General features: G+C 65.5%; 42 protein-coding genes, 1 tRNA gene and 2 pseudogenes (1 of these 45 running past the window's edge). 29 read left to right on the forward strand and 16 right to left on the reverse strand.

All coding sequences use genetic code 11. The features are described 5' to 3' along the window. Positions 1–197 precede the first annotated feature (197 nt). From ACILR9_RS30400 to ACILR9_RS30410, 3 genes and pseudogenes are all read right to left on the reverse strand, one after another. Positions 198–673 (reverse strand): annotated as a pseudogene (locus tag ACILR9_RS30400) (DUF1348 family protein). Then, positions 670–1,095 carry a hypothetical protein gene (locus tag ACILR9_RS30405; protein ID WP_395713731.1) on the reverse strand — a complete coding sequence of 142 codons (426 nt, stop codon included), beginning with the start codon at positions 1,093–1,095 and terminating at the stop codon, positions 670–672. Before ACILR9_RS30405 ends, ACILR9_RS30400 begins: the two are co-directional and overlap by 4 nt. 37 nt (positions 1,096–1,132) lie before the next feature. After that, positions 1,133–2,341, reverse strand: coding sequence for an MFS transporter (locus tag ACILR9_RS30410; protein ID WP_395713732.1), 1,209 nt, complete (start codon positions 2,339–2,341; stop codon positions 1,133–1,135). A 130-nt stretch (positions 2,342–2,471) separates the two neighbouring features. Between ACILR9_RS30410 and phbB the strand changes: the two genes are divergently transcribed. The 9 genes from phbB (at position 2,472) to ACILR9_RS30455 (ending at position 11,957) form a co-directional block, all read left to right on the forward strand. Then, positions 2,472–3,197, forward strand: a complete 726-nt coding sequence (phbB, locus tag ACILR9_RS30415; protein WP_395713733.1) for an acetoacetyl-CoA reductase — start codon at positions 2,472–2,474, stop codon at positions 3,195–3,197. Between the two features lie 176 nt (positions 3,198–3,373). Continuing rightward, positions 3,374–3,772, forward strand: coding sequence for a carboxymuconolactone decarboxylase family protein (locus ACILR9_RS30420; protein ID WP_395713734.1), 399 nt, complete (start codon positions 3,374–3,376; stop codon positions 3,770–3,772). Position 3,773: 1 nt separating this feature from the next. After that, entirely contained in the window at positions 3,774–4,577 is an 804-nt protein-coding gene (locus ACILR9_RS30425; RefSeq protein WP_395713735.1) for a methyltransferase domain-containing protein, read from the forward strand. Continuing rightward, positions 4,574–6,226 (forward strand): gamma-glutamyltransferase, encoded by a 1,653-nt coding sequence (gene ggt / locus ACILR9_RS30430; protein WP_395713736.1) that lies wholly within the window; start codon positions 4,574–4,576, stop codon positions 6,224–6,226. The genes ACILR9_RS30425 and ggt overlap by 4 nt, the downstream gene beginning before the upstream one ends. A 4-nt stretch (positions 6,227–6,230) precedes the next feature. Further along, on the forward strand, positions 6,231–7,418 hold the full coding sequence (locus ACILR9_RS30435) for a class I SAM-dependent rRNA methyltransferase (RefSeq protein ID WP_395713737.1): 1,188 nt from the start codon (positions 6,231–6,233) through the stop codon (positions 7,416–7,418). A gap of 3 nt (positions 7,419–7,421) precedes the next feature. Then, a complete protein-coding gene (locus ACILR9_RS30440; protein ID WP_395713738.1) occupies positions 7,422–8,453 on the forward strand; it encodes a P1 family peptidase in 1,032 nt (343 codons plus the stop codon). A 31-nt stretch (positions 8,454–8,484) separates the two neighbouring features. Continuing rightward, positions 8,485–9,981 (forward strand): ABC transporter substrate-binding protein, encoded by a 1,497-nt coding sequence (locus ACILR9_RS30445; protein WP_395713739.1) that lies wholly within the window; start codon positions 8,485–8,487, stop codon positions 9,979–9,981. 189 nt (positions 9,982–10,170) lie between these two features. Continuing rightward, positions 10,171–11,118 (forward strand): ABC transporter permease, encoded by a 948-nt coding sequence (locus ACILR9_RS30450; protein ID WP_395713740.1) that lies wholly within the window; start codon positions 10,171–10,173, stop codon positions 11,116–11,118. Continuing rightward, positions 11,115–11,957, forward strand: a complete 843-nt coding sequence (locus ACILR9_RS30455) for an ABC transporter permease (RefSeq protein WP_395713741.1) — start codon at positions 11,115–11,117, stop codon at positions 11,955–11,957. The genes ACILR9_RS30450 and ACILR9_RS30455 overlap by 4 nt, the downstream gene beginning before the upstream one ends. On the opposite strand, the gene ACILR9_RS30460 is transcribed toward ACILR9_RS30455, so the two are convergent. Next, positions 11,958–12,602 (reverse strand): glutathione S-transferase family protein, encoded by a 645-nt coding sequence (locus ACILR9_RS30460; RefSeq protein ID WP_395713742.1) that lies wholly within the window; start codon positions 12,600–12,602, stop codon positions 11,958–11,960. An 85-nt stretch (positions 12,603–12,687) separates the two neighbouring features. On the opposite strand from ACILR9_RS30460, the gene ACILR9_RS30465 reads away from it, so the two are divergent. Next, complete coding sequence (locus ACILR9_RS30465; RefSeq protein WP_395713743.1) at positions 12,688–13,533, forward strand: 6-bladed beta-propeller; 846 nt, start codon at positions 12,688–12,690, stop codon at positions 13,531–13,533. Between the two features lie 10 nt (positions 13,534–13,543). Here the strand turns inward: ACILR9_RS30465 and ACILR9_RS30470 are convergent, their stop codons facing one another. Next, positions 13,544–15,709 carry a cation:proton antiporter gene (locus tag ACILR9_RS30470; RefSeq protein WP_395713744.1) on the reverse strand — a complete coding sequence of 722 codons (2,166 nt, stop codon included), beginning with the start codon at positions 15,707–15,709 and terminating at the stop codon, positions 13,544–13,546. A gap of 167 nt (positions 15,710–15,876) precedes the next feature. On the opposite strand from ACILR9_RS30470, the gene ACILR9_RS30475 reads away from it, so the two are divergent. The 4 genes from ACILR9_RS30475 (at position 15,877) to ACILR9_RS30490 (ending at position 19,787) form a co-directional block, all read left to right on the forward strand. Further along, positions 15,877–16,059: a hypothetical protein gene (locus ACILR9_RS30475; protein ID WP_395713745.1), complete on the forward strand. Its 183-nt coding sequence runs from the start codon at positions 15,877–15,879 to the stop codon at positions 16,057–16,059. After that, the gene (locus ACILR9_RS30480; protein WP_395713746.1) at positions 16,056–17,465 is read left to right on the forward strand and encodes an amidase; all 1,410 of its coding nucleotides are present in this window, start codon (positions 16,056–16,058) and stop codon (positions 17,463–17,465) included. The genes ACILR9_RS30475 and ACILR9_RS30480 overlap by 4 nt, the downstream gene beginning before the upstream one ends. Positions 17,466–17,641: 176 nt before the next feature. Continuing rightward, a complete protein-coding gene (locus tag ACILR9_RS30485) occupies positions 17,642–18,376 on the forward strand; it encodes a glycerophosphodiester phosphodiesterase family protein (protein WP_395713747.1) in 735 nt (244 codons plus the stop codon). A 67-nt stretch (positions 18,377–18,443) separates the two neighbouring features. After that, on the forward strand, positions 18,444–19,787 hold the full coding sequence (locus tag ACILR9_RS30490; protein ID WP_395713748.1) for an LLM class flavin-dependent oxidoreductase: 1,344 nt from the start codon (positions 18,444–18,446) through the stop codon (positions 19,785–19,787). 42 nt (positions 19,788–19,829) lie between these two features. On the opposite strand, the gene ACILR9_RS30495 is transcribed toward ACILR9_RS30490, so the two are convergent. Next, on the reverse strand, positions 19,830–21,149 hold the full coding sequence (locus ACILR9_RS30495; protein ID WP_395713749.1) for a GDSL-type esterase/lipase family protein: 1,320 nt from the start codon (positions 21,147–21,149) through the stop codon (positions 19,830–19,832). A 307-nt stretch (positions 21,150–21,456) separates the two neighbouring features. After that, the gene (locus ACILR9_RS30500; protein ID WP_395713750.1) at positions 21,457–23,055 is read right to left on the reverse strand and encodes an ABC transporter substrate-binding protein; all 1,599 of its coding nucleotides are present in this window, start codon (positions 23,053–23,055) and stop codon (positions 21,457–21,459) included. A 104-nt stretch (positions 23,056–23,159) separates the two neighbouring features. On the opposite strand from ACILR9_RS30500, the gene ACILR9_RS30505 reads away from it, so the two are divergent. Beyond that, positions 23,160–24,608, forward strand: coding sequence for an amidohydrolase family protein (locus ACILR9_RS30505; protein ID WP_395713751.1), 1,449 nt, complete (start codon positions 23,160–23,162; stop codon positions 24,606–24,608). Between the two features lie 14 nt (positions 24,609–24,622). Here the strand turns inward: ACILR9_RS30505 and ACILR9_RS30510 are convergent, their stop codons facing one another. Both ACILR9_RS30510 and ACILR9_RS30515 read right to left on the reverse strand, forming a co-directional pair. Further along, on the reverse strand, positions 24,623–25,504 hold the full coding sequence (locus tag ACILR9_RS30510) for a DMT family transporter (protein ID WP_395713752.1): 882 nt from the start codon (positions 25,502–25,504) through the stop codon (positions 24,623–24,625). Positions 25,505–25,523: 19 nt separating this feature from the next. Further along, on the reverse strand, positions 25,524–25,955 hold the full coding sequence (locus tag ACILR9_RS30515; RefSeq protein WP_395713753.1) for a DUF4864 domain-containing protein: 432 nt from the start codon (positions 25,953–25,955) through the stop codon (positions 25,524–25,526). Positions 25,956–26,251: 296 nt separating this feature from the next. Between ACILR9_RS30515 and ACILR9_RS30520 the strand changes: the two genes are divergently transcribed. Then, a tRNA-Arg gene (locus ACILR9_RS30520) sits at positions 26,252–26,328 on the forward strand. 29 nt (positions 26,329–26,357) lie between these two features. Here the strand turns inward: ACILR9_RS30520 and ACILR9_RS30525 are convergent. Next, positions 26,358–27,671, reverse strand: a complete 1,314-nt coding sequence (locus ACILR9_RS30525; protein WP_395713754.1) for a hypothetical protein — start codon at positions 27,669–27,671, stop codon at positions 26,358–26,360. A gap of 1,130 nt (positions 27,672–28,801) precedes the next feature. Here ACILR9_RS30525 and ACILR9_RS30530 point away from each other — a divergent pair. From ACILR9_RS30530 to ACILR9_RS30550, 5 genes are all read left to right on the forward strand, one after another. Next, positions 28,802–32,860, forward strand: coding sequence for a helix-turn-helix domain-containing protein (locus ACILR9_RS30530; protein WP_395713755.1), 4,059 nt, complete (start codon positions 28,802–28,804; stop codon positions 32,858–32,860). A 72-nt stretch (positions 32,861–32,932) separates the two neighbouring features. Then, entirely contained in the window at positions 32,933–33,706 is a 774-nt protein-coding gene (locus ACILR9_RS30535; RefSeq protein ID WP_395713756.1) for a hypothetical protein, read from the forward strand. A 363-nt stretch (positions 33,707–34,069) separates the two neighbouring features. Next, positions 34,070–36,571 (forward strand): ABC-three component system protein, encoded by a 2,502-nt coding sequence (locus tag ACILR9_RS30540; protein ID WP_395713757.1) that lies wholly within the window; start codon positions 34,070–34,072, stop codon positions 36,569–36,571. Next, positions 36,568–37,269, forward strand: a complete 702-nt coding sequence (locus ACILR9_RS30545) for a hypothetical protein (protein WP_395713758.1) — start codon at positions 36,568–36,570, stop codon at positions 37,267–37,269. The genes ACILR9_RS30540 and ACILR9_RS30545 overlap by 4 nt, the downstream gene beginning before the upstream one ends. Further along, the gene (locus ACILR9_RS30550; protein ID WP_395713759.1) at positions 37,266–40,352 is read left to right on the forward strand and encodes an AAA family ATPase; all 3,087 of its coding nucleotides are present in this window, start codon (positions 37,266–37,268) and stop codon (positions 40,350–40,352) included. The genes ACILR9_RS30545 and ACILR9_RS30550 overlap by 4 nt, the downstream gene beginning before the upstream one ends. Positions 40,353–40,496: 144 nt before the next feature. Here the strand turns inward: ACILR9_RS30550 and ACILR9_RS30555 are convergent, their stop codons facing one another. Next, positions 40,497–41,324 (reverse strand): hypothetical protein, encoded by an 828-nt coding sequence (locus ACILR9_RS30555; RefSeq protein WP_395713760.1) that lies wholly within the window; start codon positions 41,322–41,324, stop codon positions 40,497–40,499. 705 nt (positions 41,325–42,029) lie between these two features. Here ACILR9_RS30555 and hxsC point away from each other — a divergent pair. The 4 genes from hxsC (at position 42,030) to ACILR9_RS30575 (ending at position 45,429) form a co-directional block, all read left to right on the forward strand. Beyond that, on the forward strand, positions 42,030–43,148 hold the full coding sequence (gene hxsC / locus ACILR9_RS30560; RefSeq protein WP_395713761.1) for a His-Xaa-Ser system radical SAM maturase HxsC: 1,119 nt from the start codon (positions 42,030–42,032) through the stop codon (positions 43,146–43,148). A gap of 518 nt (positions 43,149–43,666) precedes the next feature. Then, a complete protein-coding gene (locus ACILR9_RS30565; RefSeq protein WP_395713762.1) occupies positions 43,667–44,395 on the forward strand; it encodes a hypothetical protein in 729 nt (242 codons plus the stop codon). A 307-nt stretch (positions 44,396–44,702) separates the two neighbouring features. Then, the gene (locus ACILR9_RS30570) at positions 44,703–44,948 is read left to right on the forward strand and encodes a hypothetical protein (RefSeq protein WP_395713763.1); all 246 of its coding nucleotides are present in this window, start codon (positions 44,703–44,705) and stop codon (positions 44,946–44,948) included. Between the two features lie 16 nt (positions 44,949–44,964). Further along, entirely contained in the window at positions 44,965–45,429 is a 465-nt protein-coding gene (locus ACILR9_RS30575) for a hypothetical protein (protein WP_395713764.1), read from the forward strand. A 124-nt stretch (positions 45,430–45,553) separates the two neighbouring features. On the opposite strand, the gene ligD is transcribed toward ACILR9_RS30575, so the two are convergent. Next, on the reverse strand, positions 45,554–46,588 hold the full coding sequence (ligD, locus tag ACILR9_RS30580) for a non-homologous end-joining DNA ligase (RefSeq protein ID WP_395713765.1): 1,035 nt from the start codon (positions 46,586–46,588) through the stop codon (positions 45,554–45,556). Positions 46,589–46,699: 111 nt separating this feature from the next. On the opposite strand from ligD, the gene ACILR9_RS30585 reads away from it, so the two are divergent. The 4 genes from ACILR9_RS30585 (at position 46,700) to ACILR9_RS30600 (ending at position 55,653) form a co-directional block, all read left to right on the forward strand. Continuing rightward, the gene (locus tag ACILR9_RS30585) at positions 46,700–48,823 is read left to right on the forward strand and encodes a ParB/RepB/Spo0J family partition protein (protein WP_395713766.1); all 2,124 of its coding nucleotides are present in this window, start codon (positions 46,700–46,702) and stop codon (positions 48,821–48,823) included. Between the two features lie 209 nt (positions 48,824–49,032). Continuing rightward, a complete protein-coding gene (locus tag ACILR9_RS30590) occupies positions 49,033–53,364 on the forward strand; it encodes a strawberry notch-like NTP hydrolase domain-containing protein (protein ID WP_395713767.1) in 4,332 nt (1,443 codons plus the stop codon). Between the two features lie 11 nt (positions 53,365–53,375). Next, a complete protein-coding gene (locus tag ACILR9_RS30595; RefSeq protein ID WP_395713768.1) occupies positions 53,376–54,419 on the forward strand; it encodes a toprim domain-containing protein in 1,044 nt (347 codons plus the stop codon). A 298-nt stretch (positions 54,420–54,717) separates the two neighbouring features. After that, positions 54,718–55,653, forward strand: coding sequence for a DUF2493 domain-containing protein (locus tag ACILR9_RS30600; RefSeq protein WP_395713778.1), 936 nt, complete (start codon positions 54,718–54,720; stop codon positions 55,651–55,653). Positions 55,654–55,721: 68 nt separating this feature from the next. Here the strand turns inward: ACILR9_RS30600 and ACILR9_RS30605 are convergent, their stop codons facing one another. The 4 genes and pseudogenes from ACILR9_RS30605 to ACILR9_RS30620 all read right to left on the reverse strand — a co-directional run. Beyond that, positions 55,722–56,483 carry a transposase gene (locus ACILR9_RS30605; RefSeq protein ID WP_395713769.1) on the reverse strand — a complete coding sequence of 254 codons (762 nt, stop codon included), beginning with the start codon at positions 56,481–56,483 and terminating at the stop codon, positions 55,722–55,724. Positions 56,484–56,544: 61 nt separating this feature from the next. Continuing rightward, positions 56,545–57,006 (reverse strand): annotated as a pseudogene (locus ACILR9_RS30610) (transposase); the annotation flags it as partial. Positions 57,007–57,130: 124 nt separating this feature from the next. Further along, positions 57,131–57,319, reverse strand: coding sequence for a transposase (locus ACILR9_RS30615; RefSeq protein ID WP_395713771.1), 189 nt, complete (start codon positions 57,317–57,319; stop codon positions 57,131–57,133). Between the two features lie 266 nt (positions 57,320–57,585). Next, positions 57,586–57,671, reverse strand: the final stretch of a protein-coding gene (locus ACILR9_RS30620) for a hypothetical protein (protein ID WP_395713772.1). 118 nt of this gene lie beyond the right edge of the window; the window shows 86 of its 204 coding nt (coding positions 119–204); the start codon falls outside the window, past its right edge; it ends in the stop codon at positions 57,586–57,588.

The following is a 57,671-nucleotide window of genomic DNA, read 5'->3' on the forward strand; positions in this document are numbered from 1 at the left end:
GATGACAGAACTACTGTCATCCCGAGCGCAGCGAGGGATCTTTCGTTTGTGAGTTCGCGGTAGGGCAGCGCAGGTAGGCCCAGGCACGCCCGTCTTGTCATCCTGAGCGCAGCGAAGGATCTCATCGCCGGGAGTGTCAAAGTACACTGTAGCAGGCGGCGATGAGGTCCTTCGCTCCGCTCAGGACGACAGAAGGCTCAGAGACCAAGCTCGGTGAGACCGGGATGATCCGCCGGCCTCGGACCTGGGGCAGGCCAATGGAACTTGCGATCTGTCGCCGCGATCGACAGGTCGTTGATCGAGGCGAGGCGCCGGCGCATCAGGCCGCGCTCGTCGAATTCCCAGTTCTCGTTGCCGTAGGACCGGAACCAGTTGGCCGAATCGTCGTGCCATTCGTAGGCGAAGCGCACGGCGATGCGGTTGCCGTCGCAGGCCACAGCTCCTTGATCAGGCGGTAGTCGAGCTCCTTGGCCCACTTGCGCGTGAGGAATGCCCTGATCGCATCGCGGCCGTGCAAGAACTCGGCGCGGTTGCGCCACACGCTGTCGGCGGTATAGGCGAGCGACACGCGCTCGGGATCACGGCTGTTCCAGGCGTCTTCGGCAGCACGCGCCTTGGCCGCCGCCATCTCGGGCGTGAACGGAGGCAGCGGCGGACGCGGCGCGTCGGTCATGGCAGCATCGGCGCCTGCTGGCCCTGGTTGACCAGTCGCCTGCCCTGGTAGGGCGAGACTTCCATGAGGCGGGCGCTGCCTGCCTCCGCGGTGACGACCTCGAAGAAGCGCGTCTGGCCGGGATCGACGGTGATGATGAGCTCGGTGTTGGCCTGCGTGCCGTAGGCCCGCATGTCGTAGAGCCTGGGGCGGAGGTTGAGGCGCATCCAGCTCGAGGCGGGCAAGCCACCGAGCGCCTGTTGGCCCATGGTGATGTTGATCGGCGGCGCATCGGCCGGCGCCGGGCCGCGCACCAGATAGACCGCAGATTCCCCCGGATTGGCTTGCGGAAAGTTCGAGCCGTAAGCCTGCCACCACGTCGATTGCCCCGAAGCGCATCCGGTAAGCATGGCGAGCGCTGCGACAACCAGAAACTTCTTCATCCCCGACCTCCGGGGCGCAAAGTCGGCTGATTCGCGTTCAGGCGCAAGCTGCTTGCGGCAAGGCGCGCAAGCGCGCGAGCGGCGACAGCAGGATGACCAGGGTCGACAGCAGGAACGACACGGCGATCAGCAGGAGGGCGGCCTGCCATCCGGCCTGCGCCGCGATCAGCCCGCCGGCCAGCGCCCCCAGCGGCCGGACGCCGTAGATGACCGTCTGAACCGTCGCGTTGACGCGCCCCAGAAGCGGCGCCGGCGTCACCAGCTGACGCACCGTGGTCTGGCAGATCAGCCACATCATCGGGCCGAACCCGACCAGGAAATGGCCGGCGGCCGCCAGGGCGAAGCCATGACCCGCCGGCGCGACCAGGAAATTGCAGGCAGCAACCACGGAGATCGCCGGACCGAAGATCAGGATGACGAGCGGCGGCAGCCGGCGCGCGGCGAGCGGCGCTGCCACCGCTCCCAGGATCAGGCCGGCGCCATAGGCCGATTGCGCCAGCCCCATGCTGGCCGGATCGAGCCCGAGCGGCCCGAGCGCCAGCGGCGCCCAGATCGCGAGCAGGGCGAAGAAGGCGAAGTTCCAGAAGATCGCGCACAGGCTGATGCCGCGCAGCAGCTGGTGGCGCACGACGAAGCGGGCGCCGGCCTCGATGGCGGCGGCGAACGACGCCCGATCCGAAGCGGATTGCGGCGCCGGCGCCTTGGGCAGGGCGAGGATGCAGGCGAGCGCCAAGCCGGCCCCGAGCGCCGCCAGCCCGTAGCCCCAGGTCGGCGACAGGAGCTGGGCCAGCAGGCCCGATGCGAACGGTGCGGCGAGGCTCACGATGGCGCGGGCCAGCTCCAGTCGCGCATTGGAGCGCGCCAGGTCGGCCGGCGGCACCAGGCTGGGCAGCAGCGAAACCGAGGTGAGAGCGTAGACGACCGTTCCTGCGGCACCGGCGAAGGCGGCCAAGCCGAGCAGGATCGAAAGGTCGGCGGCCGCCGCGATCACGGCAACGATCGAGGCGGCGAGGCCGAGGCTCAGGCCGACGATCAGCAGGGTGCGGCGCGGCGCGCGGTCGATCCAGGCGCCGGCTGGCAGGGAGATCAGCAGCCAAGCTGCACTTTGGCAGGCGACCAGCAGGCCGAGCAGGTCGGGCCCGGCGCCGAGCACGAGGGTTGCGGTCAGCGGAAGGGTGGCGAGCGCCAGCTGGTCGGTGGCATGGGTTCCGGCGGCGGCGCCGAGCAGAGCAGTAAAGGGCTTCATGGCGACGGTTCTATGACCGCCGCTCAGCCGCTCGTTATCCGCCATCGCCGGCGAATTCGTCGCGCTTGCCCGCGACCCCACAGAACCGGATAGAGTAAGCGGCTGCATGGCAAACCGATGGGAGGACATCATGGCCGGACGTGTTGCTGTTGTGACGGGCGGTACCCGAGGCATAGGCGCTGCCGTATCGCGCATGCTGAAGGACAAGGGCTATAAGGTGGCCGCCACCTACGCCGGCAATGACGCGGCCGCCCAGAAGTTCAAGGCGGAGACCGGGATCGGCGTCTACAAGTTCGACGTTTCCGATTTCGCCGCCTGCCAGTCGGTGATTGCCCAGATCGAGAAGGATCTCGGGCCGGTCGATGTCCTGGTCAACAATGCCGGCATCACCCGCGATTCGACGATGCGCCGCCTGACCCGCGACATGTGGGATGCCGTGATCGACACCAATCTCGGCTCCTGCTTCAACATGTCGAAGGCGGTGTGGGAGGGCATGAACACCCGCGGCTTCGGCCGTATCGTCAATATCGGCTCGATCAACGGCCAGGGCGGGCAGTACGGCCAGGTCAACTACGCTGCGGCCAAGTCGGGCATCCACGGCTTCACCAAGGCGCTGGCGCAGGAAGGCGCCGCCAAGGGCATCACAGTCAACGCCATCGCGCCGGGCTATACCGAGACCGACATGGTGGCCGCTGTGCCGGCCAACGTGCTCGAGAAGATCGTCGCCAAGATCCCGGTCGGCCGCCTCGGCAAGGCCGACGAGATCGCCCGCGGCGTGATGTTCCTGATCGCCGACGACGCCGGCTTCATCACCGGCTCGACGCTGTCGATCAACGGCGGCCAGCATATGTACTAGATCATTCTCCTCCCCAGCTTCGCTGGGGAGGTGTCCGCGTCTTCGCGGACGGAGGGGTCATGAGCAACAGGACTGGGACTCATGACCCCTCCGTCGCCGTATGACGGCGACACCTCCCCAGCGAAGCTGGGGAGGAGGATTAAGAAGCTGGGGAGGAGGATTAAGAGGAGCGTTCGATGGCCAAGCTTACCGAGTACAAGGACATGAGCCCGCGCGCCAAGGCGGTCGTCGACGGCATCGCGACGGCGCGCGCGATCGATCCGTCGGCCATCAACAATGTCTGGAAGGCGCTGGCGCGCCATCCCGCGGTGATGGAGCAGTTCGCTGCCGAGATGAAGGCGGCGTTTGCGCCGGGCAAGCTCGATCCGCTGACCAAGGAGCTGATCTATCTGGCGGTCAGCATCACCAACCAGTGCGACTACTGCATCGCCTCGCACGGCACCATGGCGCGCCGCAAGGGCATGAGCGAGGAGATGCACGAGGAGCTCATGGCCGTGGTGCTGGCGGCGCAGAAGGGCAACAAGATCGCCACCGCCTATCGCGTCCCGGTCGATGCGGCGTTCGAGGAGCAATGACGTGAACGATTTCAAATCGCCCGCCTGGGACGCCAATCTCTATCTCAAGTTCGCCGACAGCCGCATGCGGCCGGCGCTCGACCTGATGGGCCGGCTCGATCCGGTCAACGCCGTCCGGCCGGGTCATGCGATCTACGATCTCGGTTGCGGCGCCGGCAACATCACCCGCATCCTCGCCGAGCGCTTTCCGCAGGCGCCGGTGATCGGCATCGATTCGTCGGAGGACATGCTGGCCAAGGCACGCAGCCAGAACGCCGATCCGCGCATCAGCTTCAGCACCGGCGATCTGACGCGCTTCGAGCCCAGCCTGCCGCCCTCGATCCTCTACAGCAACGCGGCGTACCAGTGGGTCGAAGGTCATCTCGACTACTTCCCGGGCCTGGTGAAGCTGCTGCCGTCGGGCGGCCAGCTCGCCATCCAGATGCCGCGCAACCACGAGGCACCGTCGCACGCCCTGATGCACGTGGCGGCCAAGGCTGGCCCGTGGCGCGACAAGATCGAGCAGGTGAAGGGCATCCGTTCGGTGCACGATCCGGCGCGCTACTACGATGCGCTGAAGCCCTTGTGCTCGGACCTGGAGGTCTGGGAGACGATCTACCAGCAGACGCTCACCGGCAAGGATCCGGTGGCGCAGTACACGGCCGGCACCGGCTTGCGTCCCTATATGGCGGTGCTCGACGAAAGCGAACGCGCCGGCTTCTACGAGACCTACTGCAAGCTGCTCGCCGAGGCCTATCCGACGCGGCCCGACGGCATCACGCTGTTTCCGTTCCGTCGGCTGTTCATCGTCGCGCGCCGCGCATGATCCGGCGCCTGCTCAGCGTCGTTGTCCTGCTGCTCGCCGTCTGGCGGGTCCCGGCAGGCCTTGCGGCGCCGCAGGCGATGGTGGCGGCGGCCCATCCGCTCGCCGTCGAGGCGGGCCTCGAGATGCTGCGTCGCGGCGGCACCGCGGTCGACGCGGCGATCGCCGTGCAGATGGTGCTGGGCGTGGTCGAGCCGCACGCCTCGGGGATCGGCGGCGGCGGCTTTCTGCTGCATTACGATGCCGCGAGCGGCACCGTCACCGTCTATGACGGCCGCGAGACTGCGCCGGCCGGCGCCACGCCGACGATGTTCCTCACGGCCGACGGCAGGCCGCTCGATTTCGCCGACGCCGTGGCGTCGGGCATTTCGGTCGGCGTGCCGGGGCTGCTGGCGATGCTCGAGCTCGCGCACAGGGAGCAGGGCAAGCTCGCTTGGCGCGCGCTTTTTCAGCCGGCCATCGAGACCGCGCGCACAGGTTTCCCGGCGCCGCCGCGGCTGGTGCTGTGGCTCGGCCGCATGCCGCGGCTCAGGGACGAGCCGGGCATCCGCGCGGTCTTCTTCAATGCCGACGGCACGCCCAAGCGGCTCGGCGAGCAGGTGACCAATCCCGCACTCGCCGACACCATGCAGTTGATCGCCGACCAGGGTCCGCGCGTTCTCTACGAAGGCGACATCGCCCGCGAGATCGTCGAACGCGTGCAGAGCCATGTCAGGCCGGGGACCCTGGCGCTCAGCGATCTGTCGACCTATCAGCCGGTCAAGCGCGACGTGCTGTGCGGGCCGTACCGCGTCTGGACCGTCTGCAGCATGCCGCCGCCGTCGTCCGGCGGCATTGCCCTCCTGCAGATCCTGAAGCTGATCGAGCCCTTCAGGATCTGGAACGACTCGCCCGACAGCGTGCGTGCCCTGCATCTCGTCGCCGAGGCGAGCCGTCTCGCCTTCGCCGATCGTGCGCGCTACGTCGGCGATCCCGCCTTTGTCGCCGTTCCGGTGGCCGGCCTGCTGTCGGAGGCCTATCTCGACCAGCGCCGCAAGCTGATGTCGCTCGACCGCAGCATGGGCGACATCGAGCCGGGCGTTCCGCCGGGCTATGTCGAGCGCGGCACCAGCCATGTCAGCATCGTCGACCGCTGGGGCAATGCCGTCACCTTCACGACGACGATCGAGGCGCCGTTCGGGGCCCGGATGATGGTGCGCGGCTTCATCCTGAACAACGAGCTCACCGACTTCGCGGCGCGGCCCGAGATCGCCGGCCATGCGGTCGCCAACCGGGTCCAGCCCGGCAAGCGGCCGCGTTCGTCGATGTCGCCGACCTTCGTCTTCGACGGCGATCGCAAGCTGCTGGCCGCGCTCGGCTCGGCCGGCGGCGCACGGATCATCGGCGATACGCTGCAGACGGTGATCGGGCTGCTCGACTGGAACCTGTCGCTGCAGCAGGCGGTCGCCCTGCCGCGCGTCATCAATCTCAACGGGGCCACCGAGATCGAGGCCGAAACACCCATTTCCGGCCATGCCGACGCCTTGCGCGCGCTGGGTCATCGGGTACAAGTCCGCCCGCACGAAGGTGGATTATCCGGCGTGCGTCGGAGGGACGACGGCTGGGAGGGTGCCGCCGATCCCCGGCGCGATGGCGCGGCAAAAGGAGAGTAGGTCGTTGTCACAGAAGAAAAGGCCCAGCGTGCTGCTCCGCGCCGGCGAGGATCGCCGCGTGCGCGCCGGGCATCCTTGGGTGTTCTCCAACGAGATCCTGATGGATGCGGAGACCCGGGCCCTGCCGTCGGGCACGCTCGCCGTGCTGCGCGCACCGGGTGGTGAGGCGCTGGGGCTGGTGACGTTCAATCCGCATTCGCTGATCGCCGCGCGCGTGCTCACGACCAATCCGGAAGCCGCGGTCGATGCGCTGTTCCTCGGCCGGCGGCTCGCCCAGGCCGTCGCCCTGCGCGATCGCCTGATCGGCGTGCCGTACTATCGCCTGATCCATGCCGAAGCCGACGGTTTGCCAGGCGTGATCGTCGACCGCTTCGGCGATGCGCTGGTTGTCCAGGTGAACACCGCCGGCATGGAGGCGCTGACGCCCGTGCTGCTCGAGGCGCTGGAGGCCGAGCTGGCGCCACGCACGATCGTGCTCAAGAACGATTCGCCGGTGCGCGAGCTCGAAGGCCTGAAGCGCGACATATCGGTCGCCAAGGGCGACGCCTCCGGCACCGTCGAGCTGATCGAGAACGACGCGCGCTTCGTCGCCGATCTGTCGGGTGGCCAGAAGACCGGCTGGTTCTACGACCAGCGCGACAACCGCCGCTTCGTCGCGGGACTCGCCTCGGGCGGACGCGTGCTCGACGTCTACAGCTACAGCGGCGGCTTCGGCGTGCTGGCCGCCAAACGGGGGGCGCGCTCGGTGGTTTGCGTCGATCGCTCGCAGTCTGCGCTCGATGCCGCCAAGGCAGCCGCCGGCCTGAACGACGTGGCGGAGACCGTGGCGTTCCAGAAGGGCGATGCGTTCGATGCCCTGGAGGCCCAGCAGGCGCGCAGCTTCGAGGTGGTGATCTGCGATCCGCCGGCCTTCGTGAAGAGCCGCAAGGATCTCAAGAGCGGTGCGCAGGGCTATCGCAAGTTGGTGCGGCTGGCGGCCCCATCGGTCGCCAGGGGCGGCTTCCTGTTCGTCGCCTCGTGCTCGCATCTGGTCGATCCGCCGCTGTTCGCCGAGCAGGTACGTCGCGGTCTGCGCGACGCCGAGCGCAGCGGTCGCATCCTGTTGAGCTCGGGTGCGGCGGTCGATCATCCGGTTCATCCCGCGTTGCCTGAGTCGGCTTATCTCAAGGCGCTCACCCTGCAGCTCGATTGAGCCATGCTGCGTTCCGGCCCGCGCAATCTCATCACCGACGTCGACGGCATCCTGGTCGGCAACGCAGAGGATCAGCGCGTGCGCTCCGGCGTCAGCGTGGTGTTGTGCGAGCAGCCGTCGATGGCGTCGGTCGACGTGCGCGGCGGCGCGCCGGGCACGCGCGACACCGACCTGCTCGATCCGTCGTGCCGGGTCGATCGCATCGACGCGATCTGCCTCAGCGGCGGCTCGGCGTTCGGCCTGTCGTCGGCCGACGGCGTGATGCGCTGGCTGCGCGAGCGTGGCCGCGGCGTCGCCATCGCCGATGTCGTCGTGCCGATCGTGCCGACGGCGATCCTGTTCGATCTGCTGAACGGCGGCGACAAGGGTTGGGATTGGCCGCCTTATCGCGATCTTGCCTATGTCGCGACGGGCAATGCCAGTCGGGACTTCAGGCTCGGCAATGCCGGCGCCGGGCTGGGCGCCAAGGCCGGCAACCTCAAGGGTGGGCTGGGCAGCGCGTCTGCCGTCGACCCGGCGAGCGGCCTGCAGGTCGGCGCGCTGGTCGCGGTCAATGCGCGGGGCTACACGACCATGGCAGACATGGCGCAATTCTGGGCTTGGCCGATCGAGCAGGACGCCGAATTCGGCGGCCTGCCGCCGCCGCCGCGCGGTCTCGGCCTGCCGGTCTCGCACGATCGCGCTGACCTGACGCACGATCCGGCCGACGTCGCCCGCAGCGATCCGCGCGCCAACACCACCATCGCCGTCGTGGCGACCAATGCGCGGCTCGACAAGGCGTCGGCCGAACGGCTGGCGGTGATGGCGCAGGACGGCCTGGCGCGCTCGATCCGCCCGGTCCATACGCCGCAGGACGGCGACACGGTCTTCTCGATCGCCACCGGAAAGTGCCAGCTGGCGGGCGATCCGCTGGCGCTGGCCGAGCTCGGCACGCTCGCCGCCGACTGCCTCGCCCGCGCGGTGGCGCGCGGCGTCTACAACGCCGGCACGCTCGGCGCGGCGCGCGGCTGGCGGGACGTCTTCGGCCGCCGCTGATAAACTCTTCGACAAAGCAACGGAGGCTTCCGTGATTACACTGTCCCGTCGTCGGCTTCTTGGCGCCTCGGCAACGCTCGCCTCCCTGACGGTGCTGGGCGACGCCGCCTGGGCGCAGGCCAAGGATCGGCTGGTGATCGGCATGTCGCTTGAGCCGCCGCTGCTCGATCCGACCAAGAATGCTGCCGCCGCCATCCGCGAGGTGACGACGCCCAGCATCTTCGAGAGCCTGGGCCGCATCGATCGCACCGGTGCCATCGGCCCCGGCCTCGCCGAGAGCTGGAGCATTTCCGAGGACGGCAAGGAGTACGTCTTCAAGCTGCGCCAGGGCGTGAAGTTCCACGACGGCGAACCGCTGGACGCCCCGGTGGTGAAATTCTCGCTCGACCGGCTGTTCGCGCCCGATTCGACCAACCCGGCGAAGTCGCTCTACACCGACATCGACAAGGTCGAGGTGGTCGATCCGTCGACCGTCAAGATCACACTGAAGTCGCCCAACTCGTTCCTGCTCTACAGCCTGTCGCTGGGCGATGCCGGCATCATGCATCCCAAGTCGGCGGCGACCAACGACAAGAACCCGATCGGCACCGGCCCGTTCATGTTCAAGGAGCGCAAGGAGGGCGATTCGATCACCCTGGTGCGCTCGCCGACCTGGCGCGATCCGGCCTCGATCAAGCTCAACACGGTGATCTTCAAGATCGTCAAGGATCCGTCGGCGCAGGTGAGCGCCCTGCTGGCCGGCGACGTCGACGCGTTCGGCGCGTTTCAGGCTCCCGAGCTGGTCGAGCGCCTGCGCAAGGATCCGCGCTTCGTGGTGGTCGTCGGCACGACCGAGGGCGAGGTCATCCTGGCGACCAACAACGGCAAGAAGCCGTTCGACAATCCCAAGGTGCGCCAAGCGATCGCCCACGCCATCAACCGCGACGAGCTGATCTCGGCCGAATCGGGCTTCGGCACGCCGATCGGCAGCCACTTCGCGCCACACAACAAGGCCTACATCGATCTCACCAGGACCTATCCGTTCGACATCGCCAAGGCCAAGGCGCTGCTCGCCGAGGCGGGCTATCCCAACGGCTTCGAGGCCAGCCTCAAGCTGCCGCCGGTCGGCTACGCGCAGCGCGCCGGCGAGGTGATCGCGAGCCAGCTCGGCAAGATCGGCATCAAGGTGGCGATCAGCCAGCTGCAATGGCCGCAATGGCTCTCCGAGGTGTTCAAGGAGCGCAACTACGATCTCACCATCGTCGCCCACACCGAGGCCAACGATCTCGATCGCTATGCGCGCGACGGCTACTACTGGGCCTACAACTCACCCGAGTTCAAGGCCAAGTGGCGCGAGGTCGTCGCCGCCACCGACTTCGCCAAGCGCGACGAGCTCCTCAAGGAGGCGCAGCGCATCATCGCCAAGGACGCCGTCAACGGCTTCCTCTTCCAGCTCGCCAAGATCGGCGTGTGGCGCAAGGACCTGGTCGGCATGTGGGAGAACTCGCCGACCCCGCAGGTCGACCTGACGGGCGTGCATTGGAAGTAGGGGCCCTCCCCGCTTGATCTTCTCCTCCCCAGCTTTGCTGGGGAGGTGTCGCCGTCTTGCGGCGACGGAGGGGTCATGAGTTACAAAGGCCGACGAATCCCATGGCTCATGACCCCTCCGTCCGCGAAGACGCGGACACCTCCCCAGCGAAGCTGGGGAGGAGAGGAAGATGACTAGAGCGGGCGCGTCGTGATCGACTTCCTCTCCCGGCGATTTGCCGCGGCGCTGGTGACCTTGGTGCTGGCGACGGTCGTGGTGTTCGCGGTGGTCGAGGTGCTGCCGGGGGATCCGGCGCTGGTCATGCTGGGCACCGACGCGCGGCCGGATACGCTGGCGGCCTTGCGCGCCAAGTACGGGTTCGACCAGCCGCTGGTCCTGCGCTACGTCACCTGGATCGGCGGCCTGCTGACCTTCGATCTCGGCAGCAGCCACGCCTACGGTACCTCGGTCGCCAAGCTGATCGGCGATCGCCTGCTGGTGACCCTGCCGCTCGGCGCGCTGGCGCTGTCATGGGCGGTGCTGGTCGCCATCCCACTCGGCGTGTTCGCCGCCTGGAAACATGGCCGGCCGGGCGACTGGGGCGTCATGGGCTTCACCCAGATCGGCATCTCGGTGCCGAACTTCTGGTTCGGTATTGTGCTGGTGCTGCTGTTCGCCGTGACCTGGCAGTTCTTTCCCGCCGGCGGCTTCCCCGGCTGGAGGCAGGATCCTCTGAAGTCGCTGCATTCCCTGATCCTGCCCGCCTTGTCGCTGTCGCTGGGCGAGATCGCCATTCTGACGCGCGTCACCCGTTCCTCGATGCTCGACACCTTGCGCGAGGACTATGTGCGCACCGCGCGTGCCAAGGGGGCGCCGGAACGGACGGTCCTGTTCCGCCACGCCTTGCGCAATGCCCTGGTGCCGGTGACCACCGTGGCCGGCCTGATCGCCGGATTCCTGATCGCCGGCGCCGTCATCATCGAAAGCGTCTTCCGCCTGCCCGGCATCGGCCAGCTGGTCTACGATTCGATCAACAATCGCGACCTTGTCGTGATCAAGAACGTTGTCGTGCTGTTCACCATCCTGGTGCTGTCGGTCAACCTGCTGGTCGATCTCGCCTATGCCGTGCTCGATCCACGGCCACGCGTGCGCACGTGAGCGGCTTCCTCGCGCGCGCTGGCCGCCATGTCGGCTTCCAGATCGGCGCCGTGCTGTTGCTGCTGTTCGTCGGCACCGCGCTGGTGTCGGTGTTCTGGACGCCGCACCCGGTCGACGCCCTGCAGATGCGGCTGAAGTTGCAGCCCGCGTCGGCTGCTTATCCGCTGGGCACCGACCATCTCGGCCGCGATGTGCTGTCGCGCATCATGGTGGGCGCGCAGACCTCGATCACGGTCGGGCTGATCGCGGTCGCCATCGGCATGACCGGCGGCGTGGCGCTCGGCGCCTGGGCCGCCGCGCGCGGCGGCTGGGTCGACGAGGCGCTGTCGCGGCTGTCCGACCTGATCTTCGCCTTTCCCGCCGTGCTGATCGCCATCCTGATCACGTCGGTGCTGGGCGCCAGCGCGCAGAACGCCATCCTCGCCATCGCCATCTTCAACGTGCCGGTGTTCGCCCGCGTGACGCGCGGCGCGGCGCTATCGATGTGGGGACGCGATTTCGTCCGCGCGGCGACGGCAATGGGGCAGGGACCGCTCGGCATCACTCTGCGCCACGTGATGCCCAACATCGCCAGCGTGCTGATCGTGCAGGCGACCATCCAGTTCGCCGTCGCCATTCTGGCCGAGGCCGGTCTCTCCTATCTCGGGCTGGGCGCGCAGCCGCCGATTCCGTCGTGGGGCCGCATGCTGCGCGACGCCCAGACCTACGTGTTCCAGGCGCCCGAGCTCGCCGTCTGGCCGGGCCTCGCGATCGCGCTCGCCGTGCTCGGCCTCAACATGCTGGGCGACGGGCTGCGCGACCTGCTCGACCCGCGGCTCCGACTGTTGCGCGTCGGATAGTCAGGCGATCGGCGGCAGCTCGGCGTCCCTCTTGGGGATGAGATCGTAGGGCAGCGCGAAGCCCGGCATGGCCATCAGCCGGTCGCGCCAGGCGCGGGCGTGCGGGCGGTTGTCGAGCGACATTCCACCCTCGGCCATGAACACCATGCGGCCCCAGCAGCCGATGTCGGCGATCGTGCAGGTCTCGCCGGCCAGCCACTGCCGTCCCGCCAGGCTGCGGTCGATCATGTCCAGCGCGGCTTCGGCACCGGGCAGGAAGAAATCCATGACGGCGGGGTCGACCTTGCGGAAGCGATGGAAATGGCGAACCCGCGCCACGTTGACGATGGCGTCGTTCTCCCAGGCCAGCCATTCGCGTGCCCGCCAGCGGTCCTGCTCGGTCGCCGCCTCGAAATGTCCTGTCGTGCGCGCCAGGTAGTCGAGGATCACGTTGGACATCACCAGGGTCAGCCCGCGGTGCCGCAGCACCGGAACCTGGCCGTAGCGGTTGATTGCGAGGTGCGCCGGCTCCTTCTGCACGCCGTTCTTGAGATTGACCGTGCGGAAGGAGAAGGGCAGCCCGGCCAGCGCCAGGAACAGAATCGGCTTGTAGGTCGAGCTGGAGGTGAAGCTGCCGTGCAGCACGAGGCGGTCGTCGTCGGCCATGGGGCTCCGTTGTTCTCCTTCCCAGCTTCGCTGGGGAGGACGATGATAGCTTGCCGCGCCGCGGCCGTGCTGCCTAACTGATGCCATGTCCGACGAACGCTACACTGTCATCCTGGGCGACCGGCGCTATGCCGTGCATCGCAAGTGGGCGAAGCTGCCCGACGGCCAAAGCTTCGGCTTCATCTCCGATCTCATGGTCGATGCCGATGGTCTGGTGCACGTGGCCCAACGCGGCGCCGAGCAGCCCGTGCTGGTGTTCGATCGCACCGGGCGCCTCGCCGGTGCGTGGGGCGAGGGCGTGCTGGCCGAGCCGCACTACATCAATGGCGCCCCGGACAACTGCATTCTGGTTGCCGACCGTGATGCCCACCAGGTCCTGCGCTTCGATCGCGCCGGCAGGCTCGTCCAGGCGCTGGGCAAGCGCCACTGGCCGTCGCTCGATGCGCCATTCAACCATCCGACGGCTGCGGCGCAGGCGGCCGACGGCGAGATCTATGTCGCCGACGGCTACGGCAATTCGAGCGTCCATCGCTTCACTGCCGACGGCACGCTGATCGCGACCTGGGGAGGTCCCGGGACGGGGCCGGGCGCCTTCACCACGCCGCACGCCATCTGGGTCGACCGTTTCGGCAAGGTGCTGGTCGGCGATCGCGAGAACAATCGCGTGCAGGTGTTCGACCGCGACGGCGCCTTCCTCGCCGAATGGGGCGATTTCTATCATCCGATGCAGATCTGGGTGGACGATCGCGACATGGTGTTCGTCACCGACCAGATCCCGCGCATCAGCCTGCTCGATCGCGAGGGCCGGCTGGTCGGCCGCTGTCGCGGCGCCATCAACGGGGCGCACGGCCTCTCGGGCGACGCCGACGGCAGCCTCTATCTCGCCGAGCTGCCGCCGCAGGAGATCACCAAGCTCGAGCGCCTGACCTGAGAGGACCCGTTCAGCGGGCGATCACCAGGACGGGAGCGTGGAGCGATTGGACCAGGCCCAGCACGCCCGGTCCGACGAATCGTGCGTCGCCGTGGCGCAACGAGGCGCCGAGCACGACCAGGTCGTAGCGGCCGCGCCGCACGGCATGCCGGATCTCGACGTCGAAACGCTCGTGGGTGGCCGTGAGCCCCTTGACGGGAACGCCGCTGTGCTTGCCCAGACGATGGGCATCGACCAGCAGCGACATGCCGGCGCGGCGGGATCGTCCTCCCACCAGCATCGTCTCGACGCGGGGATCGAAGACATGGAGCACGGTCAGGCTGCCGCCGGAAGCGCCGGCCAGGGCCAGCGCGACCTCGGTCGCCAGCCCGGACTCGGGGCGTCCGCCGGTCGGCACGAGAATATCCAGGGGCCGGTCCGGCTCGAAGGCCAGGCGGCCGCCATTGACGAGGATGGCGATGGGCCCCTTGAACTCGGATGTCAGCCCCTGAAGCGGTTCCTCGAAGCGCGGAGCGTTCGCCGTGAGCGGCTGGCCGATGCCGACGAAGGCGATGTCGTATCCTTTGGCAATCTCGCTCTTCAGCGCCTCCCCGTTGGCAACGCTGCGTGCCTGGAGGAGTTGGCCGATTGCCTCCCTGCCGTTGGCTTGTGTTCCGGCGCCCGCCGTGGCGTGTCCATTCGGAACCCGCGCCTTCGCGGCTGCCGCCTGCAGGCGGTCGCGGCCCGTGTGGACGCCGGCTTTCACGTCGCCGTTGGGCGCCGCCTCGAGCAGGGTCATCAGCACGTTCTGGCGCACGGCGAACTGGCCGGCGAGCGACGCCGTCATGTCGCCGTTGCGGCTGCTGTCGACATAGACCAGCGCCCGCTCCATGCGTGGCAGGTTCTGCCGTTGCTCGGCTTCCTCGCGATCCAGGCGCTTGACCTCCTCGTCGCGCAACGGTACGCGCGCCATCATCCAGCGCAGCGTCGGCGGCATGATCATGGTCGTCACCACCGCCATGGCGACGATCATCGTATAGAGCTGGTTGCTGAGCGCACCGATCGACAGGCCGATGCTGGCAATGATGACCTCGGTCGATCCGCGGGCGTTCAGGCCGGTTGCCATGGCCAGGGACTCGGCCACCGTGAGGCCGCCCAGGCGGCCGCCTGCCAAGGCGCCCAGGAACTTGCCGACACTGGCGGCCAGGATGATCGCCAGCGTGAACAACGCCAACGTCGGGTCGAGCAAGGTGCGCAGGTCCATGCCCAACCCGGCCACGGCGAAGAACACCGGGCTGAAGAAGGCAATGATGAACCCGCGGATCTGGGTCTCGATGTGCTCGGTGAGGAAGGGCGATTGGCCGATCAGGATTCCCGCCACGAAGGCGCCCAGCGCAAGGTGCACGCCGATCAGGTCGGTGGTGAGCGCCAGGGCGAACATGACGACCAGGGCGGCGGTGATCACCGGCAGCTCGATCGCCATGTTGTCGTTGCACCACAGGATGAGTCGCGCGACCAGGCGGCGTCCCATCATGAGGCTCGCCGCGAGAAACAGGCCGGTGAAGGCGAGGCTGGTGCCGACGTCGTGGAAGTCGACCACGCCGTCGGCGGCGATGCCGGTGATGATGGCGATGATGATCCAGGCCAGCGTGTCGTCGAGAATCGCGGTGGCGAGGATGAGCTGTCCCAGGTCGCGCCGTATGGCGCCGATCTCCATCAGAACCATGGCGACGATCTTGACCGACGAGATGGACAGCGCCGTGCCGAGGAACAGCGCCGTCACCAGACGTTCGACCTGGGATGGAATCAGCGCTGCCGGCAGGGCATAGGCGAGCGCCACGCCGCAGGCGAACGGGACGGCGATGCCGAACAGGGAGCCCAGGACCACGACACTGCGCTTGCGATTGATCTGCGACAGGTCGGTCTCCATGCCGGTCAGCAGCAGCAGCAGCATGATGCCGACCTGCGACACCGCATTGATCATCGCCTTGAGGGTCGGCGTTTCGGGAAAGACGAGGTGATGAAGGTCGGGCAGCAAGGCGCCGAACACCGACGGTCCGAGCAGGACGCCGGCCAGCAGCTGGCCGAAGATGGCGGGCTGGCCGATGCGGGCCATCGCCTCGCCCATCAGGCGGCCGACCAGGAGCAGCAGGATCAACTCCGCCACGAAGATTGCTATCGTGTGGTCTGCTCCCACGCCCCCGCTCCCTCGGATCGCTTCGTGGATCGTCTATAGGCGGCGGTGCAGAGGGCACGCAACGATGGAGGCGTGGCTCAGGGGACGTGGGGCCCAATGGACGTGGGACCCAATGGACGTGGGGCACGAACCGTGCTGACCTTGCGGCCCGGCGGAGGAGAGTGCGTATGGACAAGGCAACGATCGAAATGCTGGCGCGACGCGCCGGCCTCGCCAAGGCGCTGGCGGAATTCCCGGAAGATGTGGCGGTTGCGGCCAGGCAGGCCGAGAGCGCTGTCGCCAAGGTCAAGAAGTGCGACGACCCCCGGGCGGAACCCTGGCCGCCGATGCGCGCAGGGAGCGGCCTGTGAGGGACGGTACAGTCGCCGAGCTGCACTGGCTCACTGCCTCGGACGCCGCGCGGGCCATCGCGGCCAGAGAATTGTCACCGGTCGAGCTGGTCAAGGCGCTGATCGAGCGCATCGCCAAGCTCGATCCCAAGCTCAATGCCTTCATCCGCCATGATGGCTCGACCGCCCTTCAGGCGGCGCGGCAGGCCGAGGCCGAGGTGATGGTCGGCCGTCTGCGCGGGCCGTTGCATGGCGTGCCGGTCGGCATCAAGGACATCATCGACGTCGCCGGCTTGCCGACAACCTGCCATTCCAGGATCCTCGACGGCAACATCGCCACGGCGGACGCCGTCTGTGTCCACAAGCTGCGCGGCGCCGGCGCCATCGTGATGGGCAAGCTGTCGACCCACGAGTTCGCCATCGGCGGTCCAAGCTTCGACCTGCCGTGGCCGCCCGCCCGCAATCCGTGGAACACCGACCACCATCCCGGCGGCTCGTCGTCGGGCTCGGGGTCGGGCGTCGCCGCCGGCCTGTTTCCCATGGCGCTGGGCTCCGATACCGGCGGCAGCGTGCGTAATCCGGCGAGCTGCTGCGGCATCGTCGGCCTCAAGCCGACCTACGGGCTGGTGTCGCGCCGCGGCGTCTTCCCGCTGTCCTTCACGCTCGACCACATCGGCCCGATGACCCGGACGGTGACGGACAACGCGCTGATGCTGGAGACGCTGGCCGGTCACGATCCGCACGATCCCGGCAGCGCCGCCGTCCCTTATGGGCACTACGCGGCGGCGCTGGAGCGGCCGGTGCGCGGCCTGCGCGTTGGCTTCGTCCGTCACTTCCACGAGGTCGACCTGCCGGCCGAGCCCGAGGTGACGGCGGGGCTGGATCACGTCGCCCGCACGCTGCAGCTCGAGGGCATGGAGGTGCGCGACGTCACGCTGCCGTCGCTCGATGAGTTCCGCGCCATCAATCGCGTCATCCTGCAGAGCGAGGCCTGGGCCATACACGAGAAATGGTTGCAGCAGCGGCCGGGTGACTACGCCCAGCTGTCGCGGCGCCAGCTCATGACCGGCGCCTTCTTCACCGCCGGCGACTACACGCACGCCGCCCGCCGCCGGCTCGGGATGATCGCCGAGGTCGAGGCGGTGCTGCGCGAGGTCGACGTCCTATTGTGCGCCAGCTCGATGGACCCGGCCTGCCGCATCGACCGCCCGGCCGACCTCGAGCGCACCTATCCGCGCCAGGCGCGCACGCCGTTCAACGTCACCGGCCATCCCGCCCTCGCCATGATGGCCGGCCTGTCGGCCGACGGCCTGCCGCTCTCGGTGCAGTTCGCCGGCCGTTATTTCGACGAGGCGACCGTGCTGCAGGTCGCGCGGGCGTGGGAGCGGGCATCGGGCGTCGACAGCAAGCATCCGCCGATCTTGTAGCGATGCGCTCTTCTCAGTTCCCTCCCCAGCTCTGCTGGGGAGGTGCCCCGTCATACGGGGCGGAGGGGTCATGAGCGTCGGTGGTGGTGCCCATGACCCCTCCGTCGCCGTATGACGGCGACACCTCCCCAGCGAAGCTGGGGAGGAGAATGAACTGAACACCGGAGCCTTCGACCATGACCGACATCGCCTCGCACCGTGGTGGCGCCCTCCTGTGGGCCGAGAACAGCCGCCTTGCCTTCGAGCAGACGGCCAGGCTGCCCGTCGAGCAGGTCGAGTTCGACGTCCATCCCTCGCGCGACGGCCGGCTGGTGGTGATCCACGACGCCACGCTGGACCGCACGACCGACGGCACGGGCGCGGTCTGCCGGCACGACTGGGCCGATCTCTGCCGGCTCATCCTGAAGGGCAGCGGCGGCCAGCGCATGCTGCTGCTCGAGGAGGTGATCGAGATCTTCCGCCCGACCCGGATCAGCCTGCGCCTGGAGATCAAGGCCGGGCCCGACCGAATCCCCTATCCCGACCATGTCGCGCGCATCGTCGCCGCCCTGGCGGCGTGGGGCATCCTCGAGCGCACGGCGCTGACCAGCTTCCAGCTCGGCACCGTGGCCGAGGTGCCGCGCCATGGTGCGCCGATGAGCCACGTGTGGCTGGTGACGCCCGACCTGCAGACCGACATCGGCCTCGAGGCGGTGATCGGGCTGGCCCGCGCCCACGGCGTGCCCATGCTCGGACTGCGCGGCAACAGGCTCGATGCTGCGACCGTCACCCGGGTGCGCGAGGCCGGCCTCGGCATCGGCGGCTGGGCCTGCAACGACGCCTCCCTGATGGCCAGGATGTTCGATCTCGGCGTCGACGTCTTCACCACTGATCGGCCCGACCTGGCGCTGGCATGTCGCGCGGCGTCCTAATCGTCGAATTAGTTCTTATCGTCCGGCGCGGCTTGCCGAATGGCCCGGCAGGCGCGACATATTCGGCATGAGCCGCAAGCAACTCCGTCTCGGCGCCTTCATGCGCCCGGTCAGCATCCATACTGCCGCTTGGCGCTATCCCGGCGGTACCCCGGATGCCAATTTCAACCTCGAGGCGCTGATCCGCTATGCCCAGACGCTGGAGCGCGGCAAGTTCGATGCCTTCTTCATGGCCGACCACCTGGCCGTGCTGAACATGCCGATGGAGGCGCTGAAGCGCAGCGCCACGGTGACGTCGTTCGACCCGCTGACGCTGCTGCCGGCGCTCGCCATGAAGACCGAGCGGCTCGGCCTGATCGCCACCGCCTCGACGACCTTCGAGCCCGCCTACACGATCGCCCGCCGCTTCGCCTCGCTCGATCACATCTCGGGCGGGCGCGCCGGCTGGAACCTGGTCACCACCTCGAACCCCGATGCCGCGCTGAATTTCGGCATGGACGACCAGATGGAGCATGCCGAGCGCTATGCCCGGGCACGCGAGTTCTTCGATGTCGTCACCGGCCTGTGGGATTCGTGGGCCGACGACGCCTTCATCCGCGACGTCGACTCGGGCATCTACTTCGATCCGGCACGGCTGCACGTGCTGAACCACAAGGGCAAGTACCTGAAGGTGCGGGGACCGCTCAACATCGCGCGTCCCGTCCAGGGCTGGCCGGTGATGGTGCAGGCCGGCGCGTCCGATGCCGGCCGCCAGCTCGCCGCCGAAACTGCCGAGGTGGTGTTCGCCGCCGGCGGGCCGATCGAGATGGGCCGCGCCTTCTATGCTGACGTGAAGAGCCGCGCCGCCAGGATCGGCCGCAATCCCGATCACATCAAGATCCTGCCCGGCGCCTTCACGATCGTGGGCGGGTCGCTCGACGAGGCGAAGGAGAAGCGTGCCCTGCTCGACAGCCTGGTGAGCTACGACAGCGGCATCGCCGCGCTCTCGATCGCGGTCGGCCAGGACGCGCGCAAGTTCGATCCCGACGGGCCGCTGCCCGAGATCCCCGAGACCAACCAGAGCAAGAGCGGCCGCGAGCGGGTGGTCGCGCTCGCCAAGCGCGAGAACCTGACGGTGCGCCAGATCGCCGGCCGTCTCGGTGGCTACGGCGGGCTCGCGATGATGGGCACGCCCAGGATGATCGCCGACCAGATGGAAGAGTGGCTCATGACCCAAGCCAGCGACGGCTTCAACGTCATGTTCCCCTATCTGCCGGGCGGCCTCGACGATTTCGTCGACAAGGTCGTGCCCGAGCTGCAGCGCCGCGGCCTGTTCCGCACCGAGTACGAAGGCAAGACCATGCGCGAGAACCTGGGCCTGCCGCGCCCGGACAATCGTTTCTTTGCGGCGACAGCGAAAGCGGCGGAGTAGAATTCTCCTCCCCCGCGATGACGCTGGGGAGGAGAGAACGAGCTACTTCGCCCGCCCTGTCAGCAGCTGCAGGTCGATGGCGTTGCCCATGGCGGCGTAGCCGGCGCGGTTGGGATGGAGCTTGTCGCCGGGGCCACCGGTCGACGAGTTGGGCTGGAACTCCAGCCTCACCTCACCGGTCGCCGGATCCATGGTCGCCTTGTCGAAGTCGAAGACGCCGTCGAACAGCTTGCTGGTGCGCAGGAACTCGTTGAGCGCCTTGCGCTTGGCGTCGACCTCGGCGCGGCCGTGGCTGACGATGGTGCTGTTGAGCGCCGGCGTCAGCGTCGCGGCAAAGATCCTGACGCCAGGCAGCTTCTGGCGCAGATGGGCGATGCCCCTGGTGTAGCCTTCCATCACCGACTCGGCCGAGGCATTGGCGGCGCCGAAATCGTTGATGCCTTCGAGCCAGATCACCGCCGATACGCCGGGCAGGCTCGTGATGTCGCGATCGAGCCGCGACAGCGCGCTCGGTCCGCCGGGCACCGGCTTGGCCGGCATGTACTCGGCCGGTCCGACCACTTGGTTGCCGCCGATGCCCTGGTTGACCACGACGAAATCGTCGCCGTACGCGGCATGCAGGCGGCGCGACAGGATGTCGGGCCAGCGGTCATCGCCGTTGATCGTCGTGCCGGTGCCGTCGGTGATCGAATCGCCGAAGGCCACGATGACATCCGCCTTGGTCGGCAGGTTCATGTCGACCTCGTCGAGGAAGTACCAGGAGGTCGTCGAGTAGGGGAAGGCCGCTTCGTCTTCCTCGCTGCTGTGGGGGCCCGCGTTCGGCGCCGAGAGGTAGGAGGTCTGCAGCGCCTTGGCATGCCACGTCATCGGGCCGCTTTCGCCGACGACGTGGAAGCTGACGGCGAGCTTGCGCCCCCGCAGCATCATGTCGCCCGGCGTCTTGACGAAAGTCAGGGTCACGGGATCGCTGACCGCGCTCTGGCCGGGCGCCACGGTGACGCTCTTCTGGCCGCCGAACAGGATCGGCTGGTTGGTGGCCTTCACGATCGCGCTGCCGCTCTCCTGCAGGCCGGCAAAGGCGTCGTTGAAGGTGACCGGCTTGGTGCCGAAGGCGTTGGACAGGCGGATGCGCGCCTGCGGTCCCCACGCGTCGGGCCGCACGATCATGCGGAACGACTGGTTGCGCGCGCCCTGCTCGGCCGAAGAGAAGGCGAACTTGAGCTCGGGCTGCGCGGTGGGGTTGCCGATCGGATAGGGCCCGTGCACCGCGCCGGTCCAACTCGCCACCCATTGCTGGGCCTGTGCAACACCGGGCAGCATCGATGCGACACTCAAGGCGAGCAGCAGGATCAACCTCCTCATCGACGCCCTCCCACGGAAGTCATGGTGCTGCCGGGGACAGTCGGCCCAAGCGGATTACTTGGCAAGACAGTCGCCGCCGCAGAGCGGTTTCGTCGTGTCCGGTGCCATGAGCTTCGAGTTCGCGGTCTGTCCCAACCCGGCCATGGTGGGTGACATCGAATCCCTCCTGTCATCCTGAGCGTAGCGAAGGATCTCATCACCAGAGCTTCCAAAGTACACTCGTGGCAAGCGGCGATGAGGTCCTTCGCTTACGGCGCTTGCCTCGCAATCGCCTTGCTCAGGACGACAGAAGTTCGCTCTCCAGGTCCTACTGCTTCTTCTTCACGTTCCAGAACACCGGCACCGGTGCTTCGAGATTGCCGGAGACGGTGGTGCGCCGCGCCACCGGGATGTTGTACTGCCCGAGATGGGCGTAGGTCGGATACTCGGAAAGCCGGACCTGCACCTTTTCGGCCAGCGCCTTCCGCTCCGCCGGATCGGTCGTCCGCGCGTAGGAATCGCGCAGCTTCTCGAGCTCGGCGTCGCACGGCCAGCCGATCGCCGCCTTGTCGCAGGCGCCGCTCACGAACGACGACATGATCGGGTCGAGCAGGTCGGCCGAGACCCAGGCCGTCATGAAGCCGTTCCAGCCGCCGGCCGACGGCGCTTCCTTGCGCGTGCGCCGCGCCACCACCGTCTGCCAATCCATCGGCTGGATGTCGACCGTGAAGCCACCGCGCTCGAGCAGCGATTTCACGATCGGCGTCAGCCGGCCGGTGTTGGTGTCGGTGGCGAACAGCAGCACCACCGGCGTGCCGTCGTAGCCGGCCTCCTTCAGCAGCTCCTTCGACTTGGCGAAGTTCGACTCGAGCTTGTCCTCGAAGCCCTTGGTGGTGGCGTTGGGCGTGTTGCAGATGAAGACCGCCTTGCACTCCTTGAAGTATTTCGGATCGCCGATGCCGGCCATCAGGAAGTCCTTCTGGTTCAGCGCATAGAGTGCGGCTTGGCGGATCCTGGCGTTGTCGAACGGCTTGTGCAGCACATTGAAGCGGAAGCTGTACTGCAGGCCGAGCGGGTTGAAGTCGATGACCTCGATGTTCTTGTCCTTCTCCAGCAACGCCAGCAGCTCGATCACCGGCTGCTCGATCATGTCGATCTCGCCGTTGATCAACGCGTTGACGGCGGTCTGCGGATCGGGCATCGCCAGCCATTCGACGCGGTCGAGATGGACGACCTTGCCGCCCGCGAGTCCCGACGGTGGCTCGGCGCGCGGCTTGTAGTCCTTGAACTTCTCGTAGATCACCGTCTCGCCGGCGCGCCACAGGTCGCGGCGAAACACGAAGGGCCCGGAACCGACGAACTCGGAAATCTGCGTGTTGGCCGGCGTCTCGGCCACCCGCTTGGGCATGATGAAGGGGACCAGCGAGCTCGGCTTGCCGAGCGATTCGAGCACCAGGCCGTAGGGCTCCTTCAAGGTCAGTGTGAAGGTCCTGGCGTCGACGGCGGCGAGCTCCCTGGTGAACTCCAGCAGCTTCTGGCCCATCGCATCGCGCGCCGCCCAGCGCTTGATCGAGGCGATGCAATCCTCCGACGTCACCGGCTGGCCATCATGGAACTTGAGCCCGTCGCGCAGGGTGAAGGTGTAGACGAGCTTGTCGTCGCTCACCTTCCAGCCCTCGAGCATCTGGGGCTTCACGGCGAGCTTGTCGTCGACCGCCAGCAGCGTGTCGTAGATCATGTAGCCGTGGTTGCGCACGATGTAGGCGGTGGTCCAGATCGGATCGAGGATCTTCACGTCCGAATGCATGACCACCTTGAGGGTCTGCGTCTGTGTCTGCGCTTGGGCCGCCGCCGGCAACAGCGCGAGCGCCGCCGTTGCGGCGGCGCTCGCCGCCCACTTCAGAGCTGCCGAAGTCCGAATCGCCATGTGCCTCCTCCTTGTTCTGTCTTTTCCCCGATTCTATCGTCCCCTTGCGCGGACTATGCAACAGGCGTGCCTTCCAAAGGGATGGAGGCAAGGGGGACAGGGAAATGACCAATCGGCCGAACTCGATCCGCAATCTCGCCTGGGCCGTGGTCGGCGACGGGGCCGAGCCTCGCCATGTCTATCGCCGAAACGTCGACCTGTTGCTGAAGGACGGTCGCATCGTCGAGATCACGCCGGCCGGGGCACGCCCGGCGGAGGCGAACGAGCCGGCGCTCGACGGCAGCGGCATGCTGGCGCTGCCCGGCCTGATCAACATCCACAGCCATCCGACGACCGAGCCGGGCTACCGCGGTGTGCGCGAGGACCATGGCGTGCCCGAGCAGCAGATGACCGGCCTGATCGAGCGCCTGCAGGCCTTCCGCCTGGACAAGGACGGCCAGTCGGCTGCCGCCGTGATGTCCTATTCCGAGATGCTGCGGGCCGGCACGACGACGGCGTGCGACGTCACCGTGCCGTTCGACGGCTGGCTCGACACCATGGTGCAGAGCGGCATGCGCTTCTATGCCGGCCCGACCTTCGCCTCGGCGCGCTGGGGCATGAGCGCGCCGCAGACCGTGACCTGGCGATGGGACGAGGCGGCCGGGGTCGCCGCCTTCGACAAGGCCAAGGCGGTGATGGCCGAGGCCGAGTCGCACAATTCAGGCCGGCTGGGCACCCTGGTCTTCCCGGCCCAGATCGACACCGTGACGCCCGAGCTGTTCGCCGCCGCGAGGCGCCATGCCGACGAGTCCGGCCGGCTGTTCTCGACCCATATCGGCCAGGCGGTGGTCGAGGTGCGCGAGATGATCCGGCGTCACGGCACGACGCCGGTCCAGTGGGCGGCGGCGCAGGGCCTGCTGAAGGCCGACACCATCCTGGCCCACTGCATCCTGCTCGACGAGCATCCGCAGATCCGCTGGCACACCGCCAAAGACCTGGATCTGATCGCCGAGGCCGGTGCCTCGGTGGCTCATTGCCCGCAACCCTTCGCGCGCTACGGCCTTGCGATGGACCATGTCGGCCGCTACCGCACCCGCGGGGTCAATGTCGGGCTCGGCACCGACTGCGCGCCGCACAACCTGGTCGAGGAGATGCGGCTCGCCATTCACGCCGCGCGCTTGATGAGCGAGACGGTAGCGAGCCTCGACTCCGCCACCGCCTTCGAGGCGGCGACCATCGGCGGGGCCAAAGCGTTGGGTCGCGACGACATCGGCGTGCTGGCGCCCGGCAAGCTGGCCGACATCGTGCTGGTCGACCTCGCGCACCCCCTGATGCAGCCGGCGCGCGATCCGCTGCGCTCCTTCGTCTTCCACGCCGCCGACCGCGCCGTGCGCACCGTGCTGGTGGGTGGCGAGGTGGTGCTGCAGGACGGCGCGCCGCTGCATCTCGATCCGGCGGCGGCGATGGAGCGGCTGGCCGAGGCGCAGGCCCGCATGCTGCGCGACTCGCCGCAGCGCGACTACGCGCAACGGGCCGCCGAGGAGATCGCGCCGCTGTCGCTGCCCGTCGTCTAACGTGATCGCCTGAGCTATCGTTTCTGGCCGGGCGTCAGCGCCAGCCATAAGGACACCACCGTGGAGGCGATGGCGATCGCCTGCAGGAGCGACAGCGGCTCGTCGAGCAGCACGACGCCGCTCACGATGGCGACGATCGGGATGGCGATCGACGACAGCGCGGCGACCTGGGTGGGCAGCAGCTTGACCAGGGCGAACCAGGCGGCGGTGCCGAGCGCCATCGGGATTGCCCCGGTATAGATCGTGGCGATCAGCGCCTTGGCCGACGGCCAGCGCTCCGGCAGGCCGTCGAAGATCACGGCGCCGATCAGCACCGGCGGCACGCTGATCAGGACCTGCCAGAAAGTGAGCGACAGGCCCATGCCCGGCCAACTGGTGCGCTTGACTACGAACGTGCCGACGGCCCAGCAGAAGCCGGCGAACAGGCCCCAGAACAGCCCGAGCGGCGCTTTGGCATAGGTCACGAAGTTGGGCGCCATCAGCGCCGCGACGGCGGCGGCGCCGATCAGGATGGCCGTCAGCAGGCGGCCAGTCAGGCGCTGGCCGAAGGCCACGAAGCCGATCAGCGCCACCCACAGCGGCATCGTATAGGCCAGCACCGAGGCGTGACCAGAGGGGATGTAGAGCACGGCGAGCGATGTCGCGATGTTCCAGATCAGGAGGTTCATCATCGACGCGACGATGAGCGCCGGCCAGCGCCCGGGCGGGACGACGAAGCTTTCGCGGCGGACCAGCAGGATGGCGCCCAGCGTTGCCGTTCCCGTCACCAGCACGAGGGTGCGGAACGTCAGCACCGGCAATTCGTCGAGAGCGATGCGGAACAATGGCCAGTTGGTGCCCCACACGAGCGTGAGCGCAGCCAGCAGGCCCAGTACCTTGGGCGAGACACCGTTCATGAGGGGGAATGCCGTCGGATCAGGCCGAGTGTTCGTCCGGCGCCTGCAGGTAGCAGCCGTTGATCCGCCACGTGCCGTCGGGCAGCTGCGTCATCGGATAGAGGGCCGTCACCGGCCGCCCGTCGGGGCCGATGACATGGACTTTCTGGGTCACCTGGCCGTGCAGGTCGACGATCTCGCGGAAATCGAAGACGCGCGGCCGGTACACCGGCTGGTAGCCCTGCCGCACCATGTCCATGAAGATGTCCGATGTCCCGAACATGCGGCGGATCTCCGGCGAGGCGTAGCCGAAGGCGGCCTCGCCATCGTCGCGGCGGAATGCCTCGATCTGCGACTGGATGATGTCGCGGATCGCCGACCGGTCGGCATCCGACACGGTTGGCTGGGCCAGCGCGGGGAGAACCGCGAGGCCGAGGAGCAGCCCGAGCAGGGACAGGAGGCGATGAGCCATTTCTCTAACTCTATCGCGATGCGCGTGGAATCGCGACGGCGGGAAAGGCTCACCGGTGATGCGTGTTTATCGTTTGCCGGCTGACTCTCCTCCGCTGCGGCTCGCCAACGCAGCCAAGCCGGCACCAGAGTTTCGCGACCGGGCCAAACCGGGAGCGGGGATTCTCCAATCAAGTGAGGCATTTGTCGGCCAGCCTGCAGTCCTGCCCGATGGTCATTCTGCGGCTTGCAACCGGTCGCCAACTTCATTAGGGTGCGCCCCTCTTCGCCGGACCCGACTGCGGTTTCTCCGGCCGCGCGCCCGTAGCTCAACTGGATAGAGCATCTGACTACGGATCAGAAGGTTAGGAGTTCGAATCTCTTCGGGCGCGCCAGAGTCTTACGTCGCGAGACGTAAGACAAATCACGCGGACTGCCCCTCGTATGCCAGCCTGATGTTGAGTGCCGCGGCCGCTTGGTCGGCTGTCACGGCCGCATAGCATTTCAGCACCTGGTCGATCGTGTCGAGTTCGTGGCCGGTGATCGCCCGGATCAGTTCGCGCGGCACCCCTGCATCATGGTTCAGCGTGATGCATGTGTGGCGCATCGTCCGCATGGTGAGCTTCTTAGTCGGCAGGCGCAGTGGATCCTCGGGATCGGCGCCAACATAGTACCGGGTCTCGAAGTGCGGATGCTGCTTGGTCAGCTGATCGCGTAGTTCGTTGAACGCGTCGCGGAATGCATCGGCATCCTTCCAGGGCCGGCCAGCGCCATCGTGGAAGAACGTCCGTGCAGTGACGCCATCGTCCCTCCGCCGGGCCCGTGCCGCCTCGACTCGCAACACCAGCGCTGGCACCGTCCGCCATGGTAGAACGAGCGGGTTGTTAGTCTTCTCTTGGCGGAAGGCAAGTAGGTCGCGATCGAAGAAGTCTGCCGGCCACGACAGCCAATCCTGCTTTCGCACGCCCAGCCAGCCCATCATCACGACGGCGTCGCCGATCGACTTGTGGCCAGCATTGTCGGCCAATGCCACGAAGGCATCGATCGCCGCGCGAGGCCACAGGATCAGGTTGGGCTTCGGCAGGCCAAGGTCGAGCTCGGCCGCAGGATTCTGTTTCGGTGGCACGAAGCCGGGATGGTCGACCCTGTCGTAGCAGAGCCTGACTCGGCCAAAGAAGGCACGGATCGTCCGGTACATCGAGTGCGCGCCGGCCCAGCCGTTGGCCTCGCCGTGCTCGCGCAGCCAGGACCGTAGTGTTCCCGGCGCCAGCTTGCGCCAGTAGGTGTCTCCAAACTTCTCCACGAACTTGTCGAGATAGACTCGGTACTCGAGCCGCGTCTTGTCCGATAGCGAGGTGTAGACGTCGTGATCCTTATAGTCGGCGACCATCGCGCCGATTTGGCCGGGGCGGTACGTTCGCTCGCTCTCTGACGCTTCTGCTCCGCGCGCAGTTTTCCTAGCCTGGTCAGGCGTCTGCGTGACCGGTCTTCCTAGTTTGTCTATCAAGTGCGGGCCCATCCCGGCTTCGCCCCGTCGCCATGCCGTGTAAATGGCTGCCACAGCTTGGCACGCACCGGCGGCGACGATCGGATCGCGGATCGGTTTGCCCCGGCCATCGTGCAGGCGCACCGTCGCCCAACCCTTCTGTCGGTCCTCATGGCGCGGCGCGAAGTAGTGGCGGAGCGTGCCGTCCTTGTTGGTGTATGTCACCAGATAAGGGGCGTCGATCTTGCCCATCGTGCCTCCTGGTTGAGGAGTCTGCACGATTTGCAAGCACCGGGTCAATGCGACCGCATCACTACAGGAGCATATCCGTTGCTCCGCTGGCGGCGCGCCGGCCGAGAACGTGGTTCAGCTTGCTGCTCGCTTGCTTTGCGCATCGGGCGTGGCACGGCGCCAGTGGGATTGCTACCGACGGTCGCTAGCCAATCGGCCACCGCCTTGGCAGACCAGAGGCCGCGTTCAAAAGGATGCGGGAACCCCTGCGCGTAGAGGCGCTTGCGGACACGGTCGCGGCCGAACCAGCCAGCGGGCTTGCGGAAAGCCGACTCGATGTCGGCCGCCGTGAGAGGCCGCAACGGATCGGCTTCTGGATCGATGTAAGCAGATGCAGCCACGGTCAGCGTCCCCTAATCGACCAATGGCGACTACCCGGCGCTCACTCAAAAATTACGGGATCGGTCGCTCATGCTCGTTCGCCCTCAAGACTTGCACCGCGGGGCAAGGCGCGGGAAGGGCAAACCGACGAGGGCGGTAGAGACGGATACCGTGGGATAGAGTTCGGTCAGCAATCATGCAGGCGACGAGGCTGCCGCAGAACGGTCGCCTCCAAGCTAATGTCGCCCGATGAAGTCAGACTGTTGCCAAGGTCGGGGTCGAGGGTTCGAATCCCTTCGCCCGCTCCAATTTTCTTCAAACAAATCAGCGAGTCGGAACGGTCCTTCGGGGTCGTTTTCTGCTTCCCCGCCTCTCGCGCGATTGCCGGGGAAGCAGGGGGGAAGCAGATTGAGGCGAAACGCAGCGGACTCTCGGTCGGCTTCGGCGTGTGCCACCTCGTCCGACCATCAGGGGTCAGCAGATTGCTCCGCGATGGACGGGCTCCTCGGCTAACGACGGCCTTGGACACGTCGAGACGGCCCGGGCGCTGGGCATCCCTTTCGATCGAGTCCTTGAATGGCGTATCGGCGCGCAAATCGCACCCATGTGTTCGAAGCCTCAGCCGGACTCTGCCATCGCGGCCATTCATTGCTCAACTCGACAATGCCATCGAGACTAGAGGCCAGCACTGGCTGCGTCTGCCACATGACCCCGCGCTCTCGCGGCCTTTCTGCCTTGAAAAATACCCCATGTCATATAGATACTATGACATGAAGGTTCAACCGCTTTCCGGAACTGACCTCTCACCCAAGCAAATCCGCGCTGCCCGAGCTCTCCTCGCGTGGTCCCAGCAAGAACTGGCGAAAAAGGCAGGGGTGGCAGCTTCAACCGTCGCGGACTTTGAGCGTGGTCATCGGACGCCGGTCCCCAACAACGCCGAGGCCATGCGGACGGCATTGGAAGGCGCTGGCGTCCGCTTCCTCCCCGGTGGCGTCGTGATCGGCCCGCAAGTCCCCCCGATGGCCGAGCGCAATAAATCTGGTGTTCCCATCCGTTGGGTCAATGCCACCGACCTTGCAGAATGGGCTCAACGCCGGGACGGCCAAGCCACCATGCCGACCCTGATCGCCAAACTGATCAGGGCGGCTCACGGGCCTTCCGTGAACATGCGCTTTCCTTCCGACGAAGCGATCCAGTATGCCGGCTGGGACGGCGTGACGCGTTCCGAGCAAGCGAGCCGCTATGTGCCTGAAGGTGTCACCGGTTGGGAAATCGGAACCCAGCGCCAAGCCATTGCCGACAAGGCAAGCGCTGATTTCGACAAGCGCTCCCATATGCCAGGTGAACTTCAGCCACCAGAGTCGACGTTCGTTTTTGTCACGCCGCGGCAATGGCCCAAGAAGGAGGAATGGGTGCAGGAAAAACGCGCCAGCAACCTCTGGCGAGACGTCCGCGCCTATGACGGCAATGATCTTGTTCACTGGATCGAACTCTATCCAGCCGTTGGTCAGTGGCTCGCTACCCTCCTGGGCAAACGACCCGCAGGCATACGCGAGTTGGAAGAGGTCTGGCTCGAGTGGTCTCTGGCGACGCAATGGCCCCTGACAACAGACCTCATTCTTTCCGATCGCGATGAGGACGCTGCCGCGGTTCTACAGTGGCTGCGCTCGCAAGCCACGACGTTCTCCCTGCAGGGGGAGACGGCGGACCAGGTGGCCGCCTTCTTTTTCGCAACGATCGGACAGTTGCCGGCGGACGCGGCGCAGCACTATCTGACACGTTGCGTGGTGGCGACCAGCGCGGAGGCCGCTCGCGGTGTCGCCGAAAGCCTTACGCCTCTCATAATTGTCCTGTTGGACCCCGAACCGGGGTTGGCACAGCGCCTGGTCCAGCGCGGTCACCATGTCCTTCTGACTTATGGCGCCGACACCGACCAGCGTGGTGACTATCGCCGTCTGTCGCGGCCTTCTCGCACCGGCATTGAACACGCGTTGTCCGCTTCCGGTATCTCTGAACCGCGCGCGCGGGCGCTCGCACGCGACTCAGCGCGCAGTCTCGCCATCCTGCGCCGACTCATACCATCCGCGCCGGGTCGGCTGCCGCAATGGGCTGAAGACCGTCCAACACGTGGCTTGATGGCTGCACTTCTTGCCGGTGGATGGGACGAAAGCTCGCAATCCGACAAGGAGATTCTCTCTCGGTTGGGCAACGTTCCCTATGACCAGGTTGTCGCCGATCTGGCGCCGTTTGCGAGTGCGATCGACAGCCCCCTTCGAAAAGTGGGCACTGCCTGGAAGATCGCTTCACCGCCGGATGCTTGGTTGCTCCTGGCTCGGCACTTGTCGTCCGCTGATATGGAGAGTTTCGAGAAGGCTGCAATCGACGTGCTCGGGGCCCATGATCCGCGCTACGAGGTGGATCCAGAAGAGCGCTGGATGGCAGAGACCAAAGGTATTCGGCCACAATATACCGGCTACCTTCGGCGCGGGCTTGGCCAGGTACTGATTATGATGTCGCTCTTTGACGAGCATGCCCGAGGCGCATCGGACGTGCGGGCCCACGCCGAATTCGTGGTTCGCCGACTTCTCGAAGGGGCGTCGCGCGAGAGATGGTGGTCGCTATCTCGGGACTTCCAGCTGCTCGCGGAAGCTGCGCCTCACATCTTCCTAAATGCGATCGACGAGAGTCTGCACAGGAATGATCAGCCCATCATGAGCTTGTTCGGCGCCGACGGCGGTCCGTTCGGCGGCGAGCATCTCTCTGATCTGCTGTGGGCCCTGGAAGCGCTGGCTTGGTCTCCTCAAAACCTGGGGCGCGTTTCCGAGACACTTGCCAAGCTCGACACGCTCGATCCGGGCGGGAAGTACACAAACCGGCCGGGCAACAGTCTGTCAAAGATCTTCTTGCTCTGGCTGCCCCAAACTCACGCGACATTGGCCGAGCGTCTCCGTGTCCTCGATCATCTGCGAAAGACCGAGCCGGAAGCGGCTTGGAAGCTGATGCTTGCCATCCTTCCGAGCGGTCATGGCATAGTGATCCCATCGCCGCAGCCTCGATGGCGGGATTACTCTCAGGACAGTTACGAGACTGCCACCTATGCAGTGGTAGGCAAGGGCACGAAAGAGGTGACCTCGCGTCTTCTCCAGGATGTCGGTGCCACCCCCGAGCGCTGGAAGCAGCTTCTTGACAGGATCAGTCACCTGGCGCCAGAGCGAGAACTGGTGCTCCAGAAACTGGCAGAGATCGAGCCCCGGCTCGCAAATGTGGAAGACCGCACCCGCCTGTGGCGGACGCTACGCGGCGTGCTGAACCATCATCGGCAGTTTCGTGACGCGGCGTGGTCGCTGCCGGCCGAGCAGCTGGATCAGATCGAACGGATCTATCGCAAGCTTGAGCCTTCGGACACCATCGAACGAATGGCTTGGCTCTTTCAACCATCCGTCGACTTGCCGGATCCGGGAATCGACGGTTGGCGATCGGCCAAAGCCAACGTGCCGATCGCGCGGCGAAAGGCGGTTCAAGATCTTCTAGGCCAACGAGGTATCGACGGCGTTTTTGAACTCGCGCACCGCCTGGACTTGGCGGGCTTCTTAGGTGCTACGCTCACGGAGCTCGAGCTCGGCCCGCTCACTCGGGATAAGATCCTCGTCCGTGCCCTGCGCAGCGATAACCCAAAAGAGCGAGAACTCGCTCACGGCCTAATCTACTCCACTTTCGCGCACGCCAAAGAGCCTTGGGCGTCGGAGCTTCTGGCTCGGGCCGCGCGTGAGCATTGGGGCGATCACGCCATGCTCACGATCCTGAGCGCACTGCCGGTCACACGGTGGACTTGGGACCAGGCGCATCTCGCGGGACCTATTGTGGAAGACCTTTACTGGAAGCGTGCAGCAACGCTGTGGATGGATGGTACCACCGACGACATCGTCTTCATGGCCAACAAGCTCATCGAAGTCGGACGTGCCCGACCCGCGCTTCACTTCGTTGGACATCATTTGTCCAAAGGGCTACCGAGCGAGCTGCTGATCAGGGCCCTTCATGAGGCGGTCCAACAGCCTTGGGACAAGACACAGGACGATCACAATGAACCGACTATGTTTCAGCACCATGTCGCGGAAATTTTGCAGCGTCTGGATGACGCCGGCATTTCCGATGACGAGCTGCTACGACTGGAATGGACCTATCTCCCGTTGCTGGAGTATTCGCAGCGGCCCGCAAAGGTTCTGATCAAGGCATTGGCGGAGCGCCCGTCGTTCTTCATCGAAGTGCTAAGTGCGCTCTATAGGCCAAGTGAAGAGAGCGGAGTAGTGGAGCTACTACCTGAAGACCCCGACCGAGCGCGTGCTGTGGCCTCACAGGCGTTCAGCCTCCTACGGCTGTGGGACCGGGTTCCCGGCACCACGCCAGATGGGCATATCGATGGCGCCACGCTCGAGGCCTGGATCAAGGAGGCTCGCATTCTTGCGGCGAAGGTTGGCCGGGCGGACATTGCAGACCAGAAGATTGGCGAGGCTTTGTCAGCATCACCTACTGATGCTGACGGTATCTGGCCAGCTGTTCCCGTGCGCGAGGCGATTGAAATCACGCGCAGCAAAGACCTGGAGACAGGCTTTGCGATCGGCCTCTACAACCGACGTGGTATGACAACGCGTCTCCCTGCAGAGGGCGGCACTCAAGAGCGCGACCTGGCTGAACGATATCGCGCTTATTCGAAAGCGACGGCGTTGGAATGGCCGCGCACTTCCGCCACTCTCGATCGCATTGCCCGAAGTTACGAGGAGGACGCGAGCCGGCAGGACGAAGACGCTGAGCGACAGGATTGGCGCGTCTAGCCACAAGAGCAGAGGCACCTGGATCGTGACCACATTAGCCAGTGATCATACATGGGCTAGCGAGCATCTCCGTTGACACGCGTTGTAGTCGACTTGGAAAGCCCAGAAAGCTGGCCGTCTAGTCTGCTCGACTATTTGGCCGTGCATCATCACGTCTTTCTGAATTGGGCTACTCGTGCTCTGCGCGTCGATCCCGCCGTCTACGACGGCGCGATATACGGGCTCATGGACGCGATGCAGGATTTTGCCGTTATCGGATGGCATTGCACCCGCTTGCTCGATTACGAGATCACGGCAATCTCCCGTGAGGGAATGTATTTGCCGAGCGCGACGATGTTGGCTCGACGGGTGGATGCTGCAGTAGATGCCGGCTTGCTGTCAGCGAGCATTGGCGAAAGGTTCAAGCTCAAAAACCAGGCGGATGAGACGAGCCGAGCCGGAAAGATCTGGTTCTGCTTTTTTCCGCCACGCATCGCGGGTGAGGGCGGCGTCGGCGATCTGTTCCGGTTCTGGGGCGGTGAAGCGCTCTATAATGCGCATGATCGCGAGCCTGAGACTTGCGCGATTCTCAAAGCGCTGGGAACGCCGACGATCGTCGAGGCAGAAATACCCGTCGCTTACCTCACGGCCACAGGTGGATTGCCCTTCAAAGTGGCACGTCGTTATCTGATTTCCCGAGGCTATGACACTAGCGAAACGTGCGACTACGAAGATCGCGTCGAGACACCGCTTCCACCGAATTGCATTCGCCGCTTGATCCGTTTTCCTGATCCGCACTTTCTGGAGCTGACCGGCTGCATTACCTGGTCGGGTCAACTTACCCTCCAATGCGCCGCTGGCAGCTGACTGATCGTGCGCTCCTATTTGAGTACGTGCTTCCGCGCAGCCGACCTTTATCCACTAGAGTTCAACCCACAATAGAGCACGAAAAGCGGCTGAAACCGCGACGCACCACCCAGATAATCAAGCTGGCAATGCATTTCGCGGTGTGCGATCAACCAAGTGACTAAAAGGCGGCCATCGGGAGTGGGGGTAATGGCTTGCGGGATTGTGCTAACGCTTCGCGTCTCAACGGCGCTGGCACGCGCTAGCGTCGGATAGCTCGTCGATCATGGTCATAGTGCTGGACCGCCTTGCTTGTGGTGCTGCGCGCCCGTGCAATGCTGCCCTGCGCCTCGACCTTCTCGTCGACCGGGCTGGGCGTGCGGCATGCTGAAGCCCGCGGACGTCGTTGCTGGGGCACGCATTGCCGCACATCCTGGCGTCTATGTGCTCGGATCGTATGACACGCGTATCACCTTCTATTCGCAACAGGTCCGCGCGCTTGAGCTGGCCCACGCATTGTGGCACGAGCACCTGCTGCCAGGAAATGCTCGTATTGCGGTGATCGGCGGCGGTGCCGCCGGCATCACGATGGCCGCCGCGCTCGCTCTTCAAGGTGGAACCGACGTCCACCTGTTCGAAAAAGCGCAGCGCCTGCTGCCGCTGCAAGGGGATTCGCAACGGCGCCGTCTCGATCCACACATCTATGAATGGCCCAGTCCCGATGCTGATCACGAGCTCGCCGAGCTTCCGGTGCTCGACTGGCGATCGGGACCCGCCAGAGACGTCCGAGACGCGGTGCTGCGCGAGTTCGGTGAAATCCGATTGGCGACCGAAGACCGTCTCACCGTGCACGAACGGTATCAGGTCACTGCCATCGCCCCCCAAGCCGGCCGCTTTATAGTAACCTTCGAGCGCGAGGCCGCCGATGGCGGGCGTGAGACCGCAAGCCACGAGTTTGATATCGTCGTGCTCGCAATTGGCTTCGGCATCGAAAACCGCTTTGCAGTCTCAGGAACCGAAACAGCCAGCTACTGGCGCGATGCGGGGGTACCCGGCGCCGAAATCGATGGCAATGCGCGGCCAACGTTCCTCGTCAGTGGCAATGGCGATGGCGGCTTGATCGATCTCATCGCCGCTTCCAGCGCGACTTTCCGGCACGACGACATCGTTCGCGGCATCGCTCAGCGTCCCGGCGTGCAAGCCTTGCGAGACTCATTGTTGGCGATCGATGCCGAAGCCCTTGCTGCTGAGGGGAGAGGAGAGGGGTTCGATTTCGTCGCGGCCTATGATGAGGCCATCGGTGGCCAGGTCGAAGCTCTCGGACTGGTGGATCAGATGCAAGAGCAGCTGCGTCACGGCGTCCAACTTTTTTTCCAGACCCGCAAGCCAGAGCTTATGACGATCAGGACCGCGCGGTTGAACCGCCTTGCGGTCTATCTGCTGGTCAAGGCCTGCAGACGGCAGGGGGCAGAGTCTTTCACACATGTCGTTTGTGACGACGTGCACCAGATCGCATCGGAGGCCAGCGACGCGGAAGGGTCGCGCCGATTCGCCTGCGGTGCAACGACGGTCGTCGCGGATTGGGTGATTGCCCGGCGCGGCCCTGGGCGTGATGCGATTCGCGGACCCTTCTCGAACCTACTCCAGGGCTACGAAGCCGAACACGCCGCATGGGTGCAGGCCTTTCCCGTTGACAGCATCGCTCCTGAACTCACCCATGCGACCTATGATCATTTCAAGCGATTGGCCGGGCGGGCGAAGCTTCCGCCACCGCGCTATCGTATCGACGCCCTGCTCATGGCGATGCCGCACAGCGCCAAGCTGTGGCTGACTGGCGGCGATGCCCGCTGGAGCGGGGACGTCGCGCCCGCGGATATCGCTGCGCTATGGTCCGATGACACGTCGCTGCTCGAACTCACGGTCATCGACGGACCCGGGCAATTGGGGACCAGTCTCGCCCATGCCGTCGCGCGCTTGGCGATGCACGCTCCTCGCGTCGAGCTGTTCGTCGACGTGGCGCGCTGGCGCCCGTTTCTGACGGCGCTTTCTAGTGAGTCGCCTAGTGCTGGTGGGCTGAGGTTGCCCCCGCTAAGGGCGCTGGGCGGCGACCCTTCTATTCTCAACCCCGTGACGGTGCCGCCAAACGACCTGGCTGCCACGATGAATCAGGCGCTCGATAATTGGCTGCTTGAGGCCGTAAATCGCCATCTGACACGCTATATCCGACAAGGCGAGGATCCCGGCCACGCCGTGTCGTTCGTGGCGGCAGCCGATCTTCGCCAGCAGATGGAGCCGATCTGGCAAGACTGGATTCGTCGGTTTCGGGCGGAGCCTGTTCTGCTGGCCCGCTTCCTCGGCCTCGCTATCTGCGCCAAGGATGATGCGGCCGCCGCCGCCGAGGCTTCGGTGCTAGCCGGGCGCCTGCTGCGTACTCCGCTGATCCGAGCATGCGCCGTGGCTCTAGCCGTCGCGACCGCTTGGCAAGTCACGGCGCCACGAGGCGTGCACCCCGGCAATCTTGACCGGATTGCCCACGGAACCGAGCGGACCGGCCACACCTGTGCGGCAGGCCTGATCGACAGCGAGGAAATGGCGCTGGTCGCGCTGCGTCACGCTTGGACAACCGAATTTGTCCTGCTGCCGATGCAGTCAGTCCCGGCGGCGCTAATCGCGGGCGCCAACAGCTCGCTTGGAAAGACCGGCGCGAGCATACCTCTTCTCGGCGAACCCGGCCCAAATGGAAAGCTGATGCTAACTGTCGATGCAGAGTTTCGCATAGCGGCCCAAGCAAGCGCGGCCGCGCTGGCGGCCTTGCTGCTCGGTATCGAGGAAGACCATTTCGGCCGATTGAAAGCTGCCATCCAAGCCGCGGGAGGTCTCTCATGACCGAAACTGCGTCAATGTCGCCTGCCCAAGAAGCCCTCGATGCAGGCGAACGTCTGCTCACTCGCCGCGCGGCCGAACTCGGCCTTACAGTCGAATCCAAGCCCAACTATGCTGGCCGGATCTTTGCCGGCGGTAGCGACACGCCGTCGGCGCGGCTCGAGCCACGCGACCTGCCCAATCATGTACGTGGGCTGCAGATCGGCCGCTATGCCGTGCTGCTGACGCTGCTGCCGGAAGCACCAGACGAGGAGGGTATCAGCGACGTTGTGCGACGCGTGCGCAACCAGTGCGTCGTTGCCCGGTCTCATCTGAGCGCACCAGCAGCGCTCGATCTGCACACCATCCTGCTCGGCCCGCGCGGCAGCGAAGGCGTCGACCGGTGGCGCGCGCTGGCGCTCATCGCCGAACGCGACGAGCGCGTGGCGCGCAAGCTCGTCTGGCTGCGCCCGCTGGACCCGAGCGCCGACGAGCAGAGCTTCGCCGATTTTGTGAAGCGCAGCTTTCTTGCCCGACCGTGGATCACCGACGCCATCTTCTCTATGGCACCGCTTGACAATGTGAGCCGCGCCGCAGTGTATGGCGACGTCCCGCGCGACACGGCCGGCGAGTGGATCCGCTTGGCAAGCGAATCCGACGTCGATCCCGATCTACTGGTCGAGGAACTGGTGGTCTCCTGGCGGCGGCGGAGCGCACGATGAGCGAAACCTTCCTGCGCGAGGTCAATCTTCGCGATTTCCGGACGTTTGGCGAATTCGCGTTGCCTGTGCCGCCGGGCCCGGGGCTCACTCTCCTCGTCGGGACCAATGGCTTGGGCAAGAGCAGCTTTTTCGACGGGATCGAATGGTGCCTGACTGGCAAGATCCGGCGCTTCCAAGATTATGTGGGCCGCCTCAAGGAAAGTGAGTACCTCACCCGGCGCGATGCCAAGCCGGGATCGCACCGCGTCAGCCTGAGGTTCTCGGAGGGCGAGCCGCTGACTCGCACGCTGCGCACAAAGCCCGCCGCCCGAGCCTTGCTCAGGTTGCTCAAGGATCCCGACTGGACCGAGATCAAGGACATCGCCGCCTACCTTGGCTTCACCCATTTCCTGGGACAAGCCTCGCAACAGCGTTTCACCAGCCGTGGCCAGGCCGATCAATGGCAGGCGCTCAAAGGACCTAGCGGCATAGACCGGCTCGAATCGATCCGGACCGCCTTGCGTGGTCGAGCGACTACCAATGCTTTTCGGCGGCGCGCCGAACGCGAAGAGGAGGTAGTCAATATCGCAGCGCGGGCCCTCGAGGAATGGCGGGGGTTTGCTGCTAGGCTGAACGGGCTCCATGCGCGAGGCGCGGCGGCCGGCGCTGAGTCCGAGGCGACGCTTGATGCGCGGCTTGCAGCCATCGAACGGATGCTGCCGGGCGGCGACGACGCACTGCAAGGCTTTACCGAGCGACTATCGCACGTCCGCTTGGCAATCGAGGCCGAGCAACGGAACGTCGCGCAGCACCGAGCCGCGCTCGACGGCCTCCACAGTACTGTCACGCGGTTCGCGGAAGCGTCCGCGCTGACGGAGACTGGTGGCGCGCGTACAGCGGCCGCTAGTGCCGCCGTCGCGACTGCGACAGGGCAGCTGAGCGAGGCAATGCTCGCGGCGAGTCAAGCAGAACAGGCCGCTGCGGCGCAGACCGAGGTCGTTGCCCGCGCTGAATCCGACCATGACGACCGCGTTCGTGCCCGAACGTCAATTGCCGAGTTCGGTATGCTCGATGCCGAACGACAGACCGCACAAGCGAATGAAGCGGCGCTCGACGCCGAGCGAGACACCTGCCACCGTGATCTCGCGATCGCTCAGGACGCTTTCAACCGGGCGCGCGAGGCACAAGTGACCCTCAGCCGGCTCGACAACGAACAAGCGACGCTCCAGCTCTGGTCTACGCGTGCCGCGGCCTTGCAGGCTCAGGAAGTTGGGACGCTCAATCAGCGTAATGCCGCCACCTCGGCGAGAGCGGCCTCCGATCACGCGCGCGGCCAGTTGCCGGGGCTCGAGCGCTCCGTGGAAGACACGCGCGCGGCCGAAGCTTCTGCCCGGAACAGGCTGGCCGCGCGGCGGCGCGATGCGTCGCGGCTCGCGGAGCTGCTGTCCAGCCTCGCAGCGCATATTGGGCATGACGACACCAATTGTCCGGTCTGCGCGAGCAGCTTCCCACCGGGTGAGTTGCAAACGCGCGCGCAAAACGCACTCGCCGCGCAGGACGTCCAGCTTGCCGACGACGTGCGCGCGCTCGACGCACTGCGGGATAGCGCAACGGCGGCAGCCCAGGCCCTAGCCCGAGCGCAAGCAGCCATTTCCGATGCGGTTGCGGCAGAAACCGCTGCGGGGGCAGCCGAAGCAGCGGCTGCGGCTGAGCGCAGCGCGATCGCTGAAGGGCTCGGCGTGGCCGCCGATAGTGATTTCGGAGCGCTGGTTGCTCACCAGCTGGCTGAGGCGGCGCGAGCGCGCGCGGCGCATATTCGGGATGCGGGCGGCAGTCCTGCCGATGTCAGTACCGCCCAGGCGCGCGTCGACTCCCTGACCACGGCACTAGCGTCCCTCCAGGAGCGCCTTGCCACTGCAACACGCCGCCGCACGCGATGCGAGACGGCGTTGCTCGCGATAGAGGAAAGCCTAGTCGGGCTCGCAAAGCCGTGGAGCGTCGAGGCTGCCGATGCCGCCGTCGAAGCGCAGGGCAAAGTGCTGGAGGCAGCGCGCGCTAGCCTGGAGGACTTGATCCTGAAGCGCGCAGCGGCGACCAATGCGGAAGCGGCGGCACGCGAGCGGCTCGCCGCAGCCGAGGCCGAGCGCGCCCGTATCGCCGGAGGGGTCCGCGACGCCGAGGCCGCCCGTTCGGCGGCGGCTACGGCGTGGCAGCAGGCCGGCATGACCGGCGATCCCTCCTCGCAAACGATCGATGTGCAGGCAGCCGTGCTGGGCGAGCGAGCGTCGGCGCTCGCCGCGCATTTCGAGGAAACCAATGCACTGTCGCGGAGCTACGAAGCCTGGCTGGCGCAGGACGAATTGCGCGCGCTACGCGTCTTGATGAACGAACAGGGCGGAGAAGGGGCGGCGGAGAATCCCGTCATCCGAGAGCAGGAACTCCAGGGGCAGCTCCAGGCGGCGCGCACCGCGCTGCAGCTCACCAGCGCCACCCGAGATGCGGTGATCGCCTATGGTGAGCAGCTTAAGTCCGAAGCCGAGAGCTTCTCGACACAATTCCTGCTGCCGCTCAACGATCTGATAGACGCATTCAACCGCGCGCTGCTAAGTACGCCCGGTGAGACGGTGCAGTTCAATGCGGAGCATACTGTCGAACGTACGGCGCTCGCGATGCAGCTGCGCTATACGGATCCAATTGAAAATGCCCAATACAAAACCGCCTTGCCACCGCAGCTCGTACTGAGCGAAGGGCAGATGGCTGCAAACGGCTTCAGTATTCTCTGTGCCGCCAGCACGGCTTATCGGTGGTCGCGGTGGCGGGCCTTGCTGCTCGACGATCCGTTGCAGCATAACGACATCATTCATGCAGCGGCATTTGTCGATGTGATGCGCAACCTCGTCGAGCTCGAGGGCTATCAGCTGATCATGTCGAGCCATGAGCGCGACGAAGGAGAATTCATCGCGCGCAAGTTTGATGCGGCCGGACTGCCGTGCACTGTCGTTGAGCTGATCGGAGCGTCCAAGGATGGTGTCCGGGTGGAGCCGCCGCGGCACAATTCGGCTGCGCGTCGCCTATTGGCCGAGCCCGAGGCGAAACTAGCGTAGGTTTCGGGCGCCTCCTGGCTCGTTCCAGCCGCGATCGCGCTCCGCGTCAGCGCAATTGGCCACTTATGTGCTGACCGGAGGCGGACGCATTCAGGATTATGCCTCGGAGCGTTCACCTCTGCGAGGTTTCATCAAGCTGTTACCTTAGGGAGGGGGCTGGAAATCGCCAAATACGCAAACTGCCATGATCTTCGGCTCACCTTCGTGAGCGGACCCGAACAGCAACACGCGACCGTTTGGATGCCACGCGGGGTCCCATTCGTCCCCGGACAAGTCCGTGATGCGGCGAAGCCGAGCGAAATCGGATGTCGGCGCGACGTAGAGGTCCCAGTTTCCATTCCTCTTTGAGGCAAACGCGAGCCACCGCCCGTCGGGCGAAACGGTGGGATCCCACTCATCACCTGACGATCCGACAACCTTTTCGCTTTTTCCATTCGACTGGTCACGACGGTAGATCGCGAAGCGGCCGTCAGCGTCCGAGATGAAGTAAACCTCGCCCGTGGCGCCTCCGAATGGACGCCACTGCTCGGCGGTCGATTCGGTTAGGCGTTCAACGGTCTTTCGATCGCGGTTGAAGCGATACAGATTTGGCGCACGGGCGCCGTCGAGTTCCCGGCTGCCAGCGAACAGGACATGCCGCCCCGTGACCGTTGGGATGGAGCCGGTGAGACCCTTGTCGCCGTGCAGAGGCTCAGTTGCTCCCGAGGGCCAAGACCGAACCATGAGGTTCTCCCGTCCGCGCTGCTCGCCAACTGTGCCATGTCCAAACACGACGTCGAACTCGTCCTCCGAGACGTCGAGAAATGCAGGATGCCTCTCGTTCACCGTCGTCCCGGCCGGCGTAAGTTCGAAGAGCTTGTGGTCTGACAGACGTAGTACCCGAATGCGATCGAGTGGCCCGGCGCGGCTTTGAAACAGGAGCCAACGGCCGTCGTTCGATACGGAGGGGTAGCGCCCGCTGTCGCCGACCAACTGGTAGATCCGGGGAATCCGCGGTGCTACCTCGCCCGAGTCAGCGTCGGGGCACAACTCAGCTAGCCTCGAGAGCGAGGTTAGGCCCGTGTCCGCGGGAGGAGCTACATATGAGACGCCAAAACTGGGCGCGAGTGCCGAAGCAACAAGCCGCGCGACCTCTTGCGAGCCACGATTGCTAAGGTGGATGTGGTCGCCCAGGTAAGCCCAGCCACGATCTTCCGGCAGCTGCCTATCCAGGTCGATCAATAGCACTCCACTAAGCGCCCTGCTCTATAACTACGATGGCTCAGTTTACGCGTCCGACGAATCTCGGATGCTGGCGGAGATGCAGGACGAAACCTTCCGGCTGGGACACGTTCACGAGAATACTTACGAAGAGATACTTCTGTCGGACAGGCTCCTCGATCCCCTCGAGTCGTCCATAGCTCTTTCGGTACCCATGTGCAGTGACTGTGCCTTCGAACCGTACTGCGGGGCAGATCCCGTCTTTCACCACGCTACGCAGGGCGACTTCGTCGGGCGCAAGCCTACGTCGGCATTCTGCCAACGTAATATGGCGATCTTCCGTCATTTGATCGGCCTAATGGAAGACGACGTCGACGTTCGGCGCATCTTTCGTGCCTGGGCGGCGAGGGGATAGTGCTAACGCTCTCGGTTCGCGGCGTCAGAACGCATGGTTTCTCTCTTGCGGACGAGCACACCGTGCTTCGGTTGCGCTCTATTGATGTTCCCGGTGAGCCCGTCGGCGATGACGACTGTCTGTTGACGGAGGATGTTGGAGTAGCTCCCGTAAAGACACTCGCCCTTCCTGACTCCATGCAAGTCGAGCTCGCGCAGCTGCCGCCGGGTATACGGGCAGTGTTTCTGCCGGATTCTCTCGCCTATCTCCGAGACGGCGACATAGTCGCGCTTGAGCCATCGCACGGTATCCTGCGCGTTCTCTATCGCCGCAATTCGCCAAGTAACAGCTTACTCGTCACGGAACGGTGCAATCACTACTGCCTGATGTGCTCGCAGCCGCCTAAGGACGTTGACGACACGTACATATACGCTGAGCTCGAACGTGCAGTACCGATGATCGACAAGGAGACGCGCGAAATTGGTATCACCGGAGGTGAGCCGACTCTGGGCGGCGAGCGGTTCCTTTCTCTCCTTCGATCGCTAAGGGACCACTTGCCCCACACCGCCGTGCACATCCTGTCGAATGGTCGCAACTTCATAGAGCCGGCCTTTGCAGCGGCCTACGCCGGTATTGACCACCACGACGTCATGATCGGTATCCCCATCTATGCCGACTACGCTGCGCTGCACGACTACATTGTCCAGTCTGACGGTGCGTTTGACGAGACGATACGGGGTATCCTGAACCTGAAGGCTCGCGGGGCGCGGGTCGAGATACGCGTTGTCGTCCTGAAGCAGAATTCCAGCAGGCTGGTACGGCTTGCGGAGTTCTTGGCCCGCAACCTGACATTCGTCGACCATATCGCGCTCATGGCGCTCGAAGTCACCGGATTTGCTCGCGCGAACCTTGATCGAATTTGGGCGGACCCGTTCGACTATCGAGCTGCTCTAAGCGAAGCCGCGCTCCTCCTAGAGGCTTCAGGCATGCGCGTCTCGGTCTACAACCACCAGCTTTGCACGGTCGATCGTGACATTTGGCATCTCGCGCGGCGATCAATCAGCGACTGGAAGAACGAGTATCTTCCGGCGTGCGCTACTTGTGCCGTGAGGAACCGATGTGCGGGATTCTTCGCCACTGGTCGCACGCGTTATAGCCAGCACATCCATCCGGTGGCGGCAGCGGCCTGGACCAGCGAGTGAGCGTTTGCGATGGCTTGGCACCGGCGACCCGAAATACTCGCTGCACTGTCGGCACGCCACTTACGGCTATCGCATGAAGACTTATAAGCGTGAAACGCTAGAGCAGTGGAAAGAAGATGACGCTAAGGGCGAGGAAAAGGCTCAGCTTGCCACCGATGAGAGTCTCCAATGAACGGATCGCTGGTCAACGCCAGGGCGGCATGGCCGGCCGCCACGCTTTCCGGTCGGCGCCGCCGCGCCTTGCGCCGCCACAGCGGCACGCGGTCTCTGCGAGACGGCCACACACGCGTACCGCTGCCGATCGGGAGCGAGAAGGGGTAACAGACGGCTGGCGAGCTCGTTTATGCCAACCCCCGGCCGTTAACGACGCTCGGAGAGGTTGGCCGTTCTCAACGCCTAGCGGCCACTCTTAGACTTTTGCGGCCGATGGCATCAATCCCTAGTGGGATTGACTCTTTAATCAAATGTTCTCCTTTTGTTCTTCTTATTGGGCGACCATTTTCTCGTGGAGGATGGCGATGCTGATCCTTCTTCTCCCCCTTACGACCATCCTAGTGGCTCTTGTCGGCTTCTATGTCTGGCATCGGCAGCTCGTGCGGAAGCGGCACTTTGAGATCGCGGACGCTGCATTGTCCGCGTTCTGTCGGGCCGAGGCCGCGATAGCGCGCGCTCGCGAGCCCAACGTAAATGCCGGCGAAGCGACAACGCGAAAGCGCGGCGACTACGAGCTGCCGGCCTACGGCGGCATGTTGGACCGCCTGTACATTCCCGTTGAGCGTCTAAAGGTTCACCGCAATGCTTTCGAGGAATTGGACCGTGCTGCCGTCAACGCAGAGGTTCACTTCGGTAGTGAGCTTGCCCATCACCTTCGCGAGCCGCTCCGCGCCTACCAACGGATAGTCGTAGCTACTGCCTGCCGCATGAGCAGCGTGGGGCTCTCTTCGGAAAGGAAGGTTAGCCGTGCGCTTGTCCGCCAGTGGGAAGCCGTAGTGCACGCCGGCGTGACGGCACTCGACGACACCGACGAGCTTTCGCTGGATATGGATGAGGCGAAGCGTGCCATCGAAACCACGTTGCGCCCTTTCGTCGAAGCGCCAACATTCAGCGAGTTTCTGCTCGTGTATCGGCCGCTTCGGTTGGCACTACGCCGCATGCGATTTGTGGCGCCGTGGGCACGGTGCGGTTACGGCAAGATCGCGGTGTACGCGGCTAACACGGTTGCAGAGCCCACTGCTGGCGAAGCATAGCGATGCCCGCGCTTACGCGTCACGACGTAGCTGGTGGCCTCGGCGCGCAATTGATTGGCGTCGAGTGCCAGCACTGCGTTCGGCGCGCGCTTCTCACGTTTGAGACGCTGAAGGCGCAGCGCGGTGACAGCCGTACCCTCGAAGAGGCTGGCGTTCACTGTAGCAAGTGCGGCTCTCGCCACTTCACTGCAACTCGCTTTACCACGCGCTCTGCTGCTCATGCCTTCATCAGGAACGTCTGAGCATGGTTCGCCGTAGAGGGAATCCTTTCGCGAACACGTTGAAGCGACTTCCACACAAGGCGCTCATGCGGCGCGACGAGCCGCTGCGCCGGTCTGACGATGACGAGGTCATGGCTATGATGCTGAGTGTTGCTGCCGGTGCTGAGTACCTCGCCTATGCCGGTACTCGCGGCGAAGAGCTTTACTGCCGAGTGTTCTGCTTTGACACGGTGGAGAAGGCTCGCGCCATGCAGGCGTGGATCGATGCTTCGGGCATCGAGCGCCGTCCCGCGCCAGCGCCATCAAATCACCCGCAACTGAAAGTCGGATGACGATAGGAGGTCTAAGTTGGATCAGCGCGTTTCCGAACGATCGCCCATGCAGTATCGCAACGTGCTCCTAGAGATGTGCCGAGATGCCCTTCCTGGGCTCAACATGCTCTACCTTTCAGGGCTCGCTGAGACCCTCGCGTTGATCGACCGAGAGAATGCCCAGGAGCCTGGAAGCCATGATCTAAACGTCCGCGCGATTGTTCGCGTATTGCGCGCCTGGGGTGACTTTGAGGGAGACACTTGGGCTGGTGGATTTGTCATGGAGCTTCTCGACGGTCGCCGCGTCTACGTTGAGAGCTACGCGGACGGACCAGATTGGGGATCTGACTCCTGTGCGTCTGTTGTCGCCGTACCAATCGACAGTACCTTGCCGCAGTTGCCAAGGAACCATGGCTCGGCGCTTTGTGGTTGGGTCGAAGACCTCACCGAGCTCGGCGACTATTTGAGACGATTGGCGAGCAGGCCGCTACTGCAAGGCTGATCTGCTGCGTACGTTCGGCGGTTCCCTTCCGTACGCCTGGGGCGCGCAGCCGGTGCCTGCAGCCAGCTGAGTCCGTTGTGGTGACCGCGCAGCATCGGGCCTATCTCATGATGGCTTGGACGGCCTACATCCGGTTAGTCGGGTGTGGAATCTGGCGCACCACCTGCTTCGCCGGCTTGTCTTCCCGTTGCCCTTGGTAGGAGACCTGTCGCAAGAGGTTGTCCTCGGTCCAGGTCAGATAGGTAACTTCGACGACCAGCTGCGGACGCACCCAATGGACGCGGGAAAGCTGCAAAGGGCTACCGAACCTGCTGTCGCGCGGCGGCGGCTCCGACAAAGGCATACGCGCGGTCTGTAGAGGTGCCAGCACCCGCGCGAGGCGCTTGAGCTCCAGCGTGGTCATTCCGGTGCCGGCTCGCCCCGCGTAGTGCAGCTTGCCGTCCTCGGTGTAGTAGCCGAGAAGCAGCGCACCGATGTGCGATCGGCTTCCTTCTGGATCCGTCCAGCCGACAACCACGAACTCCTCGCGATTGAGACACTTCGACTTGACCCAGAGGCCCCGATCACCGGGGGCGTAAGGCTGGTCGGCCCGCTTTGAAATCGCCCCCTCGAGGCCAAGCTGGCAGGCGTGCTGGCGAAAGCGCGGACCGTCGCCGACGACGTGCTCGCTGTAGCGGAGACCGGGTATCTCCTTCGCGAATAGCTCCTGCAATCGCTGCTTGCGCTCAATGAGCGGGAGTTGAGCGGTGCTTTCGCCATTGAGGTATAGAAGATCGAAGACGAACAGGATCAGCTGATCGGTTCTGCCTTCGTCCATGGCTGCCTGCAGTCGGCTGAAGGCCGGCACGCCATCGGGGCGCAGCGCGCAAAGCTCGCCGTCGAGATACGTCGACTTGGCCGGAAAAGAGCCCAGAGCGTCGATCGTGCGCCGATATCTGTAGGACCAGTCGAGTCCCGTGCGCGTGAGCAGCTTGACCTGGCCATCGGCAATGCGGGCATGCATGCGGTAGCCGTCGTATTTGATCTCGTGCAGCCAGCCGTCGCCCGTCGGCGCTTCGGCGACGAGGCGCGTGAGCTGCGGCTTGATCCACTTGGGCGGCCGAGAAGTCGTTCCCACACCGGGACTGGAGCACATCGCGCCGATCGCGGGAAGGCGCACACCCTCGCCCAGGCCCAGTATCTCCAGAGAGTGAGAGGGGAGCGCTAGGTTCTGTGACGGATTGGAGGTCGAGAGAGTGTGTCCCGGCCGGCCGTCGCGGAGTGTACTCATATGGCAAAGGCAATTCCAAAGATCACCCTCAGCGCTTCACGCGACATTCCCTTCAACAAACTGGTGCTCAGCCAATCGAACGTGCGGCGCACGAAGGCCGGCATCTCGATCGAAGACTTGGCCGAAGACATTGCCCGGCGTGGGCTCCTGCAGAGCCTCAATGTCCGGCCGGTCCTGGAGGCTGACGGCACCGAGACGGGCATGTTCGAGATTCCTGCCGGTGGCCGTCGTTTCCGGGCCCTGGAGCTTCTGGTCACTCAGAAGCGCCTTTCGAAAACCGCCCTGATCCCTTGCATCGTGCGCGACCCGGCGGCCGCGATCTCAGCGGAAGAGGATTCACTGGCGGAGAATGTTCACCGCGTCGCTTTGCATCCACTCGACCAGTTCCGCGCGTTTAAGGCCTTGCGTGACGAGGGTGGCAGTGACGAGGAAATTGCTGCCCGCTTCTTCGTCTCGTCGGTAGTGGTGAAGCAACGGCTCCGGCTCGCCGCGGTATCGGAGAAGCTCCTCGACGTCTATGCCCAAGACGGCATGACACTGGAGCAGCTCATGGCCTTCACGGTCACCACCGATCAGGCTCGCCAGGAGCAGGTTTGGGAGGGCCTTCAGCACTCCTACAACAAGGAGCCGTACCTGATCCGTCGCCAGCTCACCGATAACGCGATTCGCGCGTCGGACCGACGGGCTCGCTTTGTTGGCTTGGAGAGCTACGAGGCCGCGGGCGGCGCGCTCCTGCGTGATCTGTTCGAGGATGATGGCGGCGGCTGGCTGCAGGATATGGGCTTGCTCGATCGCCTGGCCACCGAGAAGCTGGCCGTCGAAGCGGAGAAGATCGCCGGCGAAGGGTGGAAGTGGATCGAGGTGGCCCTCGATTTCCGCTACGGGCATGCGCAGCATCTTCGGCGACTCGATGGCGTGCAGGTCGACCTCACGCCGGCTGAGCAAACGTCGGTTGACGCCCTGACCGCGGAGCAGGCCAAGCTCGAGAGCGAATACGAAGGGGCCGACGAGTTGCCGGACGAGATCGATGCCCGGCTCGGCGAGATCGAGACGGCGCTCGCGGCTTTCGAGGATCGCCCCGCGCGCTATGAACCGGCCGAGATGGCGCGCGCCGGGGTGTTCGTCAGCATCGACTCTGACGGCCAGCTATCTGTTGATCGAGGCTATGTCCGACCGGAGGACGAGCCACAGAGTCCGGTCGGTGACCAAGAACGGGCTGAAGGTGAGAGCGGTGAGTCAGACGAGATGGCATCTGCCTCCGCCAACGTGCAGCGCACCGTGATCACCATTGGCGGGGAACAGCCGGATGACGACGTCGAGGACGACGCCATCAGGCCGTTGCCGGAGCGGCTCGTGGGCGAACTGACGGCCCACCGTACCTTGGCACTGCGAGATGCTGTGGCGAACAGCCCGCAGGTTGCTCTAACGATGCTGCTGCACAAGCTCTGCCTCGACACCTTTCAGCGCAGCGCACCCGGCGCGTGCCTGGAAGCCTCGGTCTGTCATGTGTTCTTCCCTGTCCAGGCGGCCGACCTGAAGGACAGTCCGTCAGCCAAGGCGGTCACCGAGCGTCACGAGGCCTGGAAAGCAGAATTGCCCAAGAATGACCACGCGCTTTGGGATTGGCTCTCGACTCTCGACGAGAGCCGGCGGGCCGCGCTGCTTGCGCACTGCGTGTCGTTCGGCGTGAACGCCCTCTACGAGAAGGGCGACCGCTACGGCGGGGCAGGCATCTCAGCGCATGGAGTGCAGCAGCGTATCGCGCAGGCCGACCGCATCGCTCGCGCCGTCGGTCTCGACATGGTTGATGCCGGTTGGCGACCGACGGTCGACAACTACCTTGGCCGCGTGACCAAGCCCCGCATCCTCGAGGCGGTGCGGGAGGCCAAGGGCGAGCAGGCGGCGCAGCTCATCGATCATCTCAAGAAGCCCGAGATGGCGAAGGAGGCCGAGCGGCTGCTCGACGCCACGGGCTGGCTGCCCGAGCCGTTGCGTCTCGCAGACCGGCGAGACCTGTCGACACCGATCGATACGGTTCTGGCGCTACCGGCGTTCCTCGCCGACGAGCAGGCGCAGGATGCGGTGATCGACGGGTCAGACCAGCATCCGATCGCTGCCGAATAGCCATGACCTCGCGGGACGGCTTTGGCCGTCCCGCGCCTTCCTGTCCAATCGCTGCACAGGCCCGGCCGCTGCGACGGGTTCTGTCTTGGAAGGCGGTCGCTCCGCAGCCAGGAAAGAGAGGGAGAGGTTGGCCGGAAAGGGTCCGAGCCGATGGGGTCTTAGAGAGCGCCTCACGGTTCGGCCCGTTCACGCTCTCCGAGGTCCCCTCCATGACGATGGTTCCTGCTCAAGCGGCCGAGAATGTGCCGCGGTTCGCCGCCGCGCGCGCCCAGGCTGGCGGGTCGCTCGGCCTAGTCGAAGCCGCGCATCTCCTTCTGCCTCATCTTGAACGCGGCAAACGCATCGACGCGGTCGCCCTGCGGGCCGCCATGGAGCACGCCTGTGGCGGCTCCGATGCCGAGGGCGCCTGGGACTGGAAGATGGCATACGACGCCTGTGAGGCCGCGACCGTCTTGTTCCTGCGTAAGTTCGGTCCAGCCATCCGTGCCCAGGCTGCGTCGCCCGCCGGCATGCTGCAGATGCTGGGCAAGGTCGCGGCTCTCTTGCCCAGCCACACACGCCGATCGCAGGAAAGCCAGGCGCTGCAGCAGTTCTCGACGCCGATCGAGCTCGCCTTTGTTGCTGCCACTGCGGCCGCGATTGCGCCGGCCGATCTCGTGCTCGAGCCCTCGGCCGGGACCGGTCTGCTCGCCATCTTCGCGGAGCTCGTCGGCGGCTCGCTGCTTCTGAACGAGCTGGCCGGTGGGCGTGCTGGGCTGTTGGGCAAGCTTTTTCCCGGTACCTCGATCACCTGCCATGACGCCGCTCACATTCACGACTATCTCGATGGGGCGCTGCGGCCGAGCTTGGTCCTGATGAACCCACCGTTCTCGGTCGCGGCACATGTAGACGGCGCCGTCGCGGACGCGGCTCTGCGCCACGTCGCGTCGGCGCTCACCCGCGTTGCCGACGGCGGACGGCTGGTCGCGATCACGGGTGCCAGCGTCTCTCCAGAACATCCGTCCTGGCGCGACGCCTTTGTCCGCCTCCAGGAACGCGGGCGCGTCGTGTTCTCGGCAGCGATCGATGGGCGCGTCTATGCCCGGCACGGCACGACGGTCGAGACCCGCCTGACAGTCATCGATCGGCTGCCAGCGCCGGATCCGGAGTCGTTTCCCGGATCCCCAGGCATGGCGCCTGATGCGGCCACGCTGCTGTCCTGGGTCCTGCAACATCTTCCACCGCGCTTGCCCGTCGATGGAGCCCGCCTCGTTCGGGTGGCTGAGCGTGTCGTCCCTGTCCGCACCAAGTCCGCATCTGTGCCATCTCTCAGGTCGAGCGCGGCGACTGCGTTCGAGCCCGCCGGCGCCGAGCTGGCCTATGAGACCGTTGACTGGACGCCGGCCGAGGCCGGCCGCCTCACCGAGGCGCTGTATGAGCCGTACGGCCTGCAGTCGGTTCGTATCGACGGCGCGCGCCCGCATCCGACGCGGCTCGTGCAGTCGGCGGCGATGGCTTCGGTGGCGCCGCCCAAGCCAACTTATCGGCCTCGCCTACCGGCTAACGTCGTCACTGGTGGGCTGCTGTCCGATGCCCAGCTCGAGACCGTCATCTATGCCGGCGAGGCCCATAGCGGCCACCTGGCCGGATCGTGGATGGTGGACGAGACCTTCGATGTCATCTCGGCAGCACCCGATGATGCCGAGAAGGCCGTGCGCTTTCGGCGCGGCTGGATGCTGGGCGACGGCACTGGCGCCGGTAAGGGCCGCCAGGTCGCGGGCATCCTGCTCGACAACTGGCTGGAGGGCCGGCGGCGCGCCGTATGGATCTCGAAGTCTGACAAGCTGCTCGAGGATGCCCAGCGCGACTGGTCGGCGCTGGGGATGGAGCGCTTGCTAATCACGCCGCTCGCCCGCTTCCGCCAGGGCAGTCCTATTCGTCTGGAGCAGGGCATCCTTTTTACCACCTACGCCACGCTACGGACCGACGCGCGTGAGGAAAGGGTTTCGCGGGTCCAGCAGATCGTCGATTGGCTGGGAATGGATTTCGACGGAGTGATCGTGTTCGACGAAAGCCATGCCATGGCTAATGCCGCTGGCGGCAAGGGCGAGCGCGGTGAGCAGGCACCCTCGCAGCAGGGCCGTGCCGGCCTGCGCCTGCAGCATGCGTTGACCAACGCCCGCGTCGTCTACGTCTCCGCCACAGGCGCCACCGCCGTGCACAATCTTGCCTATGCACAACGACTCGGTCTCTGGGGCGGTGAGGACTTCCCCTTCGCCACCCGCGCCGAGTTCGTCCAGGCCATCGAGGCCGGGGGCGTTGCTGCGATGGAGGTGCTGGCCCGCGACCTCAAGGCGCTCGGCCTCTACGCGGCACGGTCTTTGTCGTACGAGGGCGTCGAGTACGAGTTGGTCGAGCACACGCTCACGCCCGAACAGATCCGCATTTACGACGCCTATGCCGGCGCCTTCCAGGTCATCCACAACAATCTGGACGCCGCCCTGCAGGCCGCCAATGTCACCGGTGAGCGCGGCACACTCAACGCCCAGGCCAAATCCGCAGCACGATCGGCCTTCGAGTCCGCCAAGCAGCGCTTCTTCTCCCACCTCATCACCTCGATGAAGACGCCGACGCTGATCGCGGCGATCGAGCGCGATCTTGACGCGGGCCATGCCGCGGTCGTGCAGATCGTCTCGACGGGCGAGGCTCTGATGGAGCGGCGGCTTGCCGACATCCCGACCGAGGAATGGGGTGACGTCCAGGTCGACATCACACCGCGCGAGTATGTGCTCGACTATTTGGCGCACAGCTTCCCGACGCAGCTGTTCGAGCCCTTTACGGACGGGGAGGGGAACCTCTCCTCGCGGCCGGTCTATCGCGACGGCCAGCCAATGCAGTGCCGCGATGCCGTCGAGCGCCGCGACCGGCTGATCGAGCGGCTTGCCTCGTTAGTCCCCGTCCAGGGCGCACTCGACCAGATCGTGCAACGCTTCGGCACCGAGATGGTCGCCGAGGTGACGGGCCGTTCACGCCGGATCGTGCGCAAGGGCGACCGGCTTTGTGTCGAGAACCGCCCTGGCTCCGCCAATCTCGCGGAGGCCCAGGCCTTCATGGATGACGACAAGCGCATTCTCGTCTTCAGCGATGCCGGCGGCACGGGCCGCTCCTATCACGCCGACCTTTTAGCCCGGAACCAGCGGCTGCGTGTTCACTATCTGCTGGAGGCGGGCTGGAAGGCGGATACGGCGATCCAGGGTCTGGGGCGCAGCAACAGGACCAACCAGGCCCAGCCGCCGTTGTTCCGGCCGATCGCCACGGACGTGAAGGCCGAGAAGCGCTTCCTATCGACCATCGCCGGCCGGCTCGACACGCTGGGCGCCATCACCAAAGGCCAGCGGCAGACCGGTGGTCAGGGCCTGTTCCGTGCCGATGACAATCTCGAATCCCCCTATGGCCGGGCCGCACTTCGTCAGCTCTACCTGTTGCTGTTCGCCGGCAAAGTCGAGGGCTGCTCGCTACAAGCCTTCCAGGCTACCACCGGACTGCATCTGACCGATCAGGACGGCAGCCTGCGCGAAGAGTTGCCGCCGATCACCACGTTCCTCAATCGGCTGCTGGCGCTCACCATCGATCTTCAGAACAGGCTGTTCGGCGTGTTCGAGGATCTGCTGCGGGCAAAGATTGAGGGCGCTCGCGCCTCAGGCACCTACGACGTCGGCGTCGAGACGCTGACCGCTGAGAGCCTGATGGTCAGCGATCGGCGTGCGCTTTATGTCCATCCCCAGACAGGTGCGGAAACTCAGGTCTTCACCATCCGCCGGCGGGAGCGCAATCGGCCGTTCAGCCTCACAGAGGCATTGGACCGCGCCGAGGACCCGCGGGCCGCTTTGCTGGTGAACACGCAGTCCGGCCGCGCCGCTGTCCAGGTCCCGGCGCCGAGCGTCATGCTGGACGATGGTGAGGTCGAACGTCGTGTCCGCCTGTTGCGACCAATGGAACGGACAGCCTTATCCGTGGCTGCGTTGGCGCACACCCACTGGGAACGGGCCGATCGTGCCGTCTTTGCCGAGGCCTGGGAGCGGGAACTCGCCGAGATTCCTGCTTTCACGGACAGCGATCTTCATATCGTCACCGGACTGCTGTTGCCGATCTGGAAGCGGCTGCCGGACGAGTCCATGCGGGTCTACCGCCTGCAAACCGATGCAGGCGAACGTGTCATCGGCCGGCTGGTTTCGCCCGCATGGGTCGCACAGGCCGTCAGCGCCGAAAGCGTGAGCATCGCGCCCGCCGATGCCTGGTCGGCCGTTCTCGACGGTCGCACGATCCTCGAACTGCAGCACGGGCTGAGCCTGCGGCGCGCCAAGGTGATGGGCTTGTTCCGGGTCGAGCTCTGCGGCTTCACCGAGGGCATGGTCGATCGGCTGAAGGCGATGGGGCTCATCTCCGAGATCATCACCTGGAAGCTCCGTCTGTTCGTTCCGATCGGCGACGCCGGTCCTTCGATCCTTGCTGACTTGATGGAACGCTACACGGTAGTCCGGGTCGCTGATCGGGCGGCGTGAGGAGGGCAGCCATGCCGTCGCACGCCGCAGACCTGGCTCGCCGTCTCGCGCGCAACGCCGAGGCGGTGTGCCGTCACTACCTTTCCAACGGCCATCGGGAGGGCCGCTACTGGCTGGTCGGCGATGTCTCCAACACCCGCGGCCGCAGCCTGTTTGTCCGCTTGAGCGGCCCGGACCACGGCAAGGGCGCCGCCGGCAAGTGGACTGACGCCGCCACCGGCGAGCATGGCGACCTTTTGGACCTCATCGCGCTCAGTCGCGGTCTTGACCGGCTGCGCGACACCCTCGCGGAGGCACGCTCGTTCCTTGCCCTGCCTCCTGGCCCAGTTCCACGGCGGGACCGCGTTCCAGCGCCGCGTGGTTCGCCCGAGTCGGCGCGCCGTCTCTATGCCATGTCTAGGCCGATCGCGGGCACGCTCGGGGAATCCTACCTGCGCGGTCGTGGCATCCTCAGCACGGCTGTCGGTGAACCATTGCGCTTCCATCCGCGTTGCTACTATCGCCCCGACGACGATAGTCCAACCGAGACCTGGCCGGCTCTGATCGCCGCGGTCACCGATCTTGGCGGCAAGATCACCGGAGCGCATCGCACCTGGCTCGACCGGTCGGGCCAGGACAAGGCGCCGATTGCTTCGCCGCGACGGGCCATGGGCCATCTCCTGGGGCATGGCGTCCGCTTTGGCGTGGCCGACGACGTTATGGCCGCAGGCGAGGGCATCGAGACCATGCTGTCGCTGCGCACGATCCTGCCGGTCTTGCCGATGGTCGCTGCCCTCTCCGCCAACCACCTGGCAGCCCTGTTTTTTCCACCGACGGTGCGCCGTCTGTACGTCGCACGCGATCGCGACCCGGCCGGCGATGCCGCGATGGCCAGCCTGCACCATCGGGCCACGGCTGCCGGGATCGAGACGCTTGGCCTGTCGCCCAACCTCGACGATTTCAACGAGGATCTCCGCCGGCTGGGTATCGAAGACTTCCGGGTGTCTGTGCGCTGGCAGCTCGTCCCGCAGGACGTCGTGCGCTTCATGACCTCGAACATGACCGTGACGGGATGACGAGGGCACGGCCAATCGCTTCGTGGTCGGTCGCCTTGATGCCCTTCGGATCGGAATAGGCCTCGCCCCGGCCTTCTAGAGGGCGATCGGACGGCAGTCAGCCCGGCCCCACAACGGCTGGCCTGCGGCTTTCTTCCCCTGCCAGCTGCGCCGGCATTCCTCGCGAGACAAGAAAGCCTCGGCCCGCCGTCCTCCGCTGCGCTCCGGCCGCGAGCGGTGCAGGACCGGACTGCCCGCCGTCTGAGTGATCGCCACGAAGGCCGCGGTGGGCGCGGCCGATCCGAGAAAGGACATCACCATGGCGACCAACGACGATCCCGACTTCGAGCCCGTGCACGACGCATCCCCAACCGATCACGTCCTCACCGAGCTCCAGCTCTTTGGCCATCGTCCCTTCCAGGACGAACCCGATCCCCGGCCGCTACCCGAAGCCCAGACCATCACTGGCGCCGTCGTCGACATCTTCGATGCACTCGCCGCGACACTCAACGACACGCGCCTCGAGCCCGATCTCGAGGACCTGCTGTGGTCGACCGTCAACCTGTTCCATCGCAGCGTCGCACGCATCGAACGCGAGCTCGACGACAACGAGCGCACGCAGCATCGCAGCCAGCGGGAGCAGAACGGCTCCGAAGTCCGCTCGGTCGAGCTCGAGCGGCTTGTCGCCGAGGGCCTGACCTTGATCGAACGCCGCAATGCCATGGAGCTCTTCCGAGACCAGGCCGCCGATCGCTTCGAGGCCCACACCGGCTCGGCCTGGCGGCCGCGCACGGGATCGATGGTCAACCACCGCGCCCTTACCGCTGCGATGATCGACAGCCGGGAGTTTCTTGCTGCTCGACGCCGGGCCGAGACCGAATTGCTTGTACCCGCCGGACCGAAGATCGCCTTCAGCGGTGGTGGCGATTTCAACGATCATCAACTGATCTGGAGCACGCTCGATAAGGTCCACGCCAAGCATCCCGATATGGTCCTGTTGCACGGCGGCTCGCCTACGGGCGCCGAGCGCATTGCCGCCCGCTGGGCCGACACCCGCAAGGTCACGCATATCCCGTTCAAGCCGGACTGGACACGGCACGCCAAGGCTGCACCCTTCAAGCGCAACGACCAGATCCTGGAGGTCCTGCCGATCGGTGTCGTCGTCTGCCCCGGTTCGGGCATCCAGGAGAACCTCGCCGACAAGGCCCGGAAGCTCGGCATCCCGGTCTGGCGCTTGGGCGTGGGCGGCGCGTGACAGGCTGTGTGAAAACGCCGGTGCGTCGCCTCGGCGGAGCACCGGCTACCGCCGCGACGTTGCTCGCCTCAACTCGGCGTTGCCACGAGGTTGATGCTCCGGATCATGTTGAAGGCCAGTACGGAGAGCGCCATCTCGGTGCTTGTTCCTGCAATCCCGCGGGTAAGAAAGCGCCCTGTCATCATCCGTTTCATTGTCCCGAAGGGATGTTCCACCGAGCATCTTCGGAGCCGCATCAACTCCGGACGATTTGCGACACGCGCGGTCATGCGATCTAGGGCGTCTTCGTGGACGTGCCGCGTCACCGATCGACGCGTCGCTGTTGTACAACGAGACTTGAGCGCGCAGCCGCTGCAATCTCGCGATACATAGAAGACACTCTGGGGATGAACTCGTTGGGTTCGCGCAAGCACCCGCCCAGCTGGACATCTAAAGCTGTCATCGTCGGCGCTGTAGACGAAGTCGGAGCGTTCAAATTCATCGCCGTTGCCTCGGTTGTTGACGGAACGCTTGACCGGTACGCAGGCCGTGATGTTGTCCGCTTCGCACGCCGCGGCCGCATTGCCATTTGAGTAGCCGGTATCGGCGACAACGGTTAAATGCTCGCGATCCAGTAGCTCCTTCACGGCCTTTGACATCGGGTGCAGCATCCTCAGGTCATTAACCTCGTCGGTCACGGCGTGGTGAATGATGAGGCCGGTGTCGGCGTCGACTGCGATTTGGATGTTGTAGGACGGCGGCTTGCCGCCCCGGCCAAAACCCATCGGTCGCGCGTCCAGTTCGCCGTCGACGAGCAAAGTGCGATCATCCCGTTCAAGGTAGCTCGCCAAACGATTCAGTTCGTCGCGGCGTCTTCTCGGCTTCCTCGGCGATCCGCCGCCGATCAAGCACCCTGTTCTGACTCGCCGCCGCGCGGAGCTTCGCGCCGTCAATCGCGACCAGCTTGGCAGCGAACACACCCTGATCCCGGCAGAACAGGACGAACGCGCGGCAGGCGCCCACGATTGCGGGGCCATTATCGCGCCGGAAGTCGGCGACCGTCTTGTGGTCAGGCGCGAGCCGCCCGACCAGCCACATGACTTCGATGTTGCGCTTGCACTCGCGCTCGAGCCGGCGCGACGAGCGAATCTCATTGAGGTAACCGTAGATGTAGAGTTTGAGCAAATCGCGCGGGTCGTACCCAGGCCTGCCCGTAGATGCTGGTGCAGCACGCTCGAAACCAAGCCCGACGAAGTCGAGGCCGTTGACGAATGCGTCGACGACGCGAACGGATGCCGTGCTGTCGATATAGTCGTCTAGCAGTGGCGGCAGTAACGTCGCTTGGTGCCGATCGTCTCCCGCGACGTAGACCATACCTGCTCCAATTGAGGCTATGGTGAAGGTCTACACTGCTTCAATCGCCGCTTCACGGGGAAAGAGCCCGCGCACAACGCCAAGTTTCTCTGAGAGATTGTATCAGTTCTAGGGTCGAGACTCATTAAATCCACCAGACGATAGCAGCAGCGAGGCAGACTGAGGCCAGGAAGTTTCGAGCGAGCCTGTCGTATCGAGTGAAGATGCGCCGGAAGTCTTTGGGGCGGCAGAAGGCATTCTCGATGCGATGCCGTTGCCTGTAGGCCTTCTTGCTGACGCGAAACGGCTGGAGGCGGTTGGCCGTGTTGGGCACTATGGCTTCCCGCCGCCGCGTGGCGGCTTGTCAGAGATAGGCACGGCAGTGGGTTTGATTTCGATCAATGCCTTGAGTGCGTCACGCTACAATTTTAGGCTTGTTTTGGGGGATGTTTCGAATGTGCAACTGGCAGCCGATTGAATCTGCGCCATTTGGGCGAGAACTGCAGCTCAGCGTGATTGAAGGCGAAGTCCATGCGCTGGTCTTCGCATGCTCGCGAACGCAAGCCGGCTGGATCGACACTCGTGGGCAGCGGGTCGAGGTCAGTCCATCTCATTGGCGCGACTGGGCTGAAGCTCAGACGCCCTGCGCGTGCTGACTGGCGCCTGGAGTTTCGCGAGGCTGGCTC

Source organism: Reyranella sp. (genome assembly GCF_044224635.1).
In the GTDB taxonomy this organism is placed as follows: Bacteria; Pseudomonadota; Alphaproteobacteria; order Reyranellales; family Reyranellaceae; genus Reyranella.

Coding starts and splice junctions, on each gene's coding strand:
- ACILR9_RS30405 (WP_395713731.1), bottom strand. CDS start 1,095: ATGAAGAAGTTTCTGGTTGTCGCAGCGCTCGCCATGCTTACCGGATGC.
- ACILR9_RS30410 (WP_395713732.1), bottom strand. CDS start 2,341: ATGAAGCCCTTTACTGCTCTGCTCGGCGCCGCCGCCGGAACCCATGCC.
- phbB (WP_395713733.1), top strand. CDS start 2,472: ATGGCCGGACGTGTTGCTGTTGTGACGGGCGGTACCCGAGGCATAGGC.
- ACILR9_RS30420 (WP_395713734.1), top strand. CDS start 3,374: ATGGCCAAGCTTACCGAGTACAAGGACATGAGCCCGCGCGCCAAGGCG.
- ggt (WP_395713736.1), top strand. CDS start 4,574: ATGATCCGGCGCCTGCTCAGCGTCGTTGTCCTGCTGCTCGCCGTCTGG.
- ACILR9_RS30440 (WP_395713738.1), top strand. CDS start 7,422: ATGCTGCGTTCCGGCCCGCGCAATCTCATCACCGACGTCGACGGCATC.
- ACILR9_RS30460 (WP_395713742.1), bottom strand. CDS start 12,602: ATGGCCGACGACGACCGCCTCGTGCTGCACGGCAGCTTCACCTCCAGC.
- ACILR9_RS30465 (WP_395713743.1), top strand. CDS start 12,688: ATGTCCGACGAACGCTACACTGTCATCCTGGGCGACCGGCGCTATGCC.
- ACILR9_RS30475 (WP_395713745.1), top strand. CDS start 15,877: ATGGACAAGGCAACGATCGAAATGCTGGCGCGACGCGCCGGCCTCGCC.
- ACILR9_RS30485 (WP_395713747.1), top strand. CDS start 17,642: ATGACCGACATCGCCTCGCACCGTGGTGGCGCCCTCCTGTGGGCCGAG.
- ACILR9_RS30490 (WP_395713748.1), top strand. CDS start 18,444: ATGAGCCGCAAGCAACTCCGTCTCGGCGCCTTCATGCGCCCGGTCAGC.
- ACILR9_RS30495 (WP_395713749.1), bottom strand. CDS start 21,149: ATGAGGAGGTTGATCCTGCTGCTCGCCTTGAGTGTCGCATCGATGCTG.
- ACILR9_RS30500 (WP_395713750.1), bottom strand. CDS start 23,055: ATGGCGATTCGGACTTCGGCAGCTCTGAAGTGGGCGGCGAGCGCCGCC.
- ACILR9_RS30505 (WP_395713751.1), top strand. CDS start 23,160: ATGACCAATCGGCCGAACTCGATCCGCAATCTCGCCTGGGCCGTGGTC.
- ACILR9_RS30510 (WP_395713752.1), bottom strand. CDS start 25,504: ATGAACGGTGTCTCGCCCAAGGTACTGGGCCTGCTGGCTGCGCTCACG.
- ACILR9_RS30515 (WP_395713753.1), bottom strand. CDS start 25,955: ATGGCTCATCGCCTCCTGTCCCTGCTCGGGCTGCTCCTCGGCCTCGCG.
- ACILR9_RS30525 (WP_395713754.1), bottom strand. CDS start 27,671: ATGGGCAAGATCGACGCCCCTTATCTGGTGACATACACCAACAAGGAC.
- ACILR9_RS30530 (WP_395713755.1), top strand. CDS start 28,802: ATGAAGGTTCAACCGCTTTCCGGAACTGACCTCTCACCCAAGCAAATC.
- ACILR9_RS30540 (WP_395713757.1), top strand. CDS start 34,070: ATGCTGAAGCCCGCGGACGTCGTTGCTGGGGCACGCATTGCCGCACAT.
- ACILR9_RS30545 (WP_395713758.1), top strand. CDS start 36,568: ATGACCGAAACTGCGTCAATGTCGCCTGCCCAAGAAGCCCTCGATGCA.
- ACILR9_RS30550 (WP_395713759.1), top strand. CDS start 37,266: ATGAGCGAAACCTTCCTGCGCGAGGTCAATCTTCGCGATTTCCGGACG.
- ACILR9_RS30565 (WP_395713762.1), top strand. CDS start 43,667: ATGCTGATCCTTCTTCTCCCCCTTACGACCATCCTAGTGGCTCTTGTC.
- ACILR9_RS30570 (WP_395713763.1), top strand. CDS start 44,703: ATGCGGCGCGACGAGCCGCTGCGCCGGTCTGACGATGACGAGGTCATG.
- ACILR9_RS30585 (WP_395713766.1), top strand. CDS start 46,700: ATGGCAAAGGCAATTCCAAAGATCACCCTCAGCGCTTCACGCGACATT.
- ACILR9_RS30590 (WP_395713767.1), top strand. CDS start 49,033: ATGACGATGGTTCCTGCTCAAGCGGCCGAGAATGTGCCGCGGTTCGCC.
- ACILR9_RS30595 (WP_395713768.1), top strand. CDS start 53,376: ATGCCGTCGCACGCCGCAGACCTGGCTCGCCGTCTCGCGCGCAACGCC.
- ACILR9_RS30600 (WP_395713778.1), top strand. CDS start 54,718: ATGGCGACCAACGACGATCCCGACTTCGAGCCCGTGCACGACGCATCC.